A 57,671-nucleotide genomic window follows, 5' to 3' on the forward strand; every position below is an offset into this window, starting at 1 on the left:
GCACCCATTATTCAACAACTTGTATCTTCTGAACATCTAAAAACACGGGCAAGAATCTATTTGGAAAAGTTCTATTATTCAGAACAAACCTTACAGATTTTAAATGTAGAAAAAGGCGTTTAACGCCTTTTTCTTATTCTACAATTCAATCCATCTGTTTAGATCCGAATATTAGACTTTAGAAATTTGCCACAAAACTAATGCCATAACGACGACCATCAAGTAAACGATCACCATCTGAGTTTTCTGCAGTCTCATCTAACAAATTATAAACGCCAAATTTACCTTTTAAATGTGGGGTAAATTTATAGTTAAAACCAACATCTAAGAACTCATAGCCAGGATTTGGATTAGACATTGAAGTACGGCTAAGATAAGCGGAAGTTTCTCCACGATAATGCAAACGTGACCATACATTCAATGCATCATTAATCTCATGATCTACAGTGATATTAAACATGTGTTCTGGCATTTCATTTAAAGGCTGACCTTTGAAATCACCTGATTTAATCTCAGTATCTGTAAATGTATAATTTGCTGTAAGACTAGTATATTCCGTTAGTGCTGCTTCAACTGTTGCCTCTACTCCTCTTAACTCTGCGTCATCCACATTAATACGATCACTGATGAAATAGAATGGTGTAGGACCTTCAGCACATTTCCATGCTGCAACATTATTACGGTTGGTATTTGAACCATCTGTATCTGTTTCACAGGTTCTCACTTCTGTGATTTTGTCTTTAAATTGTGTAACGTAACCTGTTAATGAGGCATTAAGGAAACTATTTTTCCAGTTTAAACTCAACTCTGAAGATACGCTTGTTTCAGGATCTAAGTCAGGATTTGCACGGATAATGCCACGACCTGTTGAAGTTGGTGAACCACCGCCACCTGTTACACTATAAAAGCCTTCTGTCGCAGCACGAATATCAGGTTGCTTATATCCTGTAGACACACCACCTTTAATGGTAAAGTTATGATCTAAACTATATACACCATATAGACGTGGTGAGACATTACCACCGTAGTTCTCATCATGGTCATAACGTAAACCACCAGTTAAATTAAAACGATCAGTGATACGCCATGTATCTTCTAAAAATGCGGCTGCTGACCAACGGGATAATTCACTAAATTCAGGAATATTTGGATTACGATTGGTTGCTTTATCATTTAAAGCTTCATCTTTATAATAAGCACCAAATGATAATTTATGGCTTGCAACATCCCAATTCCATTGATTATTGAATGTCCATGTTTCAAGCTCAATACCTTTGGTATCTAAAGTGGTATTGGCACGATCTGGATTTTTAGAATTTTCGTATTGTAAATAAGTTTTGCTTTCTAAATTATCCGAATACTGCCCATTATGTGTTACAGAATAAACACTACGATAATTTCGAGAAGCAGAATCCTCCGCATTTTTTGCAGGTGCAACTGTTTTACTGACAGTAGAAGCAGCATCTTGGGTGACAAAATTCGCTTCAAATTGCAAATCGTGCTCATCATTTACCAAATAAGTTAAACGAGTATTTAAACTTTCACGCTCTACACCACGAAAGCCACCGACATAACTGTCTTCTTCACGCTCTTGTTTATTCACACCCAATTGTAAACCAAGTTTATTGGCAATCAGTGGACCAGCAAGATACACCGAAGCATTTTTAATATCACCCGAATCGGCATAATCCTGTACGACAGTACCTAGCTCTACTGTACCAGACCAATCATCAGTGACTTTTTTAGTAATGATATTAACCACCCCACCCATTGCATCACTGCCATATAATGTTGAAGCAGGACCTCGAATAATTTCAATACGCTCAATCGAAGCCATCGGTGGTAAGATATTTTTTTCAAAACCGTTATCATCACCATTTGGGTTAACATCTTTAGAATATTGGCGTTTACCATCAACCAAGAACAACGTGTAGTTAGAACTCATACCACGAATGCTAATACTTTGCGCAGAACCTGAACCAGATACCACAACCCCCGGTGTATTACGCAATACATCTGTAATATCACTATATTCACGTTTTTGTAATTCTTTTTGGCTAATCACCGTCATTGTTGCTGGCGCTTTACTTTTATCTTGCTTATAACCTGATGCAGTTAAAACCACTGTCTCAAGCTGCACAGGCTCTGCTTTATTCTTTTGAATATCACTGGAATTTTCTTGTGAATCATTTGCGTAAACTTGCCCCATCATGAGCGATAGCACAGAAATAGACAGCACAGATTGGATAATACGGTTTGACATAAAAGGTATTCCAGAGAGTTTCAAAATACAGAAAAAGAATGAAAAGTGCAGTTTGCGTGTCTAAGTGTAACAAATGTAAATCTAATTACAATAATAATGATAATAATTCCTATTAAGTTTAACTAGAACCTATCTATTTGCTTTATATTTAACCAAACGTTTAAATTTTTAAGGTTGTTTTAAGTTTTATAATTTTTTAAATAAGTAAAATACTGCCTCTAAAATATTCACTCATAAAAAAAGCTCCTCGATTTGAGAAGCTTTCTAAAATATTTTCAAACAAAATTATTTGAAATATGCACCATCTGCTTGGCTATGGTCAGTTTGATCCACCACACGTGCTAGTTCAGGAACATGTTCTTTTAGTGTCGTTTCCACACCTTGTTTCAACGTCACATCAATCGCAGAACAACCTTGGCAACCACCACCAAATTTAAGTACTGCAGTTAAGCCATGTTCTTCATCTTCAACAACTTCAACCAATGCACAGTTACCGCCATGCCCAGCCAAACCTGGATTGATTTCTGCTTGCAATACATAAGTAATACGTTCTTCAATCGATGCATCAGGACCAACACGAGGTACTTTTGAATTCGGCGCACGGAATGTTAACTGCCCACCAAAGCGGTCTTTGTTGTAGTCAATCACCGCATCTTTTAGATATGGTATTGATGGTGAATCGATAAATGCAGGAAATTCTGCATATTCTTGACGGTAATCAGTTGCAATCACTTCTTCAGGTGCGCTATATGCCATACAACATTCAGCACGTGGCGTGCCTGCATTTTCTACAAACACACGAACGCCAATGCCTGGAGTATTTTGTTTTTCCAATAATTCTTTCAAATACTCTTGCGCAGTTGGAGTAATCAATAAATTTGGAAGTTCTTCTGCAACTGCAGTATTGGTGTTCTCAGTCGACATAACTCTATCCTCAAGCTGAAGTCGGTATTTTAACTGAAGATGAGGACGAATAAATAAAAATCAACTAAAATTGTCGGAATTGATGAAAAACAACATGATTTAATCGCAATTAATGGCATGATTGCTGTTAAATTGATCTTCTAACTTTGCTTAGTGAACACTTATGCTGCATTTACCTTTTAATCACACGATTACCATTATCTTAATTACCGTGGTCATCTCCTTGATTGCTTTTTCAAAACGTCCAGTAATGGATCGTCTTATTTTTTGGCCACCTGCGATTCAACAAAAATCACAATATGACCGCTTTATCTCACATGGTTTTATTCATGCTGATGGTATGCATCTGTTATTTAACATGGTTACCTTATTCTTTTTTGGTAGCATCATTGAAAGTTTTTATCGCCAATATCTCTATGACTTAGGCTTTGTCTTATTTTATTTGGGTGCATTAATCTTTGCAATTTTACCAAGCTATTTAAAGCATAAAAATGACAGTCAATGGGCGAGTTTAGGTGCTTCGGGTGCGGTCTCTGCGGTATTATTTGCCTATATTTTATTTCAGCCGTGGAAGTTGATTTTTGTCTTTTTCATTCCTGTTCCTGCGATTATTTTTGCCGTGCTCTATGTCGGTTATAGCATTTGGTCAGGTAAAAAGGGCAATTCGAATATCAATCACAGTGCGCATCTTTGGGGTGCTGCTTATGGTGTTGTCATGACGATCATCATTGAACCAAAAGTTATTCCTCATTTTTTCAATCAATTAATGCAATTACCTTTCTAATTTTGATGTCAAAATCACATCTTAAGTTGAATATTAGCCACATTTGAATGACTAATATTCGATTTAAATGTCTAGAAACGAATCCATAAACCAAGTTTAGCAACAGGAATCCATTTTAAAGAGCTACTAAAAAGTTCTTTTTCAACACGAAGTGCTTCACCCAGTGTCGTTGTTTGGTCTATATCTTGAACTGAAGTATTACCATTTTCAGGATAATATGAGACCTGTGCTTCACCTGCGTACATTGCGCCCAATTGTGTTGATAAGCCCCAGCGTTTACTGAGGTTTGGACTCCAACCAATACCAACATATGGCAAAACTTTTTTATCAAAACTTACATCAAGTTTGACATTTCCGACTGTGTTAGCATCAAAAATTGCATGATTAAACTCATATTCAGGTCGCTCTCCATCATCTAAGTAAAAATCACTTGGAGAATACTGCCCTTTAAAATTAATATCTTGATTATACAGACCTAGCGAAATATGAAATGCACCTGCAAAAGGTCGAATATTTGCAGCAAGATATTGAACTTTGCTGTCATAGTCCACTTGATCGACTTTCATACCACTTGTTAATTCAAAATCTAAACCTTCAGCATTGTATTTACCGCCGTTATAACCTGCGACAATGTCTAGATATGAATTAACAGAAAAACCTGCACCAACTCCAAAACCTAACAAACCAGCTTCTGCAAAAACGACAAAAGGTTTTGCATTTTCTGCATACGCTAAACCTAAAATACGGCGCTCAGAGGCTGTATCGGCTACTGCTGCTACATTTTCAACCGTGGTCACAGCTTGGGGTGGCATTTCAACAGGTACAATGACTGATGTTTGTTCAGCAACAGTAGGCGCTAAAGTTGAATTTTCGACTATTTCAGTTTCAACAGGTGCTACAACCGCCTTTATAATGGGCTTTGATTCATGAATAATCAATTCAGCATTCGCACTAGTCGCCAACAATAAGCTAATACTTGGAAGAATATATTTCATATTACATTCTCCTTAGAATGTATAGCCCATATTAACCATGAAACCTTTTAAATCATTGTCAGTATATGTATAGGTTGCTCCAATGCGATAGTCTGAAATCCATGCATTCGGTTTCAGGTTTTTAAAGCCAATCGATGCAGAAATGTCATGTGACACTTCGGTATATAACTCATCCCCATGAAAATCGGTACGTGCCAAAGAGACTTTCGCAATCAATGGGCTATTATTAATACTACGCTTTAATACTTGGCTATATTCCACGCCATTACGCAGTACAGTATTTTTTAAATCATAATGGGTTTCATAATCACCAATTTGAATCGAATCGGTTTTATACACGGTCGCCATATTAATAATATTAATAGATGCATCCCAACTTAAAGGAAACTGTAAATTACTCACCAAACCACCACCATAAATGATCGCAGCTGAACCTAAATCCTCTGAACCTGTCGCACCAACACGTACTTGTGGCATCACGAACCAAGTTAAATCTTTATTCTCATAAGCTTTAACATTTACCCCGACACCTAGGTTAATACTTCCAGAATACGCGCCTTCTGTATCCACCAATGTGATCGGTGCATCAATAGCTAAACCAATCTTATTACCAGCAAACCAATGACTATAGGTTAATGGCAGGTTATAAACATCTATTCCATAATCCCCTTGAGTATAACGTCCAAAACGCGGTGCAATACCAAAACTAGAACGTGAACCTTCGGTTTTTGCACCCAGTGCATGATTTGAAGTCATATCAGACATTGCATCTGTCGTACTGACACTCATCGTACTCATCAGACTATTTGGGTTACCTGCCACTGGATCAATCGCTGTATTTTTAACCCATTCTTTCGTCAGCGCTTTTAATATATAACTATCTTCACCTTTGAGTGCATTCAAAAATTCTTCTTTGGCTTGCTCTCGTGTACCCCCTACTGCACCATAGGTTTTATGAATACCTAAAGATGGAATACTAAATTGTAATTGAGGTGAATCTTTTGCAAATTCTAATTGTGTATTTACACCTCTTAGATTTAATGCAGAATGTGCATAAGTCGTTTCTGTATAATTTGGAAATAATAATTTCATATTGGTTGATGCATACTGATCAATCGCATCACTAATATTGCTATATCCTTGTGTTTGATAACTTCCTTGATCTACATTAATTTGAGCAAAAAATACATCTTTTGCTTGTGTACTACTTATGACAAAACATGCCAAACCAGCAACTAAATATGCCCCGAATTGAATTTTCATAAATTTCTCACAGATTCTTACATCAAATTTCCCCACACTCAATGTATTGTTTTATCAAAATTATTCTATTCCTCAAATGAGGTATTTACATGCAAATTCATTGTAAATATGTCAGATAATAGTCAACATCACAGCCTAAATTTCTCTACTATCCTATTATTTTAAATCATGCTAAAAATTACAATTTCATGTAAAAAATCCGCTATTATTTTCCTAAATTTAAGGTATTTATAAAGAATAAACTATGATCAAGGAATGAAAACATGAAAAAAATATTTAGCTTGTGTACTGCTATTTTTTTAATTTCACTGAGTGCTTGTGCTGTACGCACACCCGCAGGAAGTGTTGTCATAGACCCTGATGGACATCATCATGACCACGATCGTGGTGGTTTTTGCCCACCTGGACAAGCAAAAAAAGGACGTTGTTAAAACCTAAGCCTCTTTTTTTAGAGACTTTTGATCATTTTGACCTCAAATAATTTTATTGAAAAGTGATCTATTTTGGCAGAAATTGCCACCAGATATTTAAACTTGGCGTGGATAATGTATACATCTGTATATTAATGATGAAAAAATAGAGATTTTTTGCATGCCCACTCCACTTGACGGTTTACAATTCCCCATTGATCCTGAAACTCAAAAAGTTAGCACCTCAACACTCGGTAAAGAAATTATTGCAGCAGCATTGTCATTGGTTGATCAAGACAGTGCACAAAAAGTTTCAGACGAGAAAAACTGGCGTAAAAACTATCCTCGACATTTTAAAGCATTGGTTTCTCAAGGCATTCGTTCAATCAATGCGCCCATTACCATCGCCAAACAAGGCTTAGCTAAAGCACAAAATAGTTTTGATTTTTATCGTGATGGGCAGCGTTATCTGCTTAAAGATGTCATGACTGTGCCTAATATTCAGTCTTTACATACTGTTCGGTTTCAAGGACAAAGTACTGCCGCTCCTGAGTGGTATGTACCTTATCATGGACAAAAATTGCAAGGACAAGCTCTACTGGATCAAATCCAAACATGGGAAAATAATGGCATTATTGAACCAAGCCATGCCAAGGCTTTACGTAATGTCATTGCACATCCAGAATGGTTTGATTTGTCTAATCGGAGCATGGTCTTGTTTGGTGCAGCATCTGAAGCTGGTCCACTCACTTGGCTCGCAAAATGGAAAGCCAATATCATTGCCATTGATTTACCTAATGCTAAAGTTTGGGAGAAAATCCTCAATACAATCCAACACGGCAATGCAACTTTATATGCTCCAAGCACTGAAGTATTGGCTGAAAATTTATCAATCAATGAACTTAAAAATAAGCTCGGTGCAAATCTACTGACCCAAACACCTGAAATTGCTCAATGGTTAGCACAAAATCCTCATACTTTAGATTTGGCTGCCATTGCTTATCTCGATGGTGAAAAGCATGTGCGTGTATCAATGGCGATGGACAGCATCATGAGCTATGTCAGCACACAAAAGCCTGATAGCTCGTTGATGTATATGTGCACACCGACCGATGTCTATGCTGTACCCAAAGAAGTGATTCAAGCTGCGACGGATAAACATCAAACCCGTTCTCAAGTTGAAAAATGGCTGAGTAAAAGCATTGCAACAGTATCCTTGAAGCAATTATTTAAAGCCAATAATCAGCAATTGATCAACTCTGATAATGGACACAGTTATGGCATTGCAGACTGTTTAGTCGTTGAACAAGGTCCAAACTATGCTTTGGCAAAACGTATTCAACAATGGCGAGCAACATTAGCACGTCATCATGGACAACATGTTAGTATTAATATTGCACCATCAACAACCACTGTTTCAGTAACGAAAAATCCATTACTCAAAGCAGCATTTAACGGTGCGAGTTTATTTGATGTAGAAGCCTTTGCACCTGAAACCACCAATGCCATCATGGCTGCGCTGTGGATTCATGATTTACAAAATCCTGATGCTGTCGCAAATCCTGACACTCAGATCGAGCATCCTTTGGAACTGATTATGGATGGGGCAAATCATGGTGGCTTATGGCGTGTCGCATATTTAGCACGTACTGCCCTGCCTTTTGCAGCAATTTATGGCTTTGCCAATGAAAAGTTGCCAATCAAACGAGTGTTTGGCAAATTAAGAAAATAAGTGCAAAAATAAAAAACGCTGCAATCGCAGCGTTTTTTATTTTAAATTCAAAGATTAGAAGACTTTTAATAACAACCAGTACAGTGCACCTGATAAACAGATTGTTGCAGGCAAAGTGAAAATCCATGCTGATAAAATCGTTTTCACTGTCGCAAAATTCAATCCTGATTTATTGGCAACCATGGTACCTGCAACCGCAGAGTTTAATACATGTGTGGTTGATACAGGCATACCAAAACCATCTGCTGCTGCAATTGTTGTCATTGCAACCAACTCAGCAGACATCCCTTGACCATAGGTCATATGATGCTTACCAATACGTTCACCCACAGTGACAACGATACGTTTCCAACCCACCATTGTTCCAAGACCAAGTGCTAATGCCACGGCAACTTTAACCCAAGTAGGAATATACTGTAAGAAAGAGTCTAAATGACTACGATATTCTTTGACTGTTTTCGCTTGTGCTTCACTCATTTCAGGCAACTGCTTCGCTTTGTCTAAGCGTTTGAATGCTGTTGTACTCAAATACATATCATTACGTAATGATGAAACTTCAGTTTCAGGAATATCTTTTAAATCACCAAACTTACCTACACGATCACCCAAATGGTCAGTCAAACTTGCCAGAGCTGGCACAACTTCTGGTGTAAGTTCTTTAGTTTGAATATATTTGGTAATGGTATTACGCGCTTGTTCATCTGAAATTTCTGCATGTTGCGTATAAATTGCAGTTGCAGTTTGCTCAGATAATTGTGAGAAAGACTGTAAATGTTGCTGATCTAGGTTTTTATTCAGTGAATAAGCCAATGGTACAATCCCGATCAAAATCAACATGATCAAGCCCATGCCCTTTTGCCCATCGTTTGAACCATGCGCGAAACTTACACCTGTACAGGTAAAAATCAAAATTGCACGAATCAATGGTGGAGGTGGCTTATTCCCTTCTGGTGGTTGAAACAACTCAACTTGTTTCTTGAAAATCTTTTTCACCAACAAGAATACAACTGCTGCAAAAGCAAAACCAATCAAAGGGGAAAATAGTAAAGCTTTACCCACTTTCATCACTTGATCCATGTCTACACCACTTGCACCACTCGCTGAGTGCAAAATGTAGTTCATAATGCCTACACCTAAGATCGAACCGATCAAAGTATGCGAGCTTGATGCTGGAATCCCTAAGAACCAAGTGCCTAAGTTCCATAGAATAGCCGCGATCAACATCGCAAACACCATAGCGAAGCCTGCGCCACTGCCGACATTCATGATCAGTTCAACTGGAAGTAATGCAATAATGCCGTATGCCACAGCACCACTCGCAACCATCACCCCAAGGAAGTTACAGAAACCAGCCCACATCACTGCTACAGGTGCAGGAAGTGCATTGGTATAAATTACGGTTGCTACAGCATTGGCAGTATCATGGAAACCATTTACAAACTCAAAGCCCAACGCAATAAATAAAGCTGTCGCAAGTAAGACAACTGAATATAAGCTCAAAGGTGGAACATGAGCTAAATCAGCAGAAAGCTGAACACCAATATAAATTAGTGTCGAAATAATAATCGTTAAAAACACCGGCATAAAAAACTTGGGTGTCGGAACATGCACATTCGTCGACTTACTTGAATGTGACGATGGTGATGAATCTGAAACGGGTGGTAAATTAGAATTCATGCAGACGTTTTAAGCGGATGATAGAATGCGCTTATTGTTCAATTAAATTATGACAATTATATGACAAACAGCTGTCATATAAAGCAACATTTTTGTTTAATTGCATGGATAAAAATTACCTAAAAATATCCACATCTGATATTTAATTATCAAAAATCAAAATATTAGCCCCTATTCAACTTGCAATTTATACCACTTTAAACATTTCCACCATTTGAAATATTTGTAATATTTGCAATAAAAAAGTGCATCTTATTTTATAGGGGTATAATATTTTATAGAAGTGCTATGACATTATGATGAAAATTCAAACAAAAGTACGTCTTCTACCATTCCCGACCAAAGCAAAAAATATTTTCCACCATCAAGTGCTATGAATAGCAATAAAACTGATGTGAATTCTGCTAACATATATGCCGATTTTATATTCCATCGGATTGGGTTATTTATGTCCACGCTTACCACCCTAAAAGAGCTACTTGCTCAACGGATTCTGATTATTGATGGTGCAATGGGTACCATGATTCAGCGTCATAAACTAGAAGAAGCCGACTATCGTGGTGAGCGTTTTGCCGACTGGGCATCTGACCTTAAAGGCAATAATGACCTTTTGGTGTTGACTCAACCGCAAATCATTCAGGGTATTCATGAAGCGTACTTGGATGCGGGCGCTGACATTATCGAAACCAACTCTTTCAATGGTACAAAAGTTTCAATGTCAGATTATCACATGGAAGAATATGTCCATGAGATCAACTTTGAAGCAGCACGCATTGCCAAAGCGGCGTGTGAAAAGTATTCAACCCCTGACAAACCACGTTTTGTGGCAGGGGTGCTTGGTCCTACATCACGTACCTGTTCGATTTCTCCTAATGTAAATGACCCTGCGTTCCGTAACATTACTTTTGATGAACTCAAAGAAAACTATATAGAAGCTGCGCATGCCCTGATTGAAGGTGGTGCAGACATTCTCCTGATCGAAACTGTATTTGATACCCTGAACTGTAAAGCAGCAATTTTTGCTGTTAAAGAAGTGTTTAATCAGCTTGGTTATGAATTGCCACTGATGATTTCAGGCACGATTACCGATGCTTCAGGTCGTACATTAACTGGTCAAACTGCAGAAGCATTCTGGAACTCAGTCCGTCATGGCGATTTATTGTCGATTGGTTTTAACTGTGCGCTTGGTGCAGATGCTATGCGTCCACATGTCAAAACTATTTCCGATGTTGCTGATACCTTCGTTTCAGCGCATCCAAATGCTGGCTTACCGAATGCTTTTGGTGGTTATGATGAAACCCCTGAAGAAACAGCAGCATTCTTAAAAGAATTTGCGGAAAGCGGTTTGATCAATATTACAGGGGGCTGTTGTGGTACCACACCTGATCATATCCGTGCCATTTACAATGCAGTCAAAGACATCAAACCTCGCCAAGTTCCCGAAACCAAGCCTGCATGTCGTTTAAGTGGTTTAGAACCGTTTAACATTACCGCTGATTCATTATTTGTGAATGTCGGTGAACGTACCAACGTCACAGGTTCTAAAAAATTCTTACGTTTAATCCGTGAAGAAAATTTTGCTGAAGCTTTAGATGTGGCATTGCAACAAGTGGTTGCAGGCGCACAGGTGATCGACATTAACATGGATGAAGGGATGCTCGATTCGCAAGGTGCGATGGTGCATTTCCTCAATCTGGTTGCGTCTGAACCTGAAATTTCTAAAGTGCCAATCATGATTGACTCATCAAAATGGGAAATCATTGAAGCAGGCTTAAAATGCGTTCAGGGTAAACCTGTAGTGAACTCGATTTCCCTTAAAGAAGGTTATGACGAGTTTGTACAAAAAGCACGTTTATGTCGCCAATACGGCGCAGCGATCATCGTCATGGCATTTGATGAAACTGGTCAAGCAGATACCGCAGCACGTAAGCGTGAAATCTGTAAGCGTTCTTATGATGTGTTGGTAAATGATGTTGGCTTCCCTGCTGAGGATATTATTTTCGATCCAAACGTGTTTGCAGTGGCAACAGGGATTGAAGAACATAACAACTATGCAGTTGATTTTATTGAAGCGACAGGTTGGATTAAACAGAATCTGCCACATGCGATGATTTCAGGTGGTGTATCAAACGTATCGTTCTCCTTCCGTGGCAATGAGCCTGTGCGTGAGGCGATTCACTCTGTATTCCTTTATCACGCCATCAAACAAGGCATGACCATGGGGATTGTAAATGCCGGTCAGATGGCGATTTACGATGACATTGACCCTGAGTTAAAAGCTGCGGTTGAAGATGTGATTCTGAATCAGAATCAAGGTGAAAGCCATCAAGAAGCAACTGAAAAACTTTTGGAAGTCGCTGAAAAATACCGTGGTCAGGGTGCAGCGCAAAAACAGGTGGAAAATCTGGAATGGCGTGGACTTCCTGTCGAAAAACGTCTTGAACATGCTCTTGTTAAAGGCATCACCACTTTTATTGATGAAGATACTGAAGAAGCACGTTTAAAATCTGCTCGTCCACTCGATGTGATCGAAGGTCCACTGATGGACGGTATGAACGTGGTCGGTGACCTGTTCGGTTCAGGTAAAATGTTCCTCCCACAAGTGGTGAAATCTGCCCGTGTAATGAAGCAAGCTGTGGCTTGGCTGAACCCATTTATTGAAGCTGAAAAGTCTGGCGGTCAGTCTAAAGGTAAAGTCCTGATGGCAACCGTCAAAGGCGACGTACATGATATTGGTAAAAATATCGTGGGCGTGGTTTTAGGCTGTAATGGTTATGACATCATTGACCTTGGTGTGATGGTGCCTGCTGAGAAAATTTTACAGACTGCAATTGATGAAAATGTCGATATTATCGGTTTGTCAGGTTTGATTACACCGTCGTTGGATGAAATGGTTTTTGTTGCCAAAGAAATGCAACGTAAAGGTTTCCATGTGCCATTGTTGATTGGTGGTGCGACAACGTCTAAAGCGCATACCGCTGTAAAAATTGATCCGCAATATTCAAATGATGCGGTGATTTATGTAGCTGATGCATCACGTGCTGTAGGTGTTGCAACAACTTTACTTTCTAAAGAAATGAAGCTGAAGTTTGTTGAAGAAACCCGTGCGGAATATGAAAAAGTCCGTGAACGTATTGCCAACAAACAGCCAAAAGCTGCCAAACTGTCTTATGCAGAATCGATTGAAAATGGTCTGAAAATTGACTTTGCAGCGAATAAACCTGTGAAGCCAAACTTCATTGGTACGCAAACCATTACCAATTATCCACTAGAAACTTTGGTGGAATATTTTGACTGGACACCATTCTTCATTTCGTGGAGTCTGGCAGGTAAATTCCCGAAAATTCTGACGGATGACGTGGTGGGTGAAGCTGCGACTGATTTATATAATCAAGCGCAAGATATGTTGAAAGATATTATTGAAAATAAACGCTTTGATGCACGTGCTGTATTTGGCATTTATCCTGCTAACCGTTCTGCGGCTGATTCTGTTGAGGTGTATACGGAAGATGGTCAATCAGTGACACATACATTCCATCATATCCGTCAGCAGTCTGACAAAGTGACTGGTAAACCAAACTTGTCATTGGCTGACTTTGTGGCGACTAAAGATCAAGCGGAAGACTGGTTAGGTGGTTTCACCGTGTCGATCTTTGGTGCGGAAGAAATGGCGCATGAATATAAAGCCAAAGGTGATGACTACTCTGCGATTCTTGCGCAATCTTTAGGTGACCGTTTTGCTGAAGCATTTGCGGAGCATTTGCATGAGCGTATCCGTAAAGAGTTCTGGGGCAACCAAGCTTCTGAAAGTTTAAGCAATGAAGAGTTGATTAAAGAGAAATATGTCGGGATTCGTCCTGCACCAGGCTACCCTGCGTGTCCTGAACATTCGGAAAAAGCGTCTTTGTTTGACTGGTTAGGTTCTACCGATAAGATTGGTACGCAATTGACCACGAGTTTTGCGATGTGGCCACCTTCATCTGTCAGCGGTTTCTATTATGCGAACCCTGAATCTCAATACTTTAACGTGGGTAAAATTGCTCAGGATCAGCTTGAGGATTATGCGAAGCGTAAGGGTTGGACAATGGATGAGGCGAAGCGTTGGTTAGCGCCAAATTTGGATGATTCGGTTCAGTAATTTATAAATCCTCCCCAACCCTCCTTTAAAAAAGGAGGGAGTAAAAAAGCCCTCAAGTTGTGGGCTTTTATTTTTTAATCTCCCTAAATCCCTCTTTTAAAAAGAGGGACTTTCGCGTATCCAATGACTTACGTGACAACTCCTCCCTTTTTAAAAGGGAGGTTGGGAGGGATTAAATAGATATAAAAATACACCTTGAATTTTCTATTAAAACAACAATATAAAAATCAATCAAACTATTGAAAAACACTGACTTATGTTTGTATATAAATATCGTGGCGGAGCTTTTGAAAGGGATTTAGAATCTTTAAAAAATGATACGTTTTGGGCTTCAAATACAAGCCAACTTAATGATCCTTGCGAAGGACTCATTTTAATTGATGATTATCAAGAACAAATAGAAAATTTAAAAAAGATTTTTTATCAACATTCGGATAATTTAGCCTTAATTGAACAAAGTTTTCAAAACATCATTAATATGAAAGATACCAAACTCGGTATTTTCTCTTTAAGCAAACGTTATGACGATGAACTTTTATGGGCTCACTATGCCAATAGTCATAAAGGCTTTTGTATCAAATATGATTTAGATCAGCTCTTAGCAAAACAAAATCCTAAACATCGATTTTTTGATATTCAATATTCAGATAAAGTTCAAAATTTAGATTTTTCTCAAATTCTAGATCAAGATGATCCTGACCATCTAGTAAAAAAAAATGCTTGGATACAAATCACAGAGATGGGAATATGAGCAAGAATTAAGAATCATCACAGAAAATCAAGGCATTAATTCTTATGACTATAGAGCAGTCGAAGCAATTTATTTTGGATTAAAAACTCCGAATGAAGAAATTGAACAAGTCATGGAAACATTGCAAGGACGTAATATCAAATATTTTCAAATGTACTTAAAACCAAATTCTTTTCAATTTAAGGCTAAACCTATAGAAGATAAATTTCCCACAAATGTAAGATACAAATATTCAATATCTAATATTGCCCATTTGGCTGTTGATCCATCAACTCTAAAATCAGAGTATCTAACTTTTGCTCCTTACTTACAAAAGTTAGCAGAAATTATTCGCAGAGAACCTGATTGTTATGAAGTAAGTTATATTGACCTAAGCCATACTAAAAGCACTTTGACCAATCCTATCTTTTTTGCACAGTATAAAACTACTGAAAACGATTTATTTGTCCATACAGTCCATTACTCCACAGAGAAAATAGATCAAGAATATGGAAAAATTACAGACTTGTAATAATAAATCCCTCCTAACCTCCCTTTTTAAAGGGGAGGAACTCCACGAATCCAATACCATCATAAAATTCGCATGAAGTCCCCCTTTATCAAAGGTGAGAAACTACGTTTCGCAAGAGGGGGATTCTAACTGCATTTGAACCACCTCAAAAACCTTTTCAACCACCCCATCAACCTCATTCAAAATCTGTAAATTATCAAACCTCAATACTTTCAACCCTAACTGAGCCAAAGCCTCATCCCTCATCCGATCAGCTTCTAAGCCATCCTCTGAATAATGCTGACGACCATCACACTCAATCACTAAATTTGCAGATGGACAATAAAAATCCACGATGTAATTTAAAAGCGGTTTCTGTCTATAGAATTGCAAACCTAAAATCTGCTTATTCCTAAGCTTTGACCACAACAGCTTTTCTACATCCGTCATATTATTACGAAGATCACGAGACGCTTGTTTCAAGTTTTTATTGTAAGGTTTCATTATTATTCTCAAATATTCTAATTTCTCCCTAACTCCCTCTTTAATTTTAATAAAGAGAGCTCTTAAAGGAGTTCAGATTTCAAATAAGTGTACCTAAAACAAGAAAAACTATCATCCTTTAATCAGAAAAGCCACTTTTCAATCAAACTTCGCCCTGATTTCTTTTAAATTGGAATGTCGGTAAAAACTAATCCACCAACCTTAATTTCTTTAACCTCGCCCGAATCCCACCCTCTTTACGATTATGCCGTTTCGCAATTTCCTTAATCGACAACTTTTCATCCATAAAAGCATCAATCAAACGGACTTCCTCATCCTCAGTCCATTTCTGCCCAATCATCGAATCATCCACTGTTTCTGTATTTGATGCTGAAATCTGCTCTTCAGCTTTTTCGATGCTTACCTCAACCGAACTTTCAACAACCTCAACCTGACCAGCCGTTTGCTCATATATCTCTTTAATATCGGCAAGAAAGCCTTTATTTTCACAACCCAAAATAAACAGTTTATTCTGCGCACGTGTCATGCCCACATAAGCCAGTTTCCGCTCAGAATCTTGATCACGGTTTTCACCGATACGGGGCATATAATCCAGTCCCACAAAAAATACATGCGGAAACTCCAGTCCTTTAGAAGATTCAACATTCATGATCTTGATTGAGTTTTTGTTCAGATCCAGCCCTTTCTTTTCAGCACTGCTGAAAACCAGTTCAACTTCAGTATCAGACATATAAGTACTGAGTCTGGACTTCAGTTCCGTCACAAAAATATCGTATTCAGCAGACTTTGCCTGTAACACGGCAATATCTTTCGGTGCTGTATCGGATTTAAGTAACTGACGAATTTTTCGGGCAATCAGATCAGCCAGGTGGCGCACATCATTTTCATGATAAATACTTGGATATTCCCCTGTTTTACACTCGCCTGTATCAGGATCTAAAACACGGTCATATTCATCACTGTTCTGCAAACTATCCATAGTTTTAGGATTTAAAAATGCTTTAGCAATATCCAGAATCTCTTTGGTATTGCGGTAACATTTATACAGTTCGACGGGCTTTTTCCCCTGCACCTGTAAACCTACAGAACGCCAGCTCGGTTTTTTACGGTTAAAAATATTCTGTGCAGGATCGTAGCAGAACAGAATATTATTAGTTTCAGCCTTCACCAACTGAGATAAACCAATAATCCATTCCTGAGCAAAATCCTGCCCTTCATCAATCAGAATAGCATCGTACTTTTCAGTTTCAGCCAGACCGCTCTGTTCCAGATGATCCAGCAAGATCTGCCCAACACGGCTGTTATAGTCTGTCTGCTTTTCATTTTTAAGCATGGACAGGTTTGCAGATGTGATCTGCTTGACCAAACCATGAAAGTTTCTGACTTCCAGTTTTTCATTAAAGTCATCGCCAAACATGTGCCGTAAATGATTACACAGTGAATTGTTATAACAGACCACTAAAATTTTATATTCGGGATAAATCGTTTTTAAATATTTAGCACGGCAAGCCAACACCAGCGTTTTGCCACTGCCAGCCACACCTTTTAAAATACGGTGTCCATCACCAATATTTTTCGCAATCGACTCCTGAGATAAATCAAGCGCTTTAACCTCCTGAGGCTCGACAACAAACAGTTCATCCTGCTTAAATTCATTGACTCTAATTTCGGGAAAAATCATATAACGTAGAAATTTTTCTTCTGCATAGGTCAGTGCTTCAAAAGGAAATGCGACCTCTTTAAATGCTGCAATCAATTTATTTTTAAATGTTTTATTTTCAGCAACCAGACGTAAGTCATCTTTATAAATGGTTTTATGTGCCGTTGTAATTGAAGGCAGGCTTAAGCCTATTTCATGGGCATCCTGTTCTTTCAGTTCGGTATAAATGACACAACTGCTGATCGGAAATTTGACATTGCCCTGATAAGCTCCATTCTGCTGTAAAAATACCGCTGTCTTTTTAAATTGATTCAGAATATTCAGCATGCACTTACGCACCTGTTGCTCGGGGTTTTGTACAGGAACTGGCTTTGCATTATTTTTATTATAAAAACGCCCTGTAAAAATTTCGGGATTTAAGGTTTCAAAGCGTTCTTTAGACCAGTCTTTGACTTCAATCACTAGCAAACCATGCTCAGGCAACCATACAATAAAATCGGTATAGCGGTTTAAAGCTTTAGGCTCATGCCAAATGATAGCATCATCATGCTGAAAAATAGTTTCAAGCAATTGATAAACCTTACGTTCCCCACTCGTTGCAGACTTTAGTTGTTGTATACTGGGAGGAATCAGTTCAGCCACGTGAATCTTTGCTCTTGATTAAAAATTGATTTTTAAATTATATGCATTTATGCGATACATTTCAAAATTTAAACAAATAATTCATGAATTTATATAGACCAAATAATATAAATTAAAATTTGATAGCATAAAATTCATAACTTTTAGTGCAATATCATAGAGAAAGGATTAATCAATACGTTACTACATCCTTTTTAATACCTATTCATAAATTATGATGTATCAACAAAAATGACTTAAATTGATTATAAGAAATTGTATAATTATTCTACATATAAACATACATTTTCCCCCAATATTCGTAATGGAATATTGGGGGTGGTATATCACACATCACTTTCTGAAATTAGACAACAAAGTATTGGTAATCGCATTATTATGCTTCACGACTTTGGTCTTTTTCGCCTTTGCTGAATTATCTTCTACGCGCTCAATTTTCATGGCACGAGGTTTACCATCATTATCTACAACAACAAATTTCACACGTTCATTCCGTTTCGGCTCACCATCAGCAAGGGGAAAATCAGAGATATGAAAGAAAATATCTTCCTCTGCTCCACCGATAAAACCAAAACCTCTATCAGCATGATACTGCTTAATTTTGCCTTGTTGAAATTCAGTTTTCATTTATATGCTCATCACATTTTACAATTGTCTCATTATACCCATCTTCAAAAATGATCAGAGAAAATAAATACAAATACTCGTTGAAATCAGGCGAATTTTACAACTACATACGATTTTTAAAGCCGATCCACAAATAACACACCATTTAAATGATCCACCTCATGTTGCACAATCCGTGCAGGAAAACCTGAAAATGCAGTTTCGACCGCCTCACCCGACAAAGTCTGATAACGCACCCGAATATATTCCGCACGTGCGACTTCACCACGTTCATTTGGCACACTCAAACAACCCTCTTCACCCCAAAGTGTAGTATCTGAAAAAGATAAAATCTCAGGATTAACCATGACAACCGCATCCATCTCAGGTGCATCAGGATAACGAGGATTTGAGCGTGATGCCACGATGATCACTCTTTTGGAAATATACACTTGCGGGGCTGCAATGCCCACGCCATTTCTCTCTAACATGGTGGCATGCAGTGCAGCAGTCAATTGTTGCAACCATTCACTGCCAAATTCAGTTTCAGCCACAGGTGCAGCAGTGATCGCTAAAACCGCTTCTCCACGTTGAGCCACAGGTAAAATCACAGCCATACATTTTCTCTTGTAATCAAAATTATCTATTCAATACTGTTCAAAATGATGAATAAAATAAATCATTTTAAGTATAGCTTCAGTTAGACACGCCATACTGATTTTTTCAGTAAAGTATAGCGAAAAAATGAATGTCAGCATTTTATTATTGGGTGTTTTATTTAGCTCAATTGGCTTAGGCTATTTTATTTATGGAAAAAAGCAACAACGCATCATAGTTTTGCTATCTGGCATTGCATTGATGATGTATCCCTATTTTATTGACAATATCATGTTATTGATCAGTGTAGGACTTGTATTAATGACTGTGCCCAAATGGGTCAAAATTTAGAAATAAGTGCTGTGCTAAAAAGCCTATCATTGTGGCAAGACATCTTCTTGATGCTCCATTTCAGTATAATATCGTACCTGATTTCGCCCTTTATGCTTTGCCAAATATAAAGCTTGATCTGCTTGGCGTAGTACCAATTCTTTGCTTTTATTTATATCCGATCTTGCCACACCAAAACTGGCGGTCACATGTAGTTTATGATGTAAGTCTAATAGGATTGGTTCTCGCTCAATCAGTTTTCGGCATTGCTCCGCAATCGCAATCACATGCTCCTCGGTTTTATTTTGCAAAATCAACAAGAACTCTTCGCCACCAAAACGCCCCGCCATATCATCTTCGGCTAAATGTAAATCTAACAATTTCGCCACTTTGGTCAGCACCAAATCACCAACATCATGCCCATAAGTATCATTGATCATTTTAAAATGATCTAAATCAAGTAAAACCAAAGTATAAGATGTTTGTTCAAGCTGCATGGTACTTAAACGTTGTGCAAGGCTACGGCGGTTAAAAATATTGGTCAGTGGATCAAGCAAACTCATCGTTTGAATGTGTGCCTCACGATTACGCCACTGGGTCAGTAAAATCTCGAACAGTACAATCGAAAATATGAGAATTGGAAATGACAAAATGAGCATACTGCATACCCAAAATGGATTTTCCGATAATATCGTACTGTTGAGTTCCTGACTAAATAATGGCGCATAAGGTATGCGTTCTAAACTACTGAGAACTATACAACTCAGCATGAATATAGTAACGGGAACAGCTGTGCTATAAATGATTTTACGGTCGAATAAGACTACACCTACTGAAATCAGACTGACATAACTGCCGATGGTTGCAGGACTAATAATTCCGACATTAAATCCGCCATAAATCAAAGTCGAACCAAAATAAAAAATACAAATATAGGGAAAATAATGTTTGATCCATGTATTATTTTTAAATTTCCAGCTAATAAATGCTAAGCATAAATATAAAAAGAAAATGATAATTGAAATGATAAGATGTGAAGAAAATAAATCTACATTCATCCAATATTTTAACGTAGGGAAATTAAAAACAAAGAGATACCATAAAATCCATAGAAGATAGTTTAAAGCACCTAAAATCAGTACTAAGCAACATTTTGTGAGTATATTCCAATTTAGAATAATATCCCCACCTATAAACTCACTGAATTTTCCCCACACTTTCATTTCAGTCTGCCATTTTGACTTATTTACTGATACTCTTTGATCAACCCCTAATAAAATGCAAAAAATCACATTATTAGAAATAAAAATCTAATATATCAAAATATATTGATAATATTTTTCATCATTTTAAATGCATATCAATATTCTATAATTTCAAATATTTCACACTAAAAATACATACTTTTCAAATGAAATCATAAATTCAATTATTAAACTAAGCAATCATATTGTGATTGAATATACGATATAAATCTTACCCTGTGATCATAATCAATCTACTTTTTACCTATTTTCCCCATATAGACTTTCAACTGTGAAGTATATTCAATAATTAAATAAACATCCCGATATTCAATACAAATATCAAATTCATCTGCACCATCGTCCAAGCCTGTGACAGTCCATGTTGTTCCATTTGGAAATTCATTCAACCACGTTGCTTTATAAAAATCTGATACCGAATCAAAATTTAGATATTGCTCAGGTTTGGCGATGATTTTCTCAGCCAATTGTTGAAACTTTTGCTTTTGCATCGCAATCAAATCAATCAACATTTTACGACCATCTTAGACATTCAAAGCTTGTTTATGTCGAACCTGTGTCCATTGCCACCAACCAAAGGCTGCCAATGCCACCAATGCCGCATACAAAGCTGCCGTAAGAAATAAATCTTTATAAAGAAACATACCGACATAAATAATATCGACAAAAACCCACAGCACCCAAGTCGCAATATGTTTACGACTTGTCCAATAAGTTGCCAACAAGCTAAATGCTGCCAATTGTGAATCCAACCATGGTAAAGCTGCATCTGTGAACGTATGCAATGACCAACCAAAGACAAAACCACCCACGGCTGCCAAGATCATTTGCCCAACCACAAGCTGTATTGTAATAGGTTCTATACAAATCTCATGGTCTTGTTGTTTACCTTTGAGCCAATGATAAAAACCATAAAAATGCATACTCACAAAGAAAAATTGTAAAATGGTTTCGCCATACAATTTATATTCGTAGAATAAATAAGCATATAAAAAACAGGCAACGATATTAAATAACCAACACCACATATTTCGCTTAATGGTCAATGCCACCCCGATGACACTGATGATCACGGAAAATATTTCTAATGGCGACATGTGCGGGCTACCCTGATGAGGAAGTGCTTATTATGAAAAAATACCCTGTGAATGCAAGATAAATTCACAGATTGGTTTATATTTTTTGCACAGTCGAAAGCCAACTCTTTTCAGCACTCCCCTGCCTTTGCGACTTCATGTTGCAACACATCTCACCATTCTATTTTCAACAAAATATGCTATCACTGTAGACGAAGCAGTCACTTCTTTGCATTTGACAGTTTTCTAACGATCGTTTAAAAACTTAAATAACAGCTGATTTTCAACTCAATCAAAATTAAAGAGAGAACAACAATGTCTACACAAGGAAAAGTTAGTCGTGAAATCCGTGGTCATATTTTTTTAATCGGATTGGATCGTGCTGAAAAGCGCAATGCTTTCGACAGTCACATGATCGAAGATTTATCGTTGGCACTGACCGAATACGAAAGCAATCCTGAACTGCGCTGTGCTGTGGTTTTTGCGCATGGTGATCATTTTACCGCAGGCTTGGATTTGGTTGAGTTACAGCCCAAACTTGCCGATGGTGTATTTAACTTCAACGATGATATTGTCAATCCTTGGGGAACTGTTGGTCGCCAACGTACAAAACCATTGGTCACTGCGGTTCAAGGCTACTGTTATACCGCAGGCATTGAATTGATGTTGAACTCGGACATCGTGGTTGCCCATGAAAATACCCAATTTACCCAAATTGAAGTGCAACGTGGCATTTTACCGTTCGGTGGAGCAACAGTACGCTTTGTGCAAGCAGCAGGTTGGGCAAAAGCCATGAAATATGTGCTGACAGGTGATTTGTTCTATGCACAAACGGCGTATGAAATGAATTTGGTCACAGAAGTGGTTGAAGGCAATAATCAATTGATTCGTGCCATTGAATTGGCTGAACGCATTGCACAAGCTGCGCCACTTGCTGTGCAGGCTGCACTGAAATCTGCACATCAAGCATTTCTGCAAAGTCCTGAAGCCGCCTTTGCCAATTTGCAAGATTTACTGACCCCATTACTTGCCTCTGAAGATGCACAAGAAGGTGTCATGGCAATGTTGCAACGTCGTGCACCGCAATTTAAAGGGAAATAAGCTTTATTTTTCATAATTTTTCATAAATTAATCAACTTTATAGCAATGCCAATAACATTGCGATGATCACGTTTGGTGAGATCTAATCGCTTGACGTGATCGCACTGATGAATAGTGAAATTATGATCAAAAATAAGTTTTTTACTCAGTTCAGCTCAAAGTGCGACAACTCAGAGAAATACAAAGTAGAGAAATGATGATGCAAAATCTACAACGACATACAAATACAGTAAATTTCACCACAGAACAGATGACATTTCAGGCTTTAGATGGCTATGTTTTAGGCGGAATGCTGTACTCACCTACAACAACGATCCAAGCCAAAATTATTGTATCGAGTGCAACAGGTGTGCCACAGCCGTTTTATCGTCGTTTTTCTGAATATGCGACACAGCAAGGCTTTCAGGTTTTAACATTTGATTATCGAGGTGTAGGTGCATCCTCACCAAAAAGCTTAAAAGGTTTTAAAATGTCCTATCTCGATTGGGGCAAACTCGACCTTGCAGGTGCAATCGACTATTTCTCAGATGAAGAATTACCTTTATTTGTTGTCGGACATTCTTATGGTGGACAAGCACTTGGCTTAACCCCAAATCATCATAAAGTCACCGCCATGTATTGCTTTGGTACAGGTGCAGGTTGGCATGGTTATATGCCATTCAAAGAAAAACTGAAAGTTCAAGTGATTTGGAATATTGTTTTTCCCCCCATGGTTGCCGTTACAGGTTATTTACCATGGAGCAAGTTCAATATGGGTGCAGATCTTCCCAAAGGCGTGTATGAGCAATGGCGTAAATGGTGCAAGAATCCGACTTATTTCTTCGATGACCCTGAACAAGCTGAACTCAAACCACTGTATGCACAAGTCCAAACGCCAATTTATGCAGTTGCAGCACTTGATGATGATTGGGCTTTGCCAAGTTCACGTTATGCATTTATGCAACATTATCAGCAAGCTGAAATGCATTACATCAACATCTCAGCAGATCAGTTTGGCTTAAAACAGATTGGGCATATGGGCTATTTCCGTAAGGGTTCAGAAGCAATTTGGGATAAAATATTAGAGACTTTTATAGTGAATTATATCGCTTAATACATTTCACCTCACCAATGGATCACCATGCGCCCACAGAAACTGACCACTGAACACATGCTCAATACTTGCGCCCTGCAATTTAAAACCCATGGCTATGCAGGTACGAGCATGGAAATGTTGGCACAAGCCTGTGGACTGACGAAGGCAGCATTTTATTACCATTTTCCCAATAAACACGCCTTGCTCATGCATGTTCTTGAACACACCCACCTCTACCTCAATCAACATCTGTTTGCCGTAGTGACAGCGAGCGATCAACAGCCCACAGCTATTTTTCAACACATACACCAACATGCAGTACAATTTTTCAGCTATGAAGTGACAGGCTGTTTGATCGGCATTATTTCAGTCGAATCACATGATATTTCAAATGAAGTGGTCGAAAAAATTCGAGCTATTTTTCAGGATTGGCAAGCCGCTTTTGCTCAGTTATTTCAGTATCAACATGACTCGGAGCAAGCACAAAATTTGGCGAAAATCAGCATTGCAGACTATGAAGGGGCAATTTTGATGACCCGTTTATATGATGATGCTTTTTATTTGGAACAGGTTGAACAACGAATTTTAAAGCTACTGAAATCCATTTAAAATGGTGAGGCAAACTGAATAGATTATAGGTGGTGTTCTAAAAAGTATGCTACTCAAACCATGACAGGATTAGACTTCGATCTTAACTTCATCCTGATGCTCGACTCCGAAACGATCAACATGGGTATAAAAAATCCCATATTTTCCAACATAATACTCTAAAGATTGTTGATGATAATTCCAGTAAATACACCATTCACCTAAATCAAATTCACCGATTTGACTGTTAGTTTTTGCAGGCATTTTATTTAAAAATTGCTGCTGAATCTGCTCTGCTTGATCAATGTATTGTGATTGTAAACGCTGCTCAAAAAACATTTTTGCAATATCATCAAACAATAATTGTTCTTCATCACTATATGCTATGGGCTCTATTTTACTTTCAACGATTTTAGGCTGTATAGGATCTTTAAAAGGTTTAAATGTGGAGGGTTTAAGCTTGGAAATCTGCTGTTTAGCAATCATTCGATACAGCAAAAAGATCACAACGCTAGCGATGATCAAAAGCAACAGCAATTTCATTTTTAAGCGCCTCTAAATTTATTTTTATCGTCTTTCAATATAAAGCACATGCACACCTATTTATCATTCTATTTGAATGCATCCTGCTGAAAGTTTTTTACATTGCCTGATTGGTAAATAAGCCCTTTATTTTTTTCTTTTTTAACTACAAGAGCTTGTCCAACATTTTTATGTTGAGCCTGACCTTTTTGGTCATCACCTAGATATATTTTCTTTTGTAAAATAATATTTTGACCTCGAGCTGTCACAGTGACACTGCCCTCATCCGATGCCATATAAGGAATCTTAGCGGAATATACATGCTGCTCATCTACAAACCAAACCAAAACCAGATCACCACCTCGTTCATACATATTGTCAAAGACCACTGTCGAAGCATCAACCTGCGCTACTGATCCCCCAACATAACCAATTGCATCTGCTGCTTGATCATTCAAAAACAGCTGTTTTCCTGAACTAAGTTTTAGCCCATAACTCGAATAATATTTTGAATGATCAGTTTTTTCTGTACGGCAAGAATAGGTTGTTAATGTGACTTTTCCAACATTTAAGCGATATGTTTTAGGCTCAAATACATCTGGATCATCCTGTGTACACTCAGAACTAAGTTGAACACTTGATGGTAACGCAGCAAATACATGATTTGAATTTGCCTGTACAGAGTTGCACATCAACAATATACAACTGAGGATATATTTTTGCATTCTCAAATTATGCTCACTTTTTCAGCTATTGAATTTAATCATAATCTCATTTAATCAATTATAAAATATCTTCATCTCTCCCCTTTGCGGATATCAATATCAAATCTCATGTAGAGTATTCCTTGTACATTTCTGTAAATGTCGATCAAGTCATTATTTTTACAAATAAAACAGAAAGATCATTTATTAGAGATCTTTCCATTCTATGTTAATCATCCATTATGGCTGGGCTTGTGGATGCTCTTTAAGTTGATCTTGTAACTGCTGTTCAAAATCAGCTTTGCCTTTTGCTACATAATGCTGCAAGCCATCTCGATCAATAAAAGCATAGGTATCACCTGCTTGTAACTTTGCTAATTTTGCTTTCATCTCAAAACGATCTGCTTTATTTGCAAGGAAAATATCAGCCTGAATTGCATCTAAACTTTTAAAGGTTTGCTGTATATCTGCCACGATATTGGGATAATTTTTGTTATTTAACAAATAGTAACCACCTGTAAATAAACTATCCGCATAGATCAGTCTATAATTTTTAAAATGATGGCGAATGTCGGTTGTCCAAGATGTTGCACCTGGTAAATGCCCTGGAGTTGCATGTGCAGTAAATGTCTGACGACCCAATTTAATTTGCTCACCATCTTTGATAATGACATCGACTTTCACAGGAGGAAAAGGTAATTGATCACCTAAAGCAAAATCTGTGGCAGCACCATTTTCCAACATTTCGGCATTCGCAGCACTGGCAACTAATTTTGCGCCACTCCATTGCTTTAACTGCGCAAACCCACCTGCTTGGTCTAAACGAGCATGACTATTCAATAAGTATTTAATCTCAGTCATCTTAAAGCCAAAACGTTCAATATTGGCTTTAATTTGTGGTGCAGATTGGGCTATTCCGCTGTCGATGAGCACTAAGCCCGCCCCTGTATCAATCAATACTGAAGACAGATTATCAGTGCCAACATAATAAACATGCTTAAATATTTTAAATGGTGCAATAGGTGCATTCCATTTCTCAAATAATGTTAAAGGCGGTGCTTGTGTTAAAGCTTGCTGAGGATCAAGCGCTGCTTGCGCCAAAGTTCCTACACCCAATATCAAACCACATACAGCAAATTTAAAGAATTGCATCACAGCCATCCATGACAAAAAAGAGCTGTATATTTTCTCAATTTACGATATTTTTCAATAAAAAATAGTCGATTAAATCAGCAAAAAATCTAGAATTTGTAAATAAAAATAATTTATGCCTTGTTATCTTTTTATTTTAAAATCAATTGAGCAAGTTTTTGGCTACTCCGCATTGCCAATTGGTCAACATAGCGGCTATAGAACTCAGCAATCCATAAAGTCACTGCGATATACAGCAATGATGCACACATTACGGCGCTTAAATAACCCCATTGCCAATTTAAAAAGAGATTGAACAGTGGAATACAGACCAAATACATCAGAACCAAATGGAGTAAATATACAGAAAATGATATTTTACCAAGCCATACCAATACAGGCAGCTCTAAGGCTTTCGATAATTTAGGGCTCATTAAAATGCTATAAACAATCAATATTCCTGCAAAAAAATTACCATATTCATAGGTTCTTTCGCCAATTTGAGCATAGATCCATGCGTAAGATGCGCTACTGTTGTGCGCACCAGCCAAATACAGTCCTAAAATCAATACAATACTGGCAATAAGGATCGGAATTTGACGACCATAGAAATAAAAATACATACCAATGATAAAACTGGAAATTCCCATACAAAAGCCTTCACCCCGCCACCAATACGCAAAAGCTGCAATGAGTACGGAAGCAATGAGAAACAGTAACGTATGTAATTGCTTAAGGTAAATTAAAATAAACAAAGCAAATGAGCCAAATAGCTCAATTGTCATCGTCCACAACACCCAGTTGATACTACTTTCTGCAAATAGAAATGAACCTATAGCTCCTTCATAAATAGCTGTTTTAAATAAAAAATTTTGTGTAACATAAGTCTGTAACCAACCACCAACATGACTACTATCAATTTTAATCGTATTAAACACGACCCAAATAATCACACAGGAAATCAACGCAGGGATCATTAAACGTGGATAGCGCTTGATCCACATATTTTTAAGTTTGGATGAAATCAATTCTGGTGATTTACATAGTGCATAACTCAACACATAACCACTTAATACAAAAAAGATAAATACAGCAGCTGTACCTGAATACCAAAAAGCAAAAGGTGAATGGTGGATGGCATAAATGAGTTGATTATTGGCAATATCATTAGCATCAAAACGATGTAAATATGGAATAAAACTCAAACTTAAATGTGAAAAAACCACAGCCAAACATGCCAAACCACGAATGCTTTCAGCCGAATTTATTTTTTGCACGTGATCATACCCATCATTACCTTTTCATCCATTGCGCAGCATCCTCACCGCCTCATAAAAAATCCCACCGAATGTGGGATTCATTTTTTGATGAGCTTATTGAATAGAAATAATTTTCCCATTTTCATCATGTACAACGGTACTCACTTTTTGTTGCCGACCTGACTCAATTTCTTGTGCATTTAGTGCAAAATGATCAGCATAATCTGTCAATAATTTTTGTTGTGCTTGCTGCGGTGTTTTTGCAGGAATAAAGCGATTCCAAAGTAATAAACTCAATGCACAAACCATCAAGGCGATCAAACCATGTTGTAATATTAATGTAAAAGCAGACATGATATTGTTCACAATATGTGGCTTTTGGATGCCAATTACACCCAACAGTAACAATAATGGACGCCACAACAGCAGCCACACCGCCCAAAGCATTGCTGTTGAAGTATTAGACAAATAGCGTTTATGCCAAGGCAACTGTTGACGTAAGTCAATAATCAGATTTGATTTCATTTTACCCATACTCGACCAAGACCATTAAGAACGCATGCCCCGATCAGGGCTCACCCAACGTGCACGCTTACCACTACCTCTCAGTAAAACTTTTGGAAATGCGACAATACTTGCTGTTAGTGTAATTAACCAAAAAACAAAGGGATACCAAATCATCCAGTAATAATTCTTTAAAAGATTTGGCTCATATCTACTATCCATCCATTTGCTTAAAGCAAACTGAAGTAAACAGCTCAAACCTAAAAGAATTCCACTACCATAAGGTAAAAATGGCGAGCTTGCGGTTTGGCTCAACCCCGTAATTGGGAAAATAAAATGCAATAACCAAATCACAGCTACAGCAAGCATGAGATATGACCACACCAAGGTCAATACCAGTTCCAATATCAGCGGCCAAAGATAATTTAATTTTGGCTTAAAAACAACATCAATATTTTTAATCAATACTTGCGCACCCCCCATCGCCCAACGCAAGCGTTGCTTCCATAATCCTGTTAGGGTTTCAGGCATCAAAATCCACACCAAAGCATTCGGCTCAAAGTGAATATTCCAACCTGCGCGTTGTAATTTCCATGTAATATCAATATCTTCAGTCAAAGCATTGGGTGACCAATAGCCTACATCATGCACTGCGCTTTTACGAAATGCCGTAATCACACCTGAAACAGTAAATAAACGTCCAAAACTACGCTGTGCCCGTTTAATTAATCCAACAATCGAAGAAAACTCCCCAACTTGAATACGACCCAGCAATGTCGAACGGGTACGAATCCGTGGATTTCCTGTCACCGCAGCAACTGAATTGTCTGCAAGGAAATGACGAATCATCACATCGCCGCATGTGGATCAAGCAATGCATCACCATCAATTCCAATCAAATATTCTGCATCAGTCAGTAAACTCCCCGCTTGCAATGCCATTGCCTTGCCTTGATTTTTCGCCAAATGCACAACACGTAACTTTTCATACTTGACTGCCAATGCATCTAAAACTTGCGCAGTATTGTCTGAGCTTCCATCATTAATGGCAATCACTTCAAAGTGTGGATAATTTAACTGAAGCGCATGACTTAAAGTTTCTTCCGCATTGTCCCCCTCATTAAAACAAGGCACAAGCACGGCCACTTTAGGGTATGTAGGCAAGGGATTAGGATGATCATAAGCAGGTTCTTTCTTTTCTTTTTGATAAAAAATCACCGCACCAATCATCCATAGATATGACATGAATAAAGGATAAAAAAACACAAAATCCAATGCCATATGCCAAAAATGCTGTAAAAAATTCATATAAATACTATCAAGGAACCAGACGATTGGTTTTTAAGCCAAAGACATCTCGCATGATTTTTGGGTCTGGATGATTTTTGAAAGGATCATCAGGATAATAGGCGATGTGCATTGCGCCCTGCTGATACAATGATTTTATCGTATCCGCCATCTCTTGTGTTGGCACAGGCTGATTATTTCTCCAATTGGTTGCTTGTAACTCAAATACTGTTTTCTTTAAGCCATTTGGATATGATTTCACTCGATTGACAATATCTTTAAAAAATTGATCTTTATCATCCACCTGTTCCATATAAGGCATTGCCATAATTGCAGTAAAATCATAACGGTCAAGCGATTGCTCTAAAGACTGTGCATACCAGTTTTCAGAATAAGGATTTAAAGCCACTTGTGCATAGAGATTACGTGCAGTCACCAAATACGGATGGTAATAACGAATTTCATCCGCCATCTGCATGGCAAAGTCATCAATGGTTTTGGTTTTAAATGCTGTCCATTTTTGCAATTGGGTTTCATCATTACGCACAGTTTCTAGATCAGTCGAAATCCCTGCTGCCTTATAGGCTGCAAGTGCATAGTCACTGGTATCCTCATAATCTGACAATGTAGTATCGTCATGGAACAAAATACCATTAAATTCAGATGACTTCGCTAAGTCCTGATAAAGTCCACGAATCACCTCCCTTGCTTCTGGAGAATACGGTGACAAACGGTGATAACCCATATTTAAATGGTCTGATTTTTTCGCTTGCTGTGTCACCACCAAATGCTTCGATACTGGATTTTTTTCAGGTAATTGCCACGCTAAAAGCGGCATCCATGCATACAAACGGTTGACTTGGGTACGAGACTGAATTTGCCATGCCACCCGATTAAACAAGTCTGCACGCATTGGCAAATAACGGTTGGGGAAATACACCATATCTGCCGACCCATCTGCATCAGGATCAGAAAAAGCTTGTAAGTAGACTGTATTGACTTTCATGGCTTGAATACGATCTAGCAACAATCCAATATTTTTTTCTTCTTGTGCGGGATCAGCATCATACAAATAATCCAAATCGACATGCATGATTTTTTGGGGACGATTATTGTCATTTAGGCCCATTTCACGGGTTTGAATATCTGCCAATAAATCTGCACGTGTGGTATCACTCTCCACCAAAATTCGGTTCAAATGGCTGAGTGACTGTTTCACATCATTACTACCATCATCCAAAGTGATGGTGATCGGCATACCTAACTGCTTGGCAATTTCTACGGTTTTCATATTGTATTGCCCGTATGGCCACACCATTACACGAGGACTGCGAATACCGTGTTGTTGCAACAAGTCATTATTTTTCTTTAAATCTGTATAAATACGCTCAGCATAGGCTTGGTCAGATTCATAGCTTTTATTTTCAGCAGAATATAAGCGTGTGGTCGCAGCAGGCTCAGAATTCCCTTGTGGATTTCCCAAAATCCCACGATGTAAATCATAACTATGATTGCCAATTTCAACATAGCCACTGTCTTGCATTTCTTTTAATTCAGCCCATGTCAAAATATCGCTACGTGGAATTTTTTGATCCCCAAAACTGACTTGCTTGTCTTGGGTTTCAAGCCATGAACCGACTACTGATAACACCACAGGAATTCGTTTTTCTTTAACAATCGGATAAGCATATTTATAAAAACTTTGATAACCATCATCTACAGTCAGTAACAATGGCTTTTTCGGTAATTTATATTTGCCCTGATTGGCTTTAATCAGTTGGTCTACGCTAATAAAGTGGAAACCATCTTTCTTTAAGGATTTGATCTGCTCTGCAAACTGTTTAGATTTGATCGCATATTGTGGAATCAATGCCCGCTCATGATCGGTAATTTCATGATAACCAATGATCGTCAGTAAATTTCGATCAGGTTTCAATGTTTCAGCATGAGACATCATACTCATAGAAGCCGCCAACAGCGTTAAACAGGCAACAATAGGTTTAGACAAACGATTCAACATAAATTTTCAGCTCATTGATTTTATGAATGTTTACTAAATGAATCACTTTTAATGCTTGAAAACTTGATCTATCTAAATTTCCCACTTTGTATTCAAAGTAGTAAAATTTGCGATATTCGAGTGAGAGTCGATCAAACAAAAAATGGAACAATCTGTTGTAAAGCACATTTTCCAAGCAAACATTCTTAATGGGATATTTTATAAGGTATTATTCTGAAATGAATATTAAAATGAAAGTTTTGTTTTGTTGGTAAATCATCTCATTCATTTCATCCTAAAAATTTATGATTTCATCACTCATTTTCTTTTTAATTCTGATCGTTACTACATATTCTTTATGCCCAAACCATCTTACATCTCATAACAAAACTGTCTATTTTTATTATTTTCTAATGCTAAAAAAACTCCAAGCGATGCTTAGAGTTTTTGTAATTTCAAAAATAAACCACATGCTTAGTCACGGGTTTTTACATCATATAATTCAATCTCAAAAATAAGATTTGAATTAGCAGGGATAATATTCCCCATTTTGCGCTCGCCATAAGCCAAATGTGATGGCACGATCAATTTACGTTTTCCACCCACTTTCATGCCCATAATGCCTTGATCCCAACCTTTGATCACACGACCTGTACCAATCACGGTTTCAAAGTAGTTGCCACGATCAAGAGAAGAATCAAACTTTGTTCCATCTTCTAACCAACCTATATAATGTGTGGTAATTAAAGCGCCTTTTACCGCTTCTTTACCTTCACCAACCACTAAATCAATAATTTCTAATTCGGCTGTCATTACTTTGCTCCACATTTCACTGTTGTATTCAATCTTTATATTCGTATTATTTTACGAATATTACTGCAACTGCGTCCACTCAATCACGGCTTGCGCATGATCACCAATCAATGTCCATTCACCATCCATCACATTGAGTTGTAACTGCATTGTCCGTTCGCATAGTTGTTGAATCGCTTCAGTTGTCGCTTCCGATAACTGCCAAACTTGCACATTGGACAAAGTTTTTAATTTTGAACTGCGCTTATACCATTCTGCAACCGCTGAACCATATGCCACCACAGCGACATTTTTACAACGGGCAGCAGCTTTTTTGACCTTATCTTCATCAGGCAAACCGACTTCAATCCATTGTACCAACTGCCCTGTCAGGTCTTTTTCCCACAGTGCAGGCTCATCGGTCTCAAACAAATCTTTGGTAAACTCCAAACGTTCTTCGGCAAAACGTGCATAAGCCAACACACGCACCATCAAACGCTCAATGGTTTCTGAGGGATGCAAAGCCATCGTGAGCTGATAATCACCATATTGATGTACATCCATATTGGCAATATTCAAATCTGCCTTATAAATCGTTGCTTTTAACGCCATGAAAAATCCAAAAAATAAGTTCTCAAATATGGCGCACAGTCTATAAGATTTTGAAAATGATTACTGATTTTTTTCATCCTGCTCAATGCGGCAACGCAAAATCGCTGTTTCCAAGCTTTCCCAATCCCGATCATGTTGGGTAATCACTTCGACTCGATTATCAATATTTTCTGCGCCTGATTTATAATTGAGTTGCTCAGGATTAAAATTAAAAGTCATCCAACCTTGATTGGTATTAAAAATCCCTTTTATTCGTAGCCAGTCTTTTTGCTCACATAACACATCAAGTAAATCGTAAAAATCAAACTTCCATCGTTTGGAAAATTTCCACCCTGCAACGGTATAACCATTGGAGGATTCTACATAGTGATAAGGCAATTGTTTAATTTCAGGTAAGCTTTCTTCGGCTGAAAATTGTTTTTGTATCTGAATGAGTGGCAAAATTTTACGATGAATCCCTTGATGCGCTCTATCTATTTGCTCAATTTGAATATTGCCCTGTTCCGCCATGAGCCAAGTGTGCACATGAGTCAGATGTTCCTCTTTTAAATCATTGAATACATCTCGATCAAGATCAGACATCGTATCTGCATGTGAAACCACCACGATTTGTGCCGCTTTAAGTTGATCTTGATACAAATCCTGTGAAATCCATGCGGCATCATGTAAACGTGAGCCATCAAGCACCGTCAGCAAAGCCCGCATATCCACTTGCGACTGCCAATGCGGTTCGGTCAGTTGTTCAATCAGCTGTGCAGGATGCCCTAAACCTGTAGGTTCAATGAATAAGCGATCAGGTTTTTTCTCCTGAATCAAACGTGACAATGCGATTTGCATCGGCAATTGGCTCGCACAACACAAACAACCACCGAGTAATTCTTTAACCTCGTAGCCTTGTGCATCGGGTAATAATTGCTGATCAATGCCAATTTCACCAAACTCATTCATCAAAATTGCCCATGTTTCATGTTCAGGCTTTTGCGCCAACAAGGCTTGTAATAAGGTGGTTTTTCCTGCACCTAAAAAACCAGAAATGATGTGGGTTTTGACTGCGGCAGTCGCAATAATTTTCACAGAAGCACACTCAATCATGAATAAAATTTTATTTTCAGTCTTAGTGTAGAGTTTATTGCATAGAGATTCATTGCAACATCTAAAAAAATTAGCTTTTTGATGCTAAGTGAATATTTTTTATCATGAAATAAGTATTTTTAAATTATACCAATTTTGCTAAGTGACTTATTTTTATATCTTTTAAATCAATATAAAAAGCTTATTTCCTGCAAATGTTTTTTCAAAAAAAAATATTGGATGTGACAGAAATTACGGATGTTATGTTAAAGCTCAGTAAATAGTTTGATTAATTTATGAGCTAATTTTCATATTTCCACACATTTAAAATTTCGAAAATGCAGATTTTTTCACATGAACCACACAAAAGTTGGGTATTTATATCTGTTTCGTAACCCAGACTGTTTCGCTTTGTTGATAAGGTTGCCTAAATTTCATTCAGCGCTTAGCATGATCCTCGTTCCCAATGATTGTTGTCACCTACTCAATCAACTAGATAACATAAAAATCTTGGGATTTATTTTTAAATGAATAAGGATGCCGAAAATGAAATTAGTTAAAACTCTACTTGCAACAACTTTTGCTCTTACTGCTGCAACCGCTTCTTTTGCTGCAACTGAACAAGCGGCTGATGAAGCTGAAAAAGTAGTTGTATCAACCCAAGAAGCTGCAACAACTGAAGATGCTTCTGCTGCTGCTCAACCAACATCTGAACAGCCAGCAACTGAAAGTGCTGCTGAAGGTTCAACCCCTGTTGCACCACAAGCAAATCAATAAGATTTAATGCTCTCTCTCAAGATAACAATGTAAGTTCAAATCATTTAAGTTAAGCTCGCTTAGCTTAAAAAAGACCAGATCAAGCTGCGATCTGGTCTTTTTATATTTGAATATTGCCAATATTTTAATTTACTGATTTTTATACATCCTCATATTTTAAAAAGATATACTTCAATATTCATCATAGATATTTATAATCATTAGATTCAATACACCTATGCTCTATTTTAAATTTTATTATTTATTTTCAAATATTTAAAATAAAAAAATCACTCCACATTGCACTTTATTAGGCTAGCTTTCCACTATGGCATAGCTAGGCTAAGACCACCATTTCAGTCATTAATAGCCACATATTGTGATTTGAATGGAACAATCGCTATGCGTTCAAAGATTGACTACAGCACTGAAGTGGCTATTTTAGGTGCAGGTCCTGTGGGTTTAACCCTTGCCAACTACTTAAGCAAACAAGGTGTCAAAGTCACTGTGGTTGAGCAGTTAGACAGCTTGATTGATTACCCACGTGCCATTGGAATTGATGATGAATCTTTGCGTACCATTCAATCACTGGGTTTGGTCGATCAAGTCTTACCACATACCACGCCCAACCATGCCATGCGATTCCTGACTCCGAAAGGTCGTTGCTTTGCAGATATTCAGCCTTTAACCCGTGAGTTTGGTTTCTCACGCCGTAATGCCTTTATTCAGCCGCAAGTGGATAATGTGTTATTACAAGGTTTAAAACAGTATGAAAATGCACAGGTTTTATTTTCACGTCATTTAGATGAGTTCACTCAGGACGCCAACGGCGTAACGCTGAACATCCAAACTAAAGACGGCAATCAAGAAGTCATTCATGCACAGTACTTAATTGCCTGTGATGGCGGGAACTCCATTGTTCGTCGTACTTTAAATATCGGTTTTGATGGTAAAACTGCACCAAACCAATGGATTGTGATTGATGTTGAAAATGACCCATTGGCAACACCACACATTTACTTGTGCTGTGATCCTGTGCGCCCGTATGTCTCTGCTGCCCTACCGCATGGCATCCGTCGTTTTGAATTTATGGTGATGCCAGGTGAAACACAGGAAGAACTCAGCAAGCCTGAAAATATTGCCAAACTTCTATCTAAAGTTTTGCCAACCACTGATGGCATCGAAGTGATTCGTCAACGTGTCTATACCCACAATGCCCGTATCGCAGATAAATTCCGTGTAGATCGTATTTTACTTGCAGGTGATGCAGCGCACATCATGCCTGTATGGCAAGGTCAGGGTTATAACAGTGGTATGCGTGATGCTTTTAACTTGGCATGGAAAATGGCACTTGTCGTTCAAGGCAAAGCGAGTCCTGAGCTATTGGACAGTTATCAAGTTGAACGTAAAGACCATGCTAAAGCCATGATTGATCTTTCTGTGATGGCTGGTCATGTCCTTGCGCCACCGAAAAAATGGCAAGGTTTTGTCCGTGATGGGATTGCTTATGCACTGAACTACATCAAGCCAATCAAACAGTATTTACTGGAAATGCGTTTTAAACCGATGCCGAAATATAATGATGGTGCATTAGTTAAAGACAACAATAAAGAATCACCTGTCGGTAAAATGTTTATCCAACCACAGGTTCAGCTTGAAAATGGGCAAACTGTTTTACTGGATGAAGTGATTGGGAATGACTTTGCGGTGATCGCTTGGGGTGTCGATCCGAAATGGGGCATCAATGATACCAATATGAAAGTATGGCAATCTTTGGGTGTGAAGTTTATCCAAGTTTTACCTGCGGTGCAGTTAGGCAATGAAAAACGTAAAATCCATGATGGTGTAATCACGATTGGTGATATTGGGACAGAAATTCGCTCTTGGTTCGGTAAAACAGATCAAGCCATGGTCATTTTACGCCCTGACCGTTTCGTAGCAGCATTGGCGATTCCACAAACCATGAATACAGTTAGTCAGCAATTGTTTAGTAAGCTACATGCAAAATAGGCTGTAAATACTGCTCAAATTTTTTAAAATCACCATGTTTAAAATGTGGTGATTTTTAAATTGCAATAATTTATGTATTTATATCTGATTTTTATTTTTCACATCAATTTTATACCCATATTTTTCATTCAAACATATTTCTGTCAATAAAAAGCTGTATTGAAGAATAAATTTACGCATAATATCGCCATTCAAATTAAGCTATTTATTCTTATGAAAAAAATTGTTTTACTTGCATGTATTACAGCACTCACGGCATGTTCAAAACCAACACCTGAACAAAACAATTCATCAACAAGTACAGAGCAAATCATTTCCCTACAACCATCTAAAAACACCTTGGATAGCACTCGCTTTATGCGTAGCGATGAAGCTGGACCTTTGTGCCCAGACAACTCATCACAATGTTATACCTATGCACAAGAGCAAATTCGCGCTAAATATCCTGATTTAATCCAAAAAATTGGCGATGGCATTAGTATTAAACTTTTTAATGGCACTATTAAAAAATATATGCCAAGTCGAGGCAAGGAAGATCACCCTGAATATTGCGAAGTCTGTGCCTATACAATCATCAATGAATATCCTGCGATTGATTCTTTGCTCTTACATACACAATATTATGAAGGAGCAGGTTATACCTTGCTAAATTTAAAAACTGGAACAGAAGCATATTTGTCAGGCATCCCGACATTTAGCCCAGACTACAAATATATGCTCAGTATTAACAGTGACTTAGAAGCAGGCTATACGGACAATGAACTGAATATTTATCAAATTGATGACAATCATAATGCACAACTCATTTTTGAAGCAGTAAAAACCATCCCTCAATTTCATGCAGAAAATAATATCGGCTTTTCTGCTGCAATATGGCTAGACAACACGAAATTTATTGCACAGTCAGACTATCTGCCAGATAGTGAAAACTATTCTAGTGAATATCCACATAAATTTTATCAATTCAGTTTAATGAATAGTGATGCAACACCACATTGGTCTGTCGAAACCTTATCTGAAGAAGCCTATCAGAAACTGAAAGATCAATAATTATTTTTCAGTTTTAACTTGGCAGCTGTTGAGCTGCCAAGCACTTCCCCTTCTTTATACAATCTGAAATGCCACATCTTAAACAGAACCACGTTGTAGAATCAGCATTCAAAATGGATCAAAACATCTCCATATAAAACTGTTCTTTTAAAATTTTTAAAATCAAATCAATGGCTTCATTCTTTTGATCCTTGCGATAACTTGCATACAAACCAATCATCGGTAAAGGCTCAACCGTATTTTTCACTACGATCTTATCGCCAAGTAAAGGAATCACATAGGCAGGCACTAAACTCCAACCAACCCCCATACCGACAAGATTGACATTTAAAAGAATATTGGTCGACTTCTGTACGACATTGACATTTAATTTCGACTGCTTAAAAAAATCCTGAATAATTTTATGCAGTTGAGGTGATGCATCTTCATCACTAATGACAAAATCCTGCTGATTAAATGACTTAATGCTGACATGCTTTTGCTGTGCAAAAGGCGAATCTTTAGGCATAATCAAAGTCAAAGGTTCTTGAAAAACTTGCATGCTTTCAAATTCTTCGTCATCACTTAGATAACGCGTGAAAGCAATATCAATCTCGCCTTTACGTAATGCCTTAAACTGATCCGAATCAGTCAAACTATGGAAATCAATTTTAATATCAGGAAAATGCGCGCGAATATTCGGCATGATATAAGGAAAAACCTTCATTTCAGCCACAGGCACAAAGCCGATATTCAATTGATCTTTATTAATTTTGGCAATCTGACGTGCATCAAAAATTGCCTTTTCTGCATGTTCCAAACTGAGCAAAGCTTCTTTTAAAAATGCTCGTCCTTCATCCGTTAACTCAACTTTACGATTAGAACGAATTAACAATTGTACACCAACCTCTTGCTCTAAGTCTTTGATTTGTTGACTCAAAGAAGGCTGAACAGTAAACATACGTTGTGCAGCTTTGGTGAAGTTTAATTCTTCTGCCACTGCCACAAAATAGCGTAAATGACGTAATTCCATAGGTTTAGCCTTCTATTTTGCCAAAGTTAGTTTTTGTGCAACGCTCACTCTATATAAAAGCATAGTCATCACCACAATGACTGCACAAAAAAGATATGTGAATTGATAACCTAAATAAGCAATGATCAAGCCCATGACCACTGAACCGACAGCCATACCAAAATCAAACAAAGTAAAAAAAGTTGAAATCGAATGTCCCATTCGCTCTTTAGGTACAGCCTGAATTGCAACTGTTTGAAAACACGGGAAAAGTGAACCATAGCCAATGCCAATAAATACCGCAGCCAACCATAAAATCCATTGTGAATGTACAAAGCTTACGATCACCAAACCAATTGCAAAAAATACAAAAGACGGATAAATCACAGCGCTTGCTCCTTTTCGGTCATAAATTTGACCAACCCAAGGACGCACAATAATCATTGCCAATGCAAAAATAATAAAAAATAAGCTGACATATTGCAGTAAGTTTTGCATTTCCGCATAAGCAGTAATAAAACTCATAATGCTTGAATAGGAAAATGCCACCAATAAAGCCACACAACCTATTGGCACAGCACGTTGCTCAATGATGTCGGAAAACTGCAAATGATGTTGATCTGTTGATTTTGCTATTTTTACAGTCGTATTCGATGTCAAAGGAGTTAAAGGAATAATTAAACAAAAAATAAAACCCACACAAATAATCGCAGTCAACACCTGAAAAACGCTCATAAAGTCAGCATATTGCAAAATTGTGAGCGCAAGAAATGGACCAAATACCACAGCCAAATTGGTCGACATGACATAATACCCCATGCCCTCACCTTTACGCTGTTCAGGAATAAACTCATTGGCAATCGGCACAGCAACAGTGGTAAGAACACTAAACCAAATGCCATGTATAAAACGCACTGCCAACAAAACCCACAGACTATCTGCAAATAAATAAGCAAAGGCACAAAGTACAAATAATAATTCTGAACCACGAAATGCCAGTTTTTTGCCTATTTTTTCGATGATTAAACCTGAAAATGGACGAATCGCAATGGATGATACCAAGAATAATGTCAGTGCTAAGCCTGCTTGCTGAACAGAGCCACCCAAAGACTTTAAAATATAAACAGGTAAAATGGTTAAAAATGCAAAATAATAGGTAAATAGGAATAAGTTATTAAAAATACATAAAATAAAATTTCTATTCCATAACTTTTCAGACTGCAATGCTGCTCTATCATTCATGCTTGCACCTGTATTTTTGTGATTTGAATCGGTGCTAAAACTAAAGTGACTAAGTCATGAATATAATCTGCATCAGGTATTTTATTAAAAAAAATAATTTGATAATGAATCGGGGCATACACACTATCGAGCATCAACTCAAACGGATAATTTTCACAAATTTCACCCCGTTGAATCGCCACTTGAATCAATTTTCGTGTGGCTTCTCGTCTAGGTAGTAAATACTGCTGAAAAAACTCACCCGCAGCTTCTCGATGTTCTGCCATGACGACTAACAAAGCACGCCCCACTTGATGATCTAAAGCTTTGGCTAATTTTAATAATTGTTGCTCTAAGTTATATTGCAAACTTTGCTCAACATCCATTTCAAAAACAGAAGCGGTATAGGCTTTAAACGCCTCAAAAACTAAGTCTGACTTATGTTTCCACCAACGATAAATCGTTGATTTGGCAACACCTGCACGTAAAGCGACATCTTCAATCGTGAGCTTACGATAATCATGTTGTTCTAAGGCTTGCACTACCGCATCTAAAATACACTGCTTACGGCGTGCGGTTTTTTCAATTTCCATCATCCCTGCACCAAACGATACGCTACGTTTCGTTTGATTTTAAGAAATCACGTTCGATTCTCTAAATAGATTTTTTCTTTCATATCATCACTAAAAACAATCAATCTATACTGCTTTTTTATTTTAATCCTAATTTCCATTGTTAAATATCAAAACCCATTCATAAAAAAACCTCCAAAATGGAGGTTTCTTCAATCAACTATGTGAGCTTTTCTTATAAATACTGCACGATGGATGATGATTTTCTTGCAAACGAGCAACTTTACGATGCTCTGCTGCTTCAAATCGACAACGCTTCCAATCATTATCTAAATTTAATGCAGGAATTTGTTTTGGCTTGCCATTTTCATCCACGGCAACCATTGTAAAATAACAACTGTTAGTATGACGCACTGAACGCTTTTGAATATTTTGTGCTTCTACACGGATGCCGATTTCCATAGAAGTACGACCTACGTGATTGACACTCGCTAAAAATGTCACCAATTCACCAACATGGATTGGCTCTTTAAAGTTCACTTTATCCACTGACAAAGTGACAACATAACTGCCCGAATAACGGCTCGCACATGCATAAGCGACTTGGTCAAGCAGCTTTAGAATCGTGCCCCCATGTACATTACCTGAAAAATTTGCCATGTCAGGGGTCATCAAAATAGACATCGTTAATTCAGATTGGTCTTCTGTTGCAGGGATCATTTGATCGAGTGGTGACATTATTTTCTTGACTCAGTGTTAAGACAGGAGATAGAGAACTATTATTATATATCTTTTCAACCAAAAAAAATGTTTAATTCGGCAATTGACCATTATCTGACATTATACTGTTTGGTTGAATCATTTATAAAATATATAGTTCATACCTATTCATCTTGTGCTTGTTGAACAAGACGTAACATTCGATCGAAATATTATCGTAACTTACACGTGGCTCGCTCATGCTACAAAGTTGTATTTCATAAGATTGATCCAAGTTATTTTTGTGACAACAAAAATCACTTCGGGCTGCGTTGCTAATTTTACTTTTTGACCTACTTCAATTTTCGTCATTTTAACTTCATAATCCTAATCATGTATATTTTATTAAATATTGAATTGATTAGAATTATAAATATTTTACAAAAAATAGTAAATTTAAATAAATGATTTTAAAACTATAATACAGTTAAATTTCATTATTAAGCTAAAAATTAACTCATACTATAGTTAAAAATGATCAATTAATTATGCACACTAAACTCAGAAATCTGTCCATTTTGCACTGCTTTCTTTTTGATATTTAATACCGTTTTAATATCATTAAGTCGCTCACTTGTAGCATCTCGTCCTACTTGCATGGTGTATTCACGAGTTTTCACATCAAAAATATGCGCTTTTTCACGCAAATCAGGCTGTATCACAATATCCGCATTTTTCAGCTCTTCAGCCGCCAAATGACTTTGCATAATATTAATATTTTGATTAAACAAGCCCCACATATTGGTTGTTTCTGTATATAAAGGTTGCGCTAAAATATTGACTGCAATGACAATATCTGCACCAAGATCTCGTGCAACATCTACAGGAACTGGACTGACTAAACCGCCATCAACATATTCAAGCCCATTAATCTCTGTTGGAATAAACATACTTGGAATAGACACTGAAGCACGGACAGCTTGTCCTGTATTCCCATAATTAAATACAACCTTTTGACCATTTTTCAATTCGGTTGCCACCACATACATTGGGATTTTCATCTGTTCAAGTGGCTGTTGTCCTACTTGGGTATTGATATAATCTTCTACTTTTTGACCATCAAAAAAACCTTTCATCCCGATCTTAAACTCACGGACATCTTTCACTTTTAAATTTAAGGCTATTTCACGTAATTCTTCTGCTGACTTACCACTGGCATATAACGAACCCACGATACTGCCTGCACTTGTACCGACAATAAAATCAGGTTTAATCCCTTGTTGTTCTAATATTTCGATCACACCAATATGTGCATAACCTCGTGCACCACCACTCCCTAAAACTAATGCAATGACAGGCTTTTTTTGGGAATCTTTAAATTTATAGAAACTTTTATCAAGTTGCGAACGTGCTACAGGCATCTCATGCGCTGCTGTCAAATGTGACATTTGTGGCGTGCTTTGGCATGCCGTCAACATAAAACAACACATCAAAATCCATAAGGTAATTTTTTGCATAAAATATGATTCCCACTTTTGCACATATCAGAGCACAAACGTACAAAAAAAACTGTTAAATTTTTTTTGTCATATTTAAACAGTATAATCGGAAAGCAGCATGATCAAATATTGAAAAGATGAATGGTACAGTAAAAGATATTTTACGATCAGCTACATTTAAGTATTAAAATAATGATTTGTATAGAAAAAATAAAATATCACTGATGTAAGTCAAAGAGAAGCCGAGATGAAAGGCTTCTCTTTTTATGCTTAATTAAACAAAAAATTTCAAAATTAATTGAATCACTGTCGCATTAATTAAATCTACAAAGAACGCACCACATAAAGGCACAATCAAAAATGCTTTATGCGATGGACCATACATATTGGTAATGGCTTGCATATTTGCGACTGCGGTTGGTGTTGCCCCCATACCAAAGCCACAATGTCCTGCTGCCAATACAGCTGCATCATAGTTTTTACCCATGACACGGAAAGTCACAAACGCAGCGTAGAGTGCCATTGTCAAAGTTTGTGCTGTTAAGATGACAACCAATGGACCAGCCAAATCTGCCAATTGCCAAAGTTTTAATGATAACAATGCCATCGCAAGATATAGAGATAATGCAGCATTACCAAAAACATCAATTGCACGGTCAAACATATTGATACGTAAGACACTTTCTAAAACATTACGTAAAATAACACCACCACCTAATGCCCAAACAAAGGTTGGCAATTCAAACCAATGCCCTTTACTAAAGCCTGTCATAAACTCAGCAAAAGCCAAACATGCTGCAAATAGCCCCAGTGTTGTAATCGCATTATCCGCGGTGATTAAACGAACTTGTTGAGGATATTCGAAAGGCACATATTCACCAAGTTCAGTTTCCCCTTTCACTTGATTATCTGTACTTTGAATTTCTTGATGTGTTTTTGGACTAGAAAGTTGGTATCTATTAATCAATAACTTCGCAAGTGGTCCACCGATGATCCCACCAATGATCAAACCAAAAGTCGCACTCGCCATACCAAGAGCCAATGCACCTTCAATACCATGCTCAGTTTCTAAGATTCCCCCCCAAGCACCTGCTGTACCATGACCACCTGTTAATGTGATCGAACCTGCGATTAAACCAATCAACGGATCTAAACCTAAAGCAGATGCCAAGCCCATCCCAACTGCATCTTGCACCACAATAAATGATGCAACACAGACAAGGAATACCACTAGACCAATTCCGCCTTCTTTCAGCTTTGCAAAGTTTGCACTTAAACCAATAGATGCAAAGAAAACAAGCATAAAACTGGTTTGTAATTCACTACTTGTGGTAATACTATAACCGAACATATTATGTACGATTAGAGAAATAACAGCCGCAACCAAGCCCCCTGCAACAGGTTCTGGAATATTGTATTTACGTAAAAATTCAATTTTTCGAACGAGAAAACGCCCTAACAACAGCACAATAACGGCTGCAATAAGCGTATAAAAAGCATTAAAAGTAAATTCCATCATTATTTCCATTTAATTGAGGTGATACTTTTTGTTCTACAGTCTTAAATCGAGTAAAACTGCACAACGAAAAGAAAGACAGAACAGTCAATGTTCCGAATTAAATTGAATCAACCCATGAGAATCTGTATTTTTGATGGATAGAAATACGATACAACATCGTAAATATATTTGAGAAATCATCATTGTTCCTTCTATCATTGATAAAATGGATAGTTTCATCAAAAAACATCAGAATTACAGCCTATCCCAAAGGATCACATCGTGAATAAACTGAGCCAACAACATTAAAATTGAGAGAATGCTGCCTATATTACAATCGCTTTTAAAACATTGTTTTTAGCAATTCTAAAAAGATCGAACATTATGCTTAATTTCATAAAAATATCAGCTTTTTTTACAAATTTATGGCGTATTTCACCTTGTTATTAGACTAAAGTTATAGGTTAGATTTATTTTGATCATTTTTATAACAAAAATAAAGTATAAATTTTTAGCAATATGTAAATAAAAACAGGAACTCATCACGTTCCTGTTTTGTTGATCTAATCACACATAGTTAATTAGAAATCATATTTCGCCATCACACCTAAACGGCTATCACGACCTTTTTCACCGCCAACAGTTTCACGCTCACCATAGACATATTCTGTACCAAAAGTAATCGGTTTCACTGGGCTATACATTACGTTTAACCAACCTTGTTGTAACTTTTCATTCGCATCTTTGCCTAAAGTGCTGTCATCATAAAATGCTGCACCATAACCAATCGTACTACGTAGTTTAGGTGTGATTTTATAAGTTGCACCTACAGTCACTGCATCAATATCTGTTAAATCGATATCTTTGTTGTTATCTTCAACTTTATATGGGTTGTCTGTATATAATAAGAAGAAGTTATCACCTTTTACATGTGAATAATCACCGAATACCGTCAGCTGTTCTGCAAGATTCAGTTTCGCACCTAAACCAACGCCCCAACCAAACTCAGTCGCATCATCTGCTGCACGTCCACGTACTTCTTGAATCAAAGCACGACCTGTAAGTAATGCAGTGTCACCGACTTTATGGCTGATTTTTGCAGTTGCAGCAGGTAAGCGGTTTTCATCACGCCCTTTTTCAAGACCAACGAAATACTGAGTATTTGCATCTAGTTTATCGCTATAACGTACCATTGGTGTACGTTTAGTTCCGATCCCGAGTGGTGAGTTAAAATCCATCATTTCTGGTTGGGTATCAGTTGATAAGAATGATGATGTCGTTTGACCAATTAACCAATTATTATAGTTTAAATATGCATGACGAATACGAACCGTATCACTTGAGCCACGGAAATCAATTTCGATTTTACCGCCAACATCCGCACCTTGTACGGGTGCTTTAAAGTCTAAGCCAATACGTGAAGTTGCTGCTGTACTATAAAATTTATCTTCGTTTGCATCACCTTTTAAGTCCACACGGTTAATATCGTTAAAAATACCATTTGGACCACCTTTAAATTGATATTCCGCATCCGCACGAATAAAACCATAAAGATTTACATCAGCACCAGTTTTTGATTTTAACGATGCTAAAGGTGACTGTGGTGCAGCAGGCTGTGCTGCAACTTCTTGTAATCTGACTTGTTGCTGCTGTTGTACTTGTTGTTGCTGTTGTACTAATGATTTCAAAGCTTCAACTTCTTGACGAAGTTGTTTAATTTCCTCTTGATCAGATGTTGCTGCGTTGGCTGTTGTAACCATCAATGCGGTTACAGTTAGGGCTAAGCTCTTCAAAACAAATGTTTTACTGCTGAGGAATCGACTCATGAAAAAACTCCTAGTCTTAATTGTGTGCTGCATCCGTACAAAATTGGCTGAATCACCCCTCTAAAATGTTGATACAACCAATGTTTCTGTTTGTTGTGTGTAGTAATATGATTTACTACCCCCTCTAAACCTGCACTTCTGCTTTTTTGTTAAATTATGAAAGCGTTGAAACTTAGGTTAAAACATAAAAGTAACATTATGTGTAAAAGAATAACACATCTGTAATCTATCTTAACTTAATGGCTTTATTAAAATCAGTTTTACCGAATAACAATGTATTTTCAATTCTTATTTTAGATTAACTTTTCAATTTTTGTTATATATTCTTACATTTATGATTTAAAATGAAGAATAGCAATTTTATCACTAAGACTAATGTCTATCACTTTTCCGACACAATTAACAAAAAATAATGGATATTTTATGAATGTTTGTCACAATTTGTTAGATTTACCCATGCCATCCAATGATTTGTAAAGTTTAAAATCAAATATGCCAAAATGAAAATAATACTCAAATTGGCACTTTATAATCAGATGAAATGGGCTTGTATTACGGCATTTCTCATTGCAATTCTTTTTTAACCAGCCAAATCGCCACACCACCTGCCACAGTAAAACCAAGCATTAAAATCCCCATATTTAGGACATGATTGAAGACTAAGAAATTCAGTAAAATCCCCCCGATCAAACCACAGGCAAATTGAGTACTTCCCATAATCGCACTGGCTGTTCCCGCACGCTCACCTTGTTTTGACATTGCCAATGCCATTGCATTTGGACCTGTAAAACCAATACCTGAAACAGTTAAAAATAAACCCACCATCACGATCCAAAGTGGCACATCAACCAAAAGACCTGAAATCACAATCACAACTGAACCAAAGATTTGATTCAATCCACCTAGCTGTAAACGCTGCACGACAGAAAATTTATTTGCTAATTTTTTATTTAAAAATGACACAAACATGATACCCAAAGCATTAAAACCAAATGCATAGGCAAACTGCTGTTCATTCAAATGATATTGATCCATCAAAACCGCAGATGCTGAGCCAATATAAGCAAAAAGTGCTGCACCCGTTAAACAACCTGCAAGCATAGGCAAATAAAAACTACGGTCTTTAAAAATTGTGGCATACAGTTGTAGTACTTGCCCCGCATTCAATTTTAAACGGCGCTCTTCAGGTAATGTTTCTTCAAAGAAAAAATGTACACACGCCAAACAAAAGAAACCGATCAGCATCAAAACAATAAAAACATAATGCCATTCAAAAAAGTATAAAATCCATGCACCAAATGTCGGTGCAAGTACAGGTGCAATCCCCATCACGATCATCATACTGGCAAAAGCTTGTGCTGAACCTTGTATATCAAGTTTATCTCGAATCGCTGCACGTGCCATCACTACGCCTACACAACCTCCAAGCGCTTGCAACACACGTGCTGCAATCAATGACCATTGATCATTGGCTAAAACACAGAGCAAACTTGCACAGGCAAACAGTGTCATTCCAAAATACAACGGTTTTTTGCGCCCGATACGATCACTGATTGGTCCATAAATCAACTGTCCTACAGCCAAACCAAAGAAATATGCAGGCAATGAATTCGCCACTTGTTGTGTAGATACATTAAAGTCTTGTGCCATTTGTGGCAAAGCAGGTAAATACATGTCGATTGACAACGGTCCAAGCGATGTAAAAAGTGCCAGCAGTAAAATCCAGCCCGTCGAATATTGCGGTTTGACCTGTTGTTGAGACATAGAAAGTATGAATTTAATCGGAGGAAATGCAGACAAGTGTAACGCTTGCATTGTATTATTTCTATTGCTGATTAATTGAAATTTCACATGTTATCTTTTGATTATTTTCAGGCTCGCCCCATACAGACTTTATAAGGAATAGGTTTGAATACTTGGCTGAATCGGCTTAAAAAAGCAACATATAATACCAGTGTCATGTATAACATCCGCATGATTATTGCTTTTGCAGGGACGGCTTTTGTACCGTATTTTTTAGATCAACAGCTCATGACGATTCCTTTAACTTTAGGTGTCGTTGCTGCAGGTTTGAGCGATATTGATGATCGCTTTTCTGTTCGTATCATGAATTTGATCTATACCTATATTGGCTTTTTTGTCACCGCAGCATCTGTCACGTTATTATTTCCCTACCCAATCTTTTTTGCATTTGGGTTAATTATTTCTTGTATTTGTTGGATTTTACTGGGTTCATTGGGGCGGCGTTATGCCACGATTTCGTATGGCTGCTTGGTCATCTCTGTGTACTCAATGCTCGGTGTACATTTATTTGACACATGGTATATGCAACCCAGTTTATTGGTCATTGGCGCTGCATGGTATGGACTGATTTCAACCATTAGTTTTTTACTATTTCCTGTGCGCCAAGTACAAGATAAACTTTCACAATGCTACTCGTCTTTAGGTGATTTTCTATTTGCCAAATCCAATCTGTTTGATGTCGATATGACTGCTGACAGTTATCAAGATAGTATGATTAACTTATCTATGGAAAATGGTAAATTAATCGGCATTTTCAACGATATGAAAACTGCCCTCCTCACCCGCTTAAAAGGTGACCGAGGACAACGAGATACACGCCGTAGTTTACAATACTATTTTGTAGCACAAGATATTCATGAACGAGCAGATTCGGCACATATTGATTATCAAAAATTAGCGAAAATATTTGAACACAGTGATATTCTATTTCGCTTCCAACGAATTTTATCCCTGCAAGGTAAAGCTTGTAAGGACTTAAGTGATAGCATTCTAAATCGCAATACCTATCAGCATAATGTGCGTTTTAGCCACGCATTTAAGAATTTAAGACAATCACTTGATCGACTACGCTCAGAACAAAATTATGATCAGATTTGGATCAACGCCTTATTTTCCTTATATCAAAATTTAAAATCTATTGATGCACAGCTACAGAATGTTGAAACTGAACGACATATCAAATATGACCAAAGCAAGCAAATCGAAAACCAACTGAAAGATGATGATTTAAAAGGTTGGGATGATATTTTCAGTCGTATTAAACAACATTTAACCCCTGAATCTGTCTTGTTCCGCCATGCGATTCGGGTGTCTATAGTGCTATTTATTGGCTATGTTTTTGTGCAAATTACCCAAATTGAATATGGTTATTGGGTCTTACTTACTGCACTTTTTGTCAGCCAACCGAATTTTAACGCCACCAAACGCCGTTTGCGCTTGCGAATTATTGGTACTTTGGCAGGAATTATCGTTGGCTATATCATTTTGCTTTATGTACAAACACTTGAAGGTCAATTGATCATATTGATCCTTAGTGGAGTATTATTTTTTGATCTACGCAGTAAACAATATGCTCAAGCCACTGCTTTTATTACCATTTTAGCATTAATTAATTTCAATCTAGATGGTTTAGGTTTTGAGGCAGCATTGCCCCGCCTTATTGATACTGTAATTGGTTGTGCTTTTGCGTGGTTTGGTGTGACTTTTATTTTCCCCGATTGGAAATTCCGTCACTTACCACGCACCATCAACCGTTCTTTAGAGTCTCAATGTCAATATTTAGCTGATGTTGTGAATCAATATCATCATGGTCGCAATAATGCACTGAATTATCGTATTGTCCGCCGAGCTGCGCATAATACGGATGCCGATGTTGCCTCGCTTATTTCCACGTTAGCCACTGAGCCTGATTTTGATCCAACGCAAAAAACTTTGGCTTTCGAATTTTTATGTTTAAATCATACTTTTTTAAGTTATATCGCAGCACTCGGTGCACACCGTGAAAAAATTGATGATATTGAGATTTTAAATTTATTAGATCAGGCACTTGATGATATCAAAGGTGCACTATTAAGGGATGAAATGCCTGATTTGACAGCACATAATATGTTGCAAACCATTCGTTTGCGTTTAAATCAGTCAGATCAGGACTCAGCAAAAGCCTTGATCATTTTACAGCAGTTATCATTAATGTTTAGCATTTTGAAACAACTCAGTACCTTGAAGCAAAGTTTAAGCCATGAGCGTGATGATCAATCCACTGAACTTGCTTCGCTCTAATGCTATAGAGACTCCTGTTTTTTGTTCAAAATGATGTGGCTGTAACTAATGCCAGTCAGTTAAGGATTTTTGAATCCTCCCCTTGCGGAACATGTTCCTCACCTTTTTCCAAAGGAGGGGGCTTTTCATTACTAAAAATCATTTTAGTTACAAGAAGTTCCCCTCTTTTTCCTTGCACCATATATGGTTCAGGGTTAGGGGAGATTTTAGGAATTTTTCAAATAATTTTGCTTAACTGATCAGCATTAGTCGCTGTAACCCACAATTTTACGCTTCATATTTAATCTTAATGTTATTGATGATTTAAATGTATTGCTAGGTCACAACAATGTGCACCTTGGCAATCTAACAAGGATTTTGGTCATAAAAAAGACGCTTTTTTATAGCGTCTTGTAAAAACTTACATTGCGAAACTCTTTGGCTTCATCCAAATCAGGCCAGGTTGTGGCACTGCGCTCATCCAGCTTTTGATAATGCGGATGACTGAAGTTTTTCACCCGACTGTCTGCTACCCACACTTCAGGGGCAAATTTTAAAAACTCATCCAAGAAAAAGCGATTACATTGATCATATAAAACATCTGCGGCCAATAATACATCGACTTGTTCTGCTTTATACAGATCATCCAAATATTCAAGTTCAACATCATTAAGCAAGGCATTTTCACGACATGCATCCAAACTGACTTGGTCAATATCACAGCAAATCACACGTTTTGCACCTGCTATTTTCGCTGCAATGGCAACTACACCTGAGCCTGCGCCAAAGTCCAACACCACTTTGTCTTTGACATGATGAGGTTCAGCCAATAGCCATTGTGCCATTGCCAAACCTGATGCCCAACAGAAAATCCAATACGGCGTATCATTCCAGATACGGCGAATGACTTCGTCATCCAAGCGATCCGTTGGAAATACAGGGGGAATCAGCCATAGTGAAATTGGCGTTTCAGGCAATTGTTGTGCCATCAGCTCACACTGAGGGATTACTTCATGCAAGGCATCGAGTAAGTGTTGGGGGGATTTTTGAAGTTGAAATGTACAGCTCATAGTAAGCCTTAAAGAAATTTTATTTGAACTTATAAATGTATTTGATACGCAACCACGTCATCTGCTGCTGTTTGAGGTAACCCTAAATTTATTTCAAACTGTTTCTGCGACATTTCAGATTTAAAACCAGAATATGACGAGTTCAGCAGATGACAAATGGTTTTGGTTACTTTTCCCGAAAGAAAAGTAACATTCGAGCTTCTTACATTAAAAGTCGTAACAGTAAGACTCCGTCGTGACTTTTTTAGAAAATTAACTCAGTTCTTTTTCAGCAGCTTCTACAGTCTGACGAATCAAAGTCGTAATCGTCATCGGACCTACACCACCTGGAACAGGTGTATATGCAGAAGCAATATCTTCAATACCAACCAATTGGATATCACCCACACCACCGCCATCACGAGGATGGAAACCAGCATCTACAACTACTGCGCCTTGTTTAATCCAATCTTTTTGGATCAATTCAGCCTTACCTACTGCACCCACAATAATATCCGCTTGCTTCACAAAGCTCGCCAAATCTTGAGTACGGCTGTGGCAAATCGTTACTGTTGCATTGGCTTCAAGCAACATTGCCGCCATGGGTTTACCCAAAATCGCAGAACGACCCACAACCACCGCATGCTTGCCTGCAATTTCAATGTTGTGTTCTTTTAGAATGGTCATGATCCCTGCAGGTGTTGCAGAACCGTATGCAGCCTCACCCATCGCCATACGGCCAAAACCAAGGCAAGTTACACCGTCTACATCTTTCGCAAGTGAAATCGCATCAAAACAAGCACGTTCATCAATTTGTGCAGGCACTGGATGCTGTAACAGAATACCGTGCACATCAGGATTGGCATTTAATTTTTCAATTTCAGCCAACAACTGCTCAGTTGTCGTTTCTGTTGGCAATTCAACTTTTAAAGAATCCATACCCACACGACGACATGCATTGCCTTTCATACGTACATAAGTCGCAGATGCGCCATCATCACCGACCAAAATCGTTGCAAGAATTGGGGTACGACCTGTTTTTGCTTTTAACGCTTCTACGCGTACCAACAAGTCAGCTTCAATTTGTTTTGCCAACGCACGACCATCTAAAACTAATGCCACGGTGCATCTCCAAGGTAGATATGAATCAATTTCGCACATAATACATGATTATTTTGACTATTTTATTCTATATGCCGAAATTATGTGCATCCACATTGACATAAGTATTGTTTTTTTTTTAAAGATTGCTAATATGTGCATCACCAAGAGATGGTGGGATGGCAGAATGGCGATGCAGCGGACTGCAACTCCGTAAATGCCGGTTCGATTCCGGCTCCTACCTCCAATCTTGTTAAGCCCGAGTGGTGAAATCGGTAGACACAGGGGATTTAAAATCCCCCGCCCACAAAGCGTGCCAGTTCGAGTCTGGCCTCGGGCACCATTTTACAAAACTAAGATGGTGTAGCAAAAATTCCAGCATTATGCTGGTTTTTTTATGTCTGAAATTTAATTACATGAAGAATAATATTATTGCTATTTCACTTGTGTTTTCATCGACACTATTCTCTGCTTGCCAACAGAACAATATAGCCACTGAATCAGTCCAAACATCATTAAAAGCAACAAATAAAAATACTTTTGATGTAAAGAAAGATTTTCCTCATTTAAAACCTGAAGACAATCTCATCCCTGTACTCCCTAAACAGCAATGGAATTTAATTTTTTTCGATAGCATTGATCGTGGTTTTACTTTAAATATTAATACTGATCAATCTCGGATCACCATGTCTCTAAACTGTTCACACTCCAATGAACACCCTTTCTTTCTACTCGAAGACCGTGATGGCGTTGATGTTTTGACTTCAAAAAGCGATGGTTTTGGAGAGGCTGAATTTATATTAGATCAACATAGCTTTATGAATCCGTTTCAAGATACAAACTCAACTCAATTTGAAAAATTTAAAACGGCTTTTTATCAAGCAAAATCATTCACTGTGAAAATATGGCTAAGTGATGAATTATCTACTCAGCAAAATGCAAAGCCTGTATTGTCAAATGAATTTCACTTTAATAACCGTTACGCAGAGTTGCTCAAAACACCCTCGCCCGCATGCTCCGCTCAAAATTAAACAGACAAACACAGCATTGTAGTCTTGATCAGAATTCTGATTAGCACGTACAATGCTGTAATTTTTAAATTTTGTGATTTGATAAGAGCTTGCAATCAATAGATTGTAATTCTCCATGACGAATATGAGCACACCCCAACAAGTTTCTATTTATTTACAGCAATTACAGAAAAAATATCCGCAAGCATTTAAGCGCAACTATTTATTTTATAGTCAAATTAAAACTAAAGGGGTTTTGGACGAATTACGTGAATTTATTCCTTGGGTACTTGCTGCGATGATTTTTGTCAGCATTGATTTTGTGCTAGGTCATTATATAGAGGCAAATTTTCAACAATTTGATGCCACACAAGCCAAAGGCATTGCAATATTAATTATTATGTTGTTTTTTATGCTGATCGTGCCAATCATTATTAAACAAATTAAGCATAGCTCTACACATTTATATCTGCAATTTAAAAATATTCCACTTAAACTGGCAGTGATTATTATTTTACAAACCCTCAATATTGCCTTTATTCAAAGTATGTTTTTACAAGGTGTATTGTTCTTTTTTGCTTTGAGCTTCGGCTTTGTCAAATTTTATAAAGAAAATATGTTTAGGGAAAACACCAGCAATGTCGATTATTATCAATTACAACAAGTGCGCCGTGCCTGTTTTTGGTCGTATAAGCAAGCTTTAAAGGCGAAATCCAAACTCAAATATTTAAGTAAAAATTCTGCCAAAGCACAGCAAACACAAACCCAACTTGCACAATATTTAGAGCTTCACTTACAACTTTTAAAATATGAAAATGACATGTCCAAGTCATATAAATTTATCGACTTGGACGAATATATGGATAGTTTGATGTGATGTAGAAAAGTCTATAAACGTTTCATCACATCATCTAAATCACTTTCTGATTTTGATAATTGATCTAAACTTTTCAATGTTTGGGCTCTATTTCTACTTAAGTCTGAAATTAATCCAAAAGCCTCAATAAATCTATTTAATTCTTTTTTAGCATCAACATAACCTTGCTTGCGAAGTAAAGTTACACTTTCTTCTGAAAAATCTAATAAGTTCTTAAAATTTAAACCCAATTGCTGATCAGGTCGTATCTCAAGAATATTTACATCAGGAAAATCATGACGGTGCCATAATGCACCATGATCTAAATGCACAACAATAATATGTGTACATCCTGCATCAACTAATGGCGTAATAGGCGTATTCCCCTGTGCTTTTAATGCTCCACCTAATCCACCATCCACAAACCGATTACCTTGTGCATCTTGCTCTGGCTGAAAAATTAAAGGTAAAGCTGCTGATGCTAAAATAAATTTTTTCTGATCCTCAGGGCTTAAATTTTGTATTTTATAAAACTCAGAATATTGATTATCTATCCCTAAAAACTCTGCTTTTACAAAATCCTTAATGGAACTTAAAGATTCAAAGAAATTAGCTAAAGCAGCTTCCCTGTCTTTAATTTTATAAGTCGAAATATAAAATGGAATTGCAGATTTCAATTTTTCTAAATTCAGAAATTCTTGCATCATTTCAGTGAGTGGCTCATGCTTACAAAAACCCTCAACCGATTTAACTTCTAGGCGATTAAATAAAACACCTAATAAAGCGGGCACCCAACCTATAGGTGTTGCCAATCTTAAACCTGAAGCAAGAAGTAAACTAATATAAGCTCCAGCATCTAATTTTTTATTAAACCCTATATGCTCTTTTAAATTTTCAAAACCTTTCATTTGGATCGGTTTTATTTGAGGTAATTTATCCCAAAGCTGATCTAGATGAGAAATGCCTTGATCAAAATTATCTGCTGATAATAGTACTGCACCATTTAAAGCACCAATACTTGCCCCCGCTAACATATCGATTTCTAAACCAAGTTCTTGTATGGCTTTCAACACACCAACATGATATGCACCTTTTGCTCCACCACCTGATAACACGATTCCCAATTTAGCCATGTGAACGCACCTTAAAAAACTCATTAATCATACTATCGGCAACAGTTGCAATATCCGCAATATGGAAAGGCAAGTGCTTAATCTCAGGCTTAACTAATTCTTGTTCATCTAATGTTTCCCATTGAGTCGCTAAAAAAGCATTTGGTGCAATGGATGGTTTAACCAAACTCCAATCCCCCATATATTCAATTAACTCAATATCATCAGATTTTTTCTTATCGCTGCACAACCATTGTTCACGTGGAATAATTTGATTTTCCTTTGATATAGAAAACTCTTTCTTTAATTGAATAATTAACTTATTTCTCAATAATTTAAAATATTCATCTTTGTTTGGAAAATTTGTGACTTTAGAGAAATTTCCCCAATACAAATTATCCAAAGCAATATAAGATTTTGAAATAATTGAATAATGATTAAAGTCACCTGCCTCCCATGATGAAAAAACCAAATCTAGTTGTGTTTTAGCTGCATCAGATGACTTGAGAACTTGAACATCCTGAATTAAATCTTGTGTATGTAAACTCAGTAAATTTACTTGCTCACGAATATCAATCACTACATCTGTAACTTTTGCCAAATGTTGTTGTGTTTTACTCAATGAACTCGAAATTTGTGAGATTGCAACTGAATGCTCATTCACATTCTGCGATAAAGTTTTTAACCACCCCTCACAAGCTTGCAAGCCCGAGATGACATGATCATTTAAGTGTGCTTGTCTTAAATGTGCTTTACCTGAAACAGCATCCATAAAACGGTTTCTATGAGATGATCTCTTCTTAATCACTTTTTGCAAATCTTGCGATACACTGATGCCATTTACAAAATCTACTATCAACTTTTCATTTAAAAATTGAAATTCATCTGATTTTTTTTCAGTGAGCAATTGTTCAAAACTTTGTTTCATACAACATCTCCGAGAACTTCAGGTAAATATTTATTAATTGTTTGAGTTTCGATTTGAATCGATTTATTTGTCGTTTCAATATCATTCATTAGATCTTTACGCACTTTCTTTTGTTCATAAGGCAGTTGCTCTGCGTCATAAGCTATTTGCAACTCATTTACCAATTCCTCAATCTGTAAAGTAATTGCTTCTAGGTCAGTTTTTGTTTGATTATTAAATAAAACAAGACTTTTTTCTAATTCAAATTTCATTGGATTCGCTATAGATTGAAGAAAATTCTTTTCTATTTCACTAATAATCGTACCAAGTTTAATCTCTAAATATTTAATTTCTTTCATTTCATACCCCCAGTCTTTATTACCAGTCTTGTCACCAAACCAACGTCTCAATCCTGCAAAAATCTTTGTGGACTCAACACGCCTAGATGTATGTGATTCTTTAGAGTTTTCAGACAGATTTAACTGGATAGTTGATTGAATACTTTTAAAATCAAATTTTAATGGGACAAGCTGAATCTCTATACCAGCCTGACCAAATTCTTGACTAATTTTAGAAATATTTGCAATAACAACTGTATTAACTTCTTCGACTACCTCATTAAATTCCTGAAAAATATCCTGAAAAATACCAGTTAATGAGCTTTCATATTCACAAGCCAATCCCTTAATTTTCTTATCTAA

At 37.3% G+C, this 57,671-nt stretch carries 51 protein-coding genes, 2 tRNA genes and 1 pseudogene (2 of these 54 cut by a window edge); 19 read left to right on the forward strand and 35 right to left on the reverse strand.

Annotated elements, in window-relative coordinates:
* Positions 1 to 123: the end of a hypothetical protein gene (locus AVJ19_RS02930; RefSeq protein WP_111858319.1), read on the forward strand. It extends 888 nt beyond the left edge of the window; 123 of the gene's 1,011 nt are visible here — the last part of the coding sequence; its start codon lies beyond the left edge, outside the window; its stop codon occupies positions 121 to 123.
* Positions 124 to 178: 55 nt separating this feature from the next.
* Here the strand turns inward: AVJ19_RS02930 and AVJ19_RS02935 are convergent, their stop codons facing one another.
* Together AVJ19_RS02935 and nfuA are read right to left on the reverse strand one after the other, a co-directional pair.
* The gene (locus AVJ19_RS02935; RefSeq protein ID WP_111858320.1) at positions 179 to 2,263 is read right to left on the reverse strand and encodes a TonB-dependent receptor domain-containing protein; all 2,085 of its coding nucleotides are present in this window, start codon (positions 2,261 to 2,263) and stop codon (positions 179 to 181) included.
* 285 nt (positions 2,264 to 2,548) lie between these two features.
* Positions 2,549 to 3,187, reverse strand: coding sequence for a Fe-S biogenesis protein NfuA (gene nfuA / locus AVJ19_RS02940; RefSeq protein ID WP_111858321.1), 639 nt, complete (start codon positions 3,185 to 3,187; stop codon positions 2,549 to 2,551).
* Positions 3,188 to 3,350: 163 nt separating this feature from the next.
* Between nfuA and AVJ19_RS02945 the strand changes: the two genes are divergently transcribed.
* Positions 3,351 to 3,971 carry a rhomboid family intramembrane serine protease gene (locus AVJ19_RS02945; protein WP_111858322.1) on the forward strand — a complete coding sequence of 207 codons (621 nt, stop codon included), beginning with the start codon at positions 3,351 to 3,353 and terminating at the stop codon, positions 3,969 to 3,971.
* Positions 3,972 to 4,042: 71 nt separating this feature from the next.
* On the opposite strand, the gene AVJ19_RS02950 is transcribed toward AVJ19_RS02945, so the two are convergent.
* Positions 4,043 to 4,966: a hypothetical protein gene (locus AVJ19_RS02950; protein WP_111858323.1), complete on the reverse strand. Its 924-nt coding sequence runs from the start codon at positions 4,964 to 4,966 to the stop codon at positions 4,043 to 4,045.
* A gap of 12 nt (positions 4,967 to 4,978) precedes the next feature.
* Positions 4,979 to 6,229, reverse strand: coding sequence for a hypothetical protein (locus tag AVJ19_RS02955; RefSeq protein WP_111858324.1), 1,251 nt, complete (start codon positions 6,227 to 6,229; stop codon positions 4,979 to 4,981).
* Positions 6,230 to 6,492: 263 nt separating this feature from the next.
* Here AVJ19_RS02955 and AVJ19_RS02960 point away from each other — a divergent pair, with 263 nt between their 5' ends.
* On the forward strand, positions 6,493 to 6,660 hold the full coding sequence (locus AVJ19_RS02960) for a hypothetical protein (protein ID WP_111858325.1): 168 nt from the start codon (positions 6,493 to 6,495) through the stop codon (positions 6,658 to 6,660).
* Positions 6,661 to 6,820: 160 nt separating this feature from the next.
* The gene (locus tag AVJ19_RS02965; RefSeq protein ID WP_111858326.1) at positions 6,821 to 8,371 is read left to right on the forward strand and encodes a hypothetical protein; all 1,551 of its coding nucleotides are present in this window, start codon (positions 6,821 to 6,823) and stop codon (positions 8,369 to 8,371) included.
* Between the two features lie 54 nt (positions 8,372 to 8,425).
* Here AVJ19_RS02965 and AVJ19_RS02970 read toward each other — a convergent pair whose 3' ends face one another.
* On the reverse strand, positions 8,426 to 10,048 hold the full coding sequence (locus AVJ19_RS02970) for an inorganic phosphate transporter (protein WP_111858327.1): 1,623 nt from the start codon (positions 10,046 to 10,048) through the stop codon (positions 8,426 to 8,428).
* 448 nt (positions 10,049 to 10,496) lie between these two features.
* On the opposite strand from AVJ19_RS02970, the gene metH reads away from it, so the two are divergent.
* The 3 genes from metH to AVJ19_RS22430 all read left to right on the forward strand — a co-directional run bounded on the left by metH (position 10,497) and on the right by AVJ19_RS22430 (position 15,448).
* Positions 10,497 to 14,186, forward strand: a complete 3,690-nt coding sequence (metH, locus tag AVJ19_RS02975; protein WP_111858328.1) for a methionine synthase — start codon at positions 10,497 to 10,499, stop codon at positions 14,184 to 14,186.
* 256 nt (positions 14,187 to 14,442) lie between these two features.
* Positions 14,443 to 14,937 (forward strand): DUF2971 domain-containing protein, encoded by a 495-nt coding sequence (locus AVJ19_RS22425; protein ID WP_228203270.1) that lies wholly within the window; start codon positions 14,443 to 14,445, stop codon positions 14,935 to 14,937.
* Positions 14,903 to 15,448, forward strand: coding sequence for a hypothetical protein (locus AVJ19_RS22430; protein WP_228203271.1), 546 nt, complete (start codon positions 14,903 to 14,905; stop codon positions 15,446 to 15,448). The genes AVJ19_RS22425 and AVJ19_RS22430 overlap by 35 nt, the downstream gene beginning before the upstream one ends.
* A 102-nt stretch (positions 15,449 to 15,550) precedes the next feature.
* On the opposite strand, the gene AVJ19_RS02985 is transcribed toward AVJ19_RS22430, so the two are convergent.
* The 4 genes from AVJ19_RS02985 to def form a co-directional block, all read right to left on the reverse strand.
* Positions 15,551 to 15,931 (reverse strand): endonuclease domain-containing protein, encoded by a 381-nt coding sequence (locus AVJ19_RS02985; RefSeq protein WP_111858329.1) that lies wholly within the window; start codon positions 15,929 to 15,931, stop codon positions 15,551 to 15,553.
* Positions 15,932 to 16,118: 187 nt separating this feature from the next.
* Positions 16,119 to 18,233 carry a 3'-5' exonuclease gene (locus tag AVJ19_RS02990; RefSeq protein WP_111858330.1) on the reverse strand — a complete coding sequence of 705 codons (2,115 nt, stop codon included), beginning with the start codon at positions 18,231 to 18,233 and terminating at the stop codon, positions 16,119 to 16,121.
* 333 nt (positions 18,234 to 18,566) lie between these two features.
* The gene (locus tag AVJ19_RS02995; protein WP_111858331.1) at positions 18,567 to 18,860 is read right to left on the reverse strand and encodes a cold-shock protein; all 294 of its coding nucleotides are present in this window, start codon (positions 18,858 to 18,860) and stop codon (positions 18,567 to 18,569) included.
* Between the two features lie 116 nt (positions 18,861 to 18,976).
* Entirely contained in the window at positions 18,977 to 19,456 is a 480-nt protein-coding gene (gene def / locus AVJ19_RS03000) for a peptide deformylase (protein ID WP_111858332.1), read from the reverse strand.
* A 127-nt stretch (positions 19,457 to 19,583) separates the two neighbouring features.
* On the opposite strand from def, the gene AVJ19_RS03005 reads away from it, so the two are divergent.
* A complete protein-coding gene (locus AVJ19_RS03005) occupies positions 19,584 to 19,787 on the forward strand; it encodes an amino acid transport protein (RefSeq protein WP_111858333.1) in 204 nt (67 codons plus the stop codon).
* Between the two features lie 26 nt (positions 19,788 to 19,813).
* Here AVJ19_RS03005 and AVJ19_RS03010 read toward each other — a convergent pair whose 3' ends face one another.
* From AVJ19_RS03010 to pnuC, 3 genes are all read right to left on the reverse strand, one after another.
* Positions 19,814 to 20,989, reverse strand: coding sequence for a GGDEF domain-containing protein (locus AVJ19_RS03010; protein WP_111858334.1), 1,176 nt, complete (start codon positions 20,987 to 20,989; stop codon positions 19,814 to 19,816).
* A 275-nt stretch (positions 20,990 to 21,264) separates the two neighbouring features.
* Positions 21,265 to 21,543: a hypothetical protein gene (locus AVJ19_RS03015; RefSeq protein ID WP_111858335.1), complete on the reverse strand. Its 279-nt coding sequence runs from the start codon at positions 21,541 to 21,543 to the stop codon at positions 21,265 to 21,267.
* A 12-nt stretch (positions 21,544 to 21,555) separates the two neighbouring features.
* A complete protein-coding gene (gene pnuC / locus AVJ19_RS03020; protein WP_111858336.1) occupies positions 21,556 to 22,128 on the reverse strand; it encodes a nicotinamide riboside transporter PnuC in 573 nt (190 codons plus the stop codon).
* 294 nt (positions 22,129 to 22,422) lie between these two features.
* Here pnuC and AVJ19_RS03025 point away from each other — a divergent pair, with 294 nt between their 5' ends.
* The 3 genes from AVJ19_RS03025 (at position 22,423) to AVJ19_RS03035 (ending at position 24,892) form a co-directional block, all read left to right on the forward strand.
* On the forward strand, positions 22,423 to 23,208 hold the full coding sequence (locus tag AVJ19_RS03025) for a crotonase/enoyl-CoA hydratase family protein (RefSeq protein ID WP_111858337.1): 786 nt from the start codon (positions 22,423 to 22,425) through the stop codon (positions 23,206 to 23,208).
* A gap of 199 nt (positions 23,209 to 23,407) precedes the next feature.
* Positions 23,408 to 24,301, forward strand: coding sequence for an alpha/beta fold hydrolase (locus AVJ19_RS03030; protein ID WP_111858338.1), 894 nt, complete (start codon positions 23,408 to 23,410; stop codon positions 24,299 to 24,301).
* 27 nt (positions 24,302 to 24,328) lie between these two features.
* On the forward strand, positions 24,329 to 24,892 hold the full coding sequence (locus tag AVJ19_RS03035; protein ID WP_111858339.1) for a TetR/AcrR family transcriptional regulator: 564 nt from the start codon (positions 24,329 to 24,331) through the stop codon (positions 24,890 to 24,892).
* 69 nt (positions 24,893 to 24,961) lie between these two features.
* Here AVJ19_RS03035 and AVJ19_RS03040 read toward each other — a convergent pair whose 3' ends face one another.
* The 10 genes and pseudogenes from AVJ19_RS03040 to AVJ19_RS03085 form a co-directional block, all read right to left on the reverse strand.
* Positions 24,962 to 25,414: a hypothetical protein gene (locus tag AVJ19_RS03040; RefSeq protein ID WP_111858340.1), complete on the reverse strand. Its 453-nt coding sequence runs from the start codon at positions 25,412 to 25,414 to the stop codon at positions 24,962 to 24,964.
* 68 nt (positions 25,415 to 25,482) lie between these two features.
* A complete protein-coding gene (locus tag AVJ19_RS03045) occupies positions 25,483 to 26,118 on the reverse strand; it encodes a hypothetical protein (protein ID WP_111858341.1) in 636 nt (211 codons plus the stop codon).
* Positions 26,119 to 26,337: 219 nt separating this feature from the next.
* A complete protein-coding gene (locus AVJ19_RS03050; RefSeq protein WP_111858368.1) occupies positions 26,338 to 27,249 on the reverse strand; it encodes an HARLDQ motif MBL-fold protein in 912 nt (303 codons plus the stop codon).
* A 131-nt stretch (positions 27,250 to 27,380) separates the two neighbouring features.
* Entirely contained in the window at positions 27,381 to 28,505 is a 1,125-nt protein-coding gene (locus AVJ19_RS03055; protein WP_111858342.1) for an acyltransferase family protein, read from the reverse strand.
* Positions 28,506 to 28,601: 96 nt separating this feature from the next.
* Entirely contained in the window at positions 28,602 to 29,012 is a 411-nt protein-coding gene (gene pgaD, locus AVJ19_RS03060) for a poly-beta-1,6-N-acetyl-D-glucosamine biosynthesis protein PgaD (protein ID WP_111858369.1), read from the reverse strand.
* 24 nt (positions 29,013 to 29,036) lie between these two features.
* Positions 29,037 to 30,298 (reverse strand): annotated as a pseudogene (gene pgaC / locus AVJ19_RS03065) (poly-beta-1,6-N-acetyl-D-glucosamine synthase).
* 10 nt (positions 30,299 to 30,308) lie between these two features.
* Entirely contained in the window at positions 30,309 to 32,297 is a 1,989-nt protein-coding gene (gene pgaB, locus AVJ19_RS03070; RefSeq protein WP_111858343.1) for a poly-beta-1,6-N-acetyl-D-glucosamine N-deacetylase PgaB, read from the reverse strand.
* Positions 32,298 to 32,750: 453 nt separating this feature from the next.
* A complete protein-coding gene (locus AVJ19_RS03075; protein WP_111858344.1) occupies positions 32,751 to 33,089 on the reverse strand; it encodes an FKBP-type peptidyl-prolyl cis-trans isomerase in 339 nt (112 codons plus the stop codon).
* A 60-nt stretch (positions 33,090 to 33,149) separates the two neighbouring features.
* The gene (locus AVJ19_RS03080) at positions 33,150 to 33,680 is read right to left on the reverse strand and encodes a YaeQ family protein (RefSeq protein WP_111858345.1); all 531 of its coding nucleotides are present in this window, start codon (positions 33,678 to 33,680) and stop codon (positions 33,150 to 33,152) included.
* A gap of 60 nt (positions 33,681 to 33,740) precedes the next feature.
* Entirely contained in the window at positions 33,741 to 34,754 is a 1,014-nt protein-coding gene (locus AVJ19_RS03085; protein ID WP_111858370.1) for a CobW family GTP-binding protein, read from the reverse strand.
* A gap of 543 nt (positions 34,755 to 35,297) precedes the next feature.
* Between AVJ19_RS03085 and AVJ19_RS03090 the strand changes: the two genes are divergently transcribed.
* The 3 genes from AVJ19_RS03090 to AVJ19_RS03100 all read left to right on the forward strand — a co-directional run bounded on the left by AVJ19_RS03090 (position 35,298) and on the right by AVJ19_RS03100 (position 38,567).
* Positions 35,298 to 35,528 (forward strand): hypothetical protein, encoded by a 231-nt coding sequence (locus AVJ19_RS03090; protein WP_111858346.1) that lies wholly within the window; start codon positions 35,298 to 35,300, stop codon positions 35,526 to 35,528.
* A 381-nt stretch (positions 35,529 to 35,909) separates the two neighbouring features.
* The gene (locus tag AVJ19_RS03095) at positions 35,910 to 37,517 is read left to right on the forward strand and encodes a bifunctional 3-(3-hydroxy-phenyl)propionate/3-hydroxycinnamic acid hydroxylase (RefSeq protein WP_111858347.1); all 1,608 of its coding nucleotides are present in this window, start codon (positions 35,910 to 35,912) and stop codon (positions 37,515 to 37,517) included.
* A 213-nt stretch (positions 37,518 to 37,730) separates the two neighbouring features.
* The gene (locus tag AVJ19_RS03100; protein WP_111858348.1) at positions 37,731 to 38,567 is read left to right on the forward strand and encodes a hypothetical protein; all 837 of its coding nucleotides are present in this window, start codon (positions 37,731 to 37,733) and stop codon (positions 38,565 to 38,567) included.
* A gap of 118 nt (positions 38,568 to 38,685) precedes the next feature.
* On the opposite strand, the gene hcaR is transcribed toward AVJ19_RS03100, so the two are convergent.
* The 8 genes from hcaR to AVJ19_RS03140 all read right to left on the reverse strand — a co-directional run bounded on the left by hcaR (position 38,686) and on the right by AVJ19_RS03140 (position 48,637).
* Positions 38,686 to 39,579, reverse strand: a complete 894-nt coding sequence (hcaR, locus tag AVJ19_RS03105; protein ID WP_111858349.1) for a DNA-binding transcriptional regulator HcaR — start codon at positions 39,577 to 39,579, stop codon at positions 38,686 to 38,688.
* 12 nt (positions 39,580 to 39,591) lie between these two features.
* The gene (locus AVJ19_RS03110; RefSeq protein WP_111858350.1) at positions 39,592 to 40,800 is read right to left on the reverse strand and encodes an MFS transporter; all 1,209 of its coding nucleotides are present in this window, start codon (positions 40,798 to 40,800) and stop codon (positions 39,592 to 39,594) included.
* The gene (locus tag AVJ19_RS03115) at positions 40,797 to 41,375 is read right to left on the reverse strand and encodes a TetR/AcrR family transcriptional regulator (RefSeq protein ID WP_111858351.1); all 579 of its coding nucleotides are present in this window, start codon (positions 41,373 to 41,375) and stop codon (positions 40,797 to 40,799) included. Before AVJ19_RS03115 ends, AVJ19_RS03110 begins: the two co-directional genes overlap by 4 nt.
* A 192-nt stretch (positions 41,376 to 41,567) precedes the next feature.
* A complete protein-coding gene (locus AVJ19_RS03120; RefSeq protein ID WP_111858352.1) occupies positions 41,568 to 42,089 on the reverse strand; it encodes an acyl-CoA thioesterase in 522 nt (173 codons plus the stop codon).
* A 503-nt stretch (positions 42,090 to 42,592) separates the two neighbouring features.
* The gene (locus AVJ19_RS03125; RefSeq protein WP_111858353.1) at positions 42,593 to 43,567 is read right to left on the reverse strand and encodes a patatin-like phospholipase family protein; all 975 of its coding nucleotides are present in this window, start codon (positions 43,565 to 43,567) and stop codon (positions 42,593 to 42,595) included.
* Positions 43,568 to 43,823: 256 nt separating this feature from the next.
* Positions 43,824 to 45,065: a sodium/glutamate symporter gene (gene gltS, locus AVJ19_RS03130; protein WP_111858354.1), complete on the reverse strand. Its 1,242-nt coding sequence runs from the start codon at positions 45,063 to 45,065 to the stop codon at positions 43,824 to 43,826.
* Between the two features lie 563 nt (positions 45,066 to 45,628).
* Positions 45,629 to 46,873 carry a DcaP family trimeric outer membrane transporter gene (locus tag AVJ19_RS03135; RefSeq protein WP_111858355.1) on the reverse strand — a complete coding sequence of 415 codons (1,245 nt, stop codon included), beginning with the start codon at positions 46,871 to 46,873 and terminating at the stop codon, positions 45,629 to 45,631.
* Between the two features lie 564 nt (positions 46,874 to 47,437).
* Entirely contained in the window at positions 47,438 to 48,637 is a 1,200-nt protein-coding gene (locus AVJ19_RS03140; RefSeq protein ID WP_111858371.1) for a multidrug effflux MFS transporter, read from the reverse strand.
* Positions 48,638 to 48,781: 144 nt separating this feature from the next.
* Between AVJ19_RS03140 and yccS the strand changes: the two genes are divergently transcribed.
* Complete coding sequence (gene yccS / locus AVJ19_RS03145; protein WP_111858356.1) at positions 48,782 to 50,956, forward strand: YccS family putative transporter; 2,175 nt, start codon at positions 48,782 to 48,784, stop codon at positions 50,954 to 50,956.
* A 380-nt stretch (positions 50,957 to 51,336) separates the two neighbouring features.
* Here yccS and AVJ19_RS03150 read toward each other — a convergent pair whose 3' ends face one another.
* Positions 51,337 to 52,005 (reverse strand): class I SAM-dependent methyltransferase, encoded by a 669-nt coding sequence (locus AVJ19_RS03150; protein ID WP_111858357.1) that lies wholly within the window; start codon positions 52,003 to 52,005, stop codon positions 51,337 to 51,339.
* A 252-nt stretch (positions 52,006 to 52,257) separates the two neighbouring features.
* Positions 52,258 to 53,106, reverse strand: coding sequence for a bifunctional methylenetetrahydrofolate dehydrogenase/methenyltetrahydrofolate cyclohydrolase FolD (folD, locus tag AVJ19_RS03155; protein ID WP_111858358.1), 849 nt, complete (start codon positions 53,104 to 53,106; stop codon positions 52,258 to 52,260).
* A 152-nt stretch (positions 53,107 to 53,258) separates the two neighbouring features.
* On the opposite strand from folD, the gene AVJ19_RS03160 reads away from it, so the two are divergent.
* The 4 genes from AVJ19_RS03160 to AVJ19_RS03175 all read left to right on the forward strand — a co-directional run bounded on the left by AVJ19_RS03160 (position 53,259) and on the right by AVJ19_RS03175 (position 54,972).
* Positions 53,259 to 53,332, forward strand: a tRNA-Cys gene (locus AVJ19_RS03160).
* Positions 53,333 to 53,342: 10 nt separating this feature from the next.
* Positions 53,343 to 53,428: transfer RNA gene (locus tag AVJ19_RS03165), tRNA-Leu, on the forward strand.
* Between the two features lie 73 nt (positions 53,429 to 53,501).
* Positions 53,502 to 54,116 carry a hypothetical protein gene (locus tag AVJ19_RS03170; RefSeq protein ID WP_111858359.1) on the forward strand — a complete coding sequence of 205 codons (615 nt, stop codon included), beginning with the start codon at positions 53,502 to 53,504 and terminating at the stop codon, positions 54,114 to 54,116.
* Between the two features lie 124 nt (positions 54,117 to 54,240).
* Positions 54,241 to 54,972, forward strand: a complete 732-nt coding sequence (locus AVJ19_RS03175) for a hypothetical protein (protein WP_111858360.1) — start codon at positions 54,241 to 54,243, stop codon at positions 54,970 to 54,972.
* A gap of 11 nt (positions 54,973 to 54,983) precedes the next feature.
* On the opposite strand, the gene AVJ19_RS03180 is transcribed toward AVJ19_RS03175, so the two are convergent.
* The 3 genes in view from AVJ19_RS03180 to AVJ19_RS03190 are tightly spaced (each overlapping or abutting the next) and all read right to left on the reverse strand, a layout consistent with a single transcriptional unit that may run on beyond the window.
* The gene (locus AVJ19_RS03180) at positions 54,984 to 56,084 is read right to left on the reverse strand and encodes a patatin-like phospholipase family protein (RefSeq protein WP_162626525.1); all 1,101 of its coding nucleotides are present in this window, start codon (positions 56,082 to 56,084) and stop codon (positions 54,984 to 54,986) included.
* The gene (locus tag AVJ19_RS03185) at positions 56,077 to 56,991 is read right to left on the reverse strand and encodes a diguanylate cyclase regulator RdcB family protein (protein ID WP_111858362.1); all 915 of its coding nucleotides are present in this window, start codon (positions 56,989 to 56,991) and stop codon (positions 56,077 to 56,079) included. The genes AVJ19_RS03180 and AVJ19_RS03185 overlap by 8 nt, the downstream gene beginning before the upstream one ends.
* Positions 56,988 to 57,671 carry the 3' portion of a dynamin family protein gene (locus tag AVJ19_RS03190; protein WP_162626526.1) on the reverse strand. Its footprint extends 1,770 nt past the window's final position, so the window shows 684 of its 2,454 coding nt (coding positions 1,771-2,454); the start codon falls outside the window, past its right edge; its stop codon occupies positions 56,988 to 56,990. The genes AVJ19_RS03185 and AVJ19_RS03190 overlap by 4 nt, the downstream gene beginning before the upstream one ends.

Source organism: Acinetobacter sp. CFCC 10889 (genome assembly GCF_003268395.1).
Taxonomy (GTDB): Bacteria; Pseudomonadota; Gammaproteobacteria; order Pseudomonadales; family Moraxellaceae; genus Acinetobacter.

Coding starts and splice junctions, on each gene's coding strand:
- AVJ19_RS02935 (WP_111858320.1), bottom strand. CDS start 2,263: ATGTCAAACCGTATTATCCAATCTGTGCTGTCTATTTCTGTGCTATCG.
- nfuA (WP_111858321.1), bottom strand. CDS start 3,187: ATGTCGACTGAGAACACCAATACTGCAGTTGCAGAAGAACTTCCAAAT.
- AVJ19_RS02945 (WP_111858322.1), top strand. CDS start 3,351: ATGCTGCATTTACCTTTTAATCACACGATTACCATTATCTTAATTACC.
- AVJ19_RS02950 (WP_111858323.1), bottom strand. CDS start 4,966: ATGAAATATATTCTTCCAAGTATTAGCTTATTGTTGGCGACTAGTGCG.
- AVJ19_RS02955 (WP_111858324.1), bottom strand. CDS start 6,229: ATGAAAATTCAATTCGGGGCATATTTAGTTGCTGGTTTGGCATGTTTT.
- AVJ19_RS02960 (WP_111858325.1), top strand. CDS start 6,493: ATGAAAAAAATATTTAGCTTGTGTACTGCTATTTTTTTAATTTCACTG.
- AVJ19_RS02965 (WP_111858326.1), top strand. CDS start 6,821: ATGCCCACTCCACTTGACGGTTTACAATTCCCCATTGATCCTGAAACT.
- AVJ19_RS02970 (WP_111858327.1), bottom strand. CDS start 10,048: ATGAATTCTAATTTACCACCCGTTTCAGATTCATCACCATCGTCACAT.
- metH (WP_111858328.1), top strand. CDS start 10,497: ATGTCCACGCTTACCACCCTAAAAGAGCTACTTGCTCAACGGATTCTG.
- AVJ19_RS22425 (WP_228203270.1), top strand. CDS start 14,443: ATGTTTGTATATAAATATCGTGGCGGAGCTTTTGAAAGGGATTTAGAA.
- AVJ19_RS22430 (WP_228203271.1), top strand. CDS start 14,903: ATGCTTGGATACAAATCACAGAGATGGGAATATGAGCAAGAATTAAGA.
- AVJ19_RS02985 (WP_111858329.1), bottom strand. CDS start 15,931: ATGAAACCTTACAATAAAAACTTGAAACAAGCGTCTCGTGATCTTCGT.
- AVJ19_RS02995 (WP_111858331.1), bottom strand. CDS start 18,860: ATGAAAACTGAATTTCAACAAGGCAAAATTAAGCAGTATCATGCTGAT.
- def (WP_111858332.1), bottom strand. CDS start 19,456: ATGGCTGTGATTTTACCTGTGGCTCAACGTGGAGAAGCGGTTTTAGCG.
- AVJ19_RS03005 (WP_111858333.1), top strand. CDS start 19,584: ATGAATGTCAGCATTTTATTATTGGGTGTTTTATTTAGCTCAATTGGC.
- AVJ19_RS03010 (WP_111858334.1), bottom strand. CDS start 20,989: ATGAAAGTGTGGGGAAAATTCAGTGAGTTTATAGGTGGGGATATTATT.
- AVJ19_RS03015 (WP_111858335.1), bottom strand. CDS start 21,543: ATGTTGATTGATTTGATTGCGATGCAAAAGCAAAAGTTTCAACAATTG.
- pnuC (WP_111858336.1), bottom strand. CDS start 22,128: ATGTCGCCATTAGAAATATTTTCCGTGATCATCAGTGTCATCGGGGTG.
- AVJ19_RS03025 (WP_111858337.1), top strand. CDS start 22,423: ATGTCTACACAAGGAAAAGTTAGTCGTGAAATCCGTGGTCATATTTTT.
- AVJ19_RS03030 (WP_111858338.1), top strand. CDS start 23,408: ATGCAAAATCTACAACGACATACAAATACAGTAAATTTCACCACAGAA.
- AVJ19_RS03035 (WP_111858339.1), top strand. CDS start 24,329: ATGCGCCCACAGAAACTGACCACTGAACACATGCTCAATACTTGCGCC.
- AVJ19_RS03040 (WP_111858340.1), bottom strand. CDS start 25,414: ATGAAATTGCTGTTGCTTTTGATCATCGCTAGCGTTGTGATCTTTTTG.
- AVJ19_RS03045 (WP_111858341.1), bottom strand. CDS start 26,118: ATGCAAAAATATATCCTCAGTTGTATATTGTTGATGTGCAACTCTGTA.
- AVJ19_RS03050 (WP_111858368.1), bottom strand. CDS start 27,249: ATGCAATTCTTTAAATTTGCTGTATGTGGTTTGATATTGGGTGTAGGA.
- pgaD (WP_111858369.1), bottom strand. CDS start 29,012: ATGAAATCAAATCTGATTATTGACTTACGTCAACAGTTGCCTTGGCAT.
- pgaB (WP_111858343.1), bottom strand. CDS start 32,297: ATGTTGAATCGTTTGTCTAAACCTATTGTTGCCTGTTTAACGCTGTTG.
- AVJ19_RS03075 (WP_111858344.1), bottom strand. CDS start 33,089: ATGACAGCCGAATTAGAAATTATTGATTTAGTGGTTGGTGAAGGTAAA.
- AVJ19_RS03080 (WP_111858345.1), bottom strand. CDS start 33,680: ATGGCGTTAAAAGCAACGATTTATAAGGCAGATTTGAATATTGCCAAT.
- AVJ19_RS03090 (WP_111858346.1), top strand. CDS start 35,298: ATGAAATTAGTTAAAACTCTACTTGCAACAACTTTTGCTCTTACTGCT.
- AVJ19_RS03095 (WP_111858347.1), top strand. CDS start 35,910: ATGCGTTCAAAGATTGACTACAGCACTGAAGTGGCTATTTTAGGTGCA.
- AVJ19_RS03100 (WP_111858348.1), top strand. CDS start 37,731: ATGAAAAAAATTGTTTTACTTGCATGTATTACAGCACTCACGGCATGT.
- hcaR (WP_111858349.1), bottom strand. CDS start 39,579: ATGGAATTACGTCATTTACGCTATTTTGTGGCAGTGGCAGAAGAATTA.
- AVJ19_RS03110 (WP_111858350.1), bottom strand. CDS start 40,800: ATGAATGATAGAGCAGCATTGCAGTCTGAAAAGTTATGGAATAGAAAT.
- AVJ19_RS03115 (WP_111858351.1), bottom strand. CDS start 41,375: ATGATGGAAATTGAAAAAACCGCACGCCGTAAGCAGTGTATTTTAGAT.
- AVJ19_RS03120 (WP_111858352.1), bottom strand. CDS start 42,089: ATGTCACCACTCGATCAAATGATCCCTGCAACAGAAGACCAATCTGAA.
- AVJ19_RS03125 (WP_111858353.1), bottom strand. CDS start 43,567: ATGCAAAAAATTACCTTATGGATTTTGATGTGTTGTTTTATGTTGACG.
- gltS (WP_111858354.1), bottom strand. CDS start 45,065: ATGGAATTTACTTTTAATGCTTTTTATACGCTTATTGCAGCCGTTATT.
- AVJ19_RS03135 (WP_111858355.1), bottom strand. CDS start 46,873: ATGAGTCGATTCCTCAGCAGTAAAACATTTGTTTTGAAGAGCTTAGCC.
- AVJ19_RS03140 (WP_111858371.1), bottom strand. CDS start 48,637: ATGTCTCAACAACAGGTCAAACCGCAATATTCGACGGGCTGGATTTTA.
- AVJ19_RS03150 (WP_111858357.1), bottom strand. CDS start 52,005: ATGAGCTGTACATTTCAACTTCAAAAATCCCCCCAACACTTACTCGAT.
- AVJ19_RS03170 (WP_111858359.1), top strand. CDS start 53,502: ATGAAGAATAATATTATTGCTATTTCACTTGTGTTTTCATCGACACTA.
- AVJ19_RS03175 (WP_111858360.1), top strand. CDS start 54,241: ATGAGCACACCCCAACAAGTTTCTATTTATTTACAGCAATTACAGAAA.
- AVJ19_RS03180 (WP_162626525.1), bottom strand. CDS start 56,084: ATGGCTAAATTGGGAATCGTGTTATCAGGTGGTGGAGCAAAAGGTGCA.
- AVJ19_RS03185 (WP_111858362.1), bottom strand. CDS start 56,991: ATGAAACAAAGTTTTGAACAATTGCTCACTGAAAAAAAATCAGATGAA.